Raw genomic sequence first — 51,999 nt, 5'->3', positions numbered from 1 at the left:
GTGGGGAGGGGGCTGGAAGGCGGGTGGGGAGAATCTGTGCGGAAAAGCTCGCCCTCGCGGATGCGAAGGCCTCTTGGACAATGCGGGCAAGGTCCCCATGCTTCGGTATCAGAGCGGAGCGGCAAGACCGAAGCACGACCGGGGGCGGCAGGTGGGAGCTTGAGGAAGAGGCTCCTCGGCTTCGCCTCGGAGTGACAGCATGAGGGTGGGTGCTGCCGCGCGAGTTCGCGGGAATTTCGACCGCGAGCGGTGGAGACATAGACAGGGGCCTCTATCCCCGAACCGCCGGGCTACTCCGCAGTCCCGCCGCCTGCCGCGGCGGCCTCCAATGCCTCGACGCGTGCGAGGACGTGGGGCGGCGCCACACCGGGAAGGCTGCACAGATAGCGCAGTATCGAGCGCGCCGCCTTGCGGCCGTGCCCTGCAGCCTCGATGACCGTAGTGCCGCCCGACACCGCATCACCACCCGAATAGATGCCCGGAATACTAGTCGCCAGGGTCTCCTTGTCCACCACGATCACGCCGCGGCGTCCCGTCTCAAGCCCAGGCGTGGTCTGCGGGATCGTCGGGTTGGGCGATTGGCCGACTGCCACGATCGCACAGTCGCATGGCCAGATCTCCTCGGAGCCCCCGATGGGCACCGGACGTCGTCGTCCTGAAGCGTCCGGTTCACCCAGCTCCATCCGTTGGATTTCCACACCTGTCACCCAGCCATCGTCGTTACCGATGAAGCGCGTCGGTGCAACCAGGAACTCGAAGCGGACGCCTTCTTCCTCTGCGTGCTCCAGCTCCTCGTGGCGCGCCGGGGCCTCCTCGCGCGAGCGGCGATACAGGATGCGAGCGTCGCGCGAGCCGAGCCTCAGGGCGCATCGGACCGCATCCATCGCGGTGTTGCCCGCACCGAACACGAAGGTCACGTCACCGACGTAGATCGGCGTGTGGTAGAAGGGGAATAGCCGGGCGCGCATCAGGTTCACGCGAGTAAGGAACTCGTTCGCGGAGAACACGCCCTTAAGGTTCTCGCCGGGGATGTTCAGGAAGGTGGGTAGGCCCGCTCCGCTGCCGACGAACACCGCCTTGTAGCCCGACTCGAACAGCTCGTCCAGTGTAACCGTCCGCCCGACGATGACGTTCAGCTCGATGTCCACGCCCAGGTCTTTCACCCGCTGCACCTCGCGGTCTACCACGCCGCGAGGAAGGCGGAACTCCGGAATGCCATAGGCCAGCACGCCGCCGGGACGGTGCAGCGCCTCGAAGATGGTGACCTTCACGCCAGCCTTTGCGAGGTCCGCTGCGCAGCAGAGGCCTGCGGGGCCTGAGCCGATGACGGCGACCTTCGACCACCATTCGGGAGTCACGACGGGGTGGCCGTTTGCCCGAGCCATCGCTTCGGGGTGCGCAGCGGCCCAGTCCGCGCAGAAACGTTCCAGGCGGCCGATGCACACGCTGTCGAACTTCTTGCCCAATGCGCAGAGCTGCTCGCACTGGGTCTCCTGGGGACACACCCGGCCGCACACCGCGCCCAACATGTGCGATTCGCACACCACCTGATAGGCCTCGGCGAATTTGCCCTGCGCTATCAGCGAAACGAACGCCGGAATATTTACTCCGACCGGGCATCCCGCGACGCAGCCCGGGTTCTTGCACTCGATACAGCGGTTGGCCTCGGCGATAGCCTCCTCTTCGTTATAGCCGAGGCTCACCTCGTCGAAGGTTTTGATGCGCTCCTTCGGCTCGAGGATGGTTACCGGCACGTGCTTCGGGATGATCTTGCGCTTAGACGGCTCGCCCTCCGCAGCGCCCGAAATCATCTGAATCTCCTTGGCGGCGCGCTCCGGTAGCTCCGCGTGGCGTTCTTCGAGCGAGCAGGTCGCGTGCTCGCGAAGGATTCTCTCCTCCGCCTCGCGATACATCATCTGCCTGGCCTGGAGCTCGGCGAAATTGACCTTGCTCGCCTCGAACTCCGGCCCGTGTACGCATGCAAAGAGCGTCTCGCCCCCGACCGAGACTCGGCAGGCACCGCACATGCCACTGGCGCAGAGCATCACTGGGTTCAGGCTGACCGTACAGGGAATGCCGCGCTCCGTCGTCATGTCGCCCACCGCCCACATCATCCGCAGCGGGCCGATGGCGAACACCCGATCGCACTTGCCTCCGCCGTCCAGGTATTGGCGAAGTACGTCGGTCACCATTCCGTGCACGCCTTCGGAGCCGTTATCGGTGCAGACCAGGACCTCATCACTCAGCGCCTCGAGTTCCTTCCGCAGGATCAGCAGGCTGCGGTCACGCGCGCCCAAGATGGTCACCACACGGTTGCCCTTCTCTTTGAGCGCCCGGACGATGGGGCGCAGTATCGCGATGCCCACGCCGCCTCCGATGCATACACAGGTACCCTCTGCCTGCAGTTCGGTGGGCTTGCCGAGCGGGCCGAGAACATCCAGGATGTCCTCGCCTTCCTTCAGGCTCCCCAGACTCTGGGTCTCCATTCCGGCTTCTTGCACGACGAGCGTGATGACGCCCCGTTCGGGGTCCTTCTCGGAGATGGTAATCGGAACGCGCTCGCCAACCTCGGACGAGCGCAGTGCGACGAACTGGCCGGCTTCGGCTCGCTTGGCAATCCTCGGGGCTTCCACTTCGAATTCCCAGATGCGCTCCGCCAAGCGTGTCTTGCGCAGAATGCGGTTGCTCATAGATGTCCTTCCATCGTTTGCGCACGAATGCGCGAGTTGCGGCTCTTCGTCGAGACCGCGACGATTCCCGCACTGATTGTATCAGATGCGTGAGGCTCACAGGGGCGGCGATCCGTGCGAAAAGTGGTTACTTTGAAGGCCCGAAAGGCATGGACGACGTATGAGGAGCCGGCGATGAATATGCGGACACCATGGACTGGTGGGTTGCGCTCTCCTGTGAGCCTCGTGATCTTTGCCGTGATGCTGCCGTACTCCGTCGGCATGGCGAGTGGGGGGCCACCGACGGGCGTCGCCGATCCTAGCCGCTGGATGCCCTATGCGGAGCGCCACTGGAGGCAGGGCGCGGCCCAGCGCGAGTTGCCACATAGAAAGGAGGTCGTTCTGCCGATGAACTACCTTCGCTACTACTACCCCGTACCTCGAAAGGACCCCGCGCCAGTCGTAGAGACAGACGTGTGCATCTACGGAGCTACCCCGGCGGGTATCGCCGCTGCCATTCAGACGAGCAGGATGGGCAAGAGGACGGTCATCGCGGAGTTCGGCAGGCACGTGGGTGGCGTGACGGCCAGCGGTCTCGGCGCGACGGATACCGGCAACAAGCAGGCCATCGGTGGGATCGCTCGCGAGTTCTATCGCCGGCTGGGGGCGTACTACCGCATGGAAGGCGAGGCATGGACCTTCGAGCCGAGAATTGCCGAGCTGACGTTCCTTCGTATGCTCTCCGTCGCAGGTGTGGAGGTGCGGTTCGAACAACGGCTGCGCTCGGTGCGGATGGAAGGCAGTCGCATCGTGACAGTCGAGATGGAAGATGGTAGCACCTACCGAGCGGGTGTGTTCATAGATGCTACCTACGAAGGCGACCTGATGGCGAAAGCGAGAGTGAGTTATACGGTCGGGAGAGAGTCCAACGAGCAGTATGGCGAGACGCTAAACGGTGTGCAGTTCGGGCGACCCTTCCATCGCTTCGTCCGCCCGGTGGACCCTTACGTGCGTGAGGGAGACCCTTCGAGCGGCTTGTTATGGGGCGTTTCGGGTGAACACCCGGGCTACCACGGCGAAGGCGACCATCGGGTACAAGCCTATTGCTTCCGCATGTGCCTAACACGTGGCCCAGAGAACCGCATCCCTTTCACCCGACCCGACGACTACGACCCGCGCCGATACGAACTGCTAGCACGTTACCTTTCGGAGGGACCTCAGGACGTGCTTTACTTCTCGCCTGGTATGCCGAACGACAAGACCGACGTGAACAACAACGGTGCTTTCTCTACGGACAACATCGGTCGAAACTACGAGTGGCCAGAAGGGGACTACGACACGCGCGAACGCATCTTCCAGGATCATGTCACCTATCAGAGGGGACTGATGTGGTTTCTTGTTAGTGATCCTCGCGTGCCCGAGTCGCTTCGCCGGCGAGTGAGTGAGTGGGGATTGCCGAGAGACGAGTTCCAGGAAACGGGCGGGTGGCCGCATCAGCTGTATGTCCGCGAGGCACGTAGGATGGTGTCGGACTACGTAATGACCGAGCATGACTGCTTAGGTACTCGCATCGCGCCGGAGTCGATTGGCCTCGCATCCTATACGATGGATTCGCACAACTGTCAGCGATACGTAGACAACGGGGCTGCGCAGAACGAGGGGGACGTGCAGGTGAGGGTGCCGGGACCCTACCCCGTGTCCTACCGCGCCATCGTTTCACCAATAGGAGAGTGCACGAACTTGCTAGTGCCGGTTTGCCTGTCGGCGTCCCACATCGCGTTCGGATCTATCCGCATGGAGCCCGTGTACATGGTGTTGGGGCAGAGTGCGGGAGCCGCGGCGTGCCTTGCGCTGGAGGCCGGCGCGGCCGTTCAAGAGATCCGCTATGACGATCTGCGCCTACTCCTTGTCGAGGCCGGCCAGGTTCTCGACTGGCCACGCGACTGAGGAGGTATCTCCGCCATCCCGCCGGACCACATCGCCGAGACGGCGAAACCACGGCACTGGTTTGGTGGTTCCAGCGTTCCGTGGTTCCGGCGTCCTCGCCGGACCTGCCGCATCGCCGGGACGGCGAAACCACGGTGGCCGCATCGCCGGGACGGCGATGCCACGTTCGCCGATTCCGCCTGCTGCCCCGGTGGCGTTGTGGGTGGGGGTATCTGCGTACCGTGGACAGCCCTCCCGTCACGCTGAGCCTGTCGAAGCGTGCGTTCGTGCGCCTCGAGCGTTGTGGCAATAGACGCTAGCTTGCGACGCTCTGGGCCACGCGTGGCCTCGTGGTTCCGGCGTCCTCGCCGGACCTGCCCCATCGCCGGGACGGCGAAACCACGGTGGGAGCATCGCCGGGACGGCGATGCCACGTTCGCGAGCCGATTCCGCCTGCTGCCCCAGTGGCGGCGTTGTGGATAGCCCATCGTGGGCGCGTGCCGGGGGCTCCCAAACCGTCACGCTGAGCCTGTCGAAGCGTGCGTTCGTGCGCCGCGAGCGTTGTGGCAATAGACGCTACCTTGCCACGCTCTGGGCCACGCGTGGCCTCGTGGTTCCGGCGTCCTCGCCGGACCTGCCGCATCGCCGGGACGGCGAAACCGCGTGATGGATCGGTAGTTCCGGCGGGACGCCGGAACTACGCAACCAGTAGATGCAGCATAATAGGTCGAGCCACGCTCAACGAGAGCCGCTCTCGTTGAGCGGAGGTCTGGCTCCAAGACGATGCAATGGTGCTTGCGAGGGGTGCAATGGCGACCGAAGTAACAGAGTTTGAGAAGTTCCTTACGATCTCCGGACGACCGGTACAGCGCGTGTATGGGCCGGAAGATGTCGCTGGAATAGACCACGACCGCGACATCGGGGAGCCGGGGTGTTTCCCGTTCACACGCGGCATCCACGCCGACATGTATCGGGGCAGACTGTGGACCATGCGGCAGTTCGCGGGGTTCGGAACTCCCCACCAGACGAACGAGCGGTTCAAGTTTCTCATCCGACAGGGGCAGACAGGTCTTTCCACCGCCTTCGACCTGCCGACGCTGATGGGGCGGGATAGTGACGATCCGCTCTCGAGGGGCGAGGTCGGGCGATGTGGCGTCGCGGTGGATACGCTGGCGGATTTCGAAATCCTTTTCGACGGCATCGATCTCGGTGAGGCCAGCGTCTCGATGACCATCAATGCCCCCGCCGCGATCGTACTGGCCTTTTACATCGCGACGGCGGACAAGCAGGGCGTGCCGAGGGACAAGCTGCGTGGTACCTGTCAGAACGACATTCTGAAGGAGTTTCACGCGCAGAACGAGTTCATCTACCCACCCGCTCCTTCGCTCAAGCTGGTGATCGACACCATCGAGTTCTGCTCCAACGAGATGCCGCAGTATAACCCTGTTAGTATTAGCGGCTACCACATACGCGAGGCAGGCTCTACGGCTGCACAGGAGCTGGCGTTCACCATATACGATGGTATCACCTATGCCGAAGAGAGTATCAAGCGCGGGCTCGACAAGGATAAGTTCCTGCCACGTCTCAGCTTCTTCTTCAACGCACACAATGACTTCTTCGAGGAGATTGCGAAGTACAGGGCCGCTCGGAGGCTTTGGGCGCACCTGGTGCGTGACCGCTTCGGGTCCAACAACCCGCGCAGCATGTGGCTTCGATTCCATGCACAGACAGCGGGTTGCAGCTTGTACAACAAGCAGCCGTACGTCAATCTGATGCGTACCGCTTATCAGGCGATGGCAGCGGTGCTGGGTGGGTGTCAGTCGCTGCACACGAACAGCATGGACGAAACGCTGGGCCTCCCGACGGAAAACGCGGTCACCCTAGCATTGCGCACTCAGCAGGTGCTTGCATACGAGACCGGTGTGACTAACACGGTGGACCCGCTAGGTGGCAGTTACTTCATTGAGCGACTTACCAAGGACATCGAAGAAGAAGCGTGGGAGTACATACGTCGGATCGACGAGATGGGTGGCATTCTGCGTGCCATCGAGTCGGGGTATGTGCGACGGGAGATCGCCGACGCGGCCTATCGGGACAGCAAGCGCGTGAATGCTCAAGAGCGTATCGTTGTAGGTGTGAACGCCTTCGAGGAGGATCCCGGTCCACCCATCGAGATATTGAAGATCGAACAGGCAGCAGAAGACGAACAGGTGGAGCGGCTGCGGAAGGTGAAGGCCGAACGCAACCCCGCCGCCGTAGAAACCGCCCTGCAACGCATACGAGAAGCCGCCCGCGCAGGCGAAAACTTAATGCCCGCCCTGATCGAAGGGTGCAAGGCTTACCCGACGGTGGGCGAGATGGCACGAGCGATGGAGGATGTGTTCGGCAGGTACGATGGGGGGCCCCTATGGTAGTGGCGACGAAGCCGATACGGATGGTGTTAGCCAAAGTCGGACTGGACGGACACGACCGGGGAGTCAAGGTGCTCAACCGTGCACTTCGCGAGGCCGGTATCGAGGTAGTGTACACAGGGCTGTGGCAAACCCCCGCTGCAGCCGCGAAAGCCGCCATGGAGGAAGATGCCGACATCCTAGGGCTGAGCCTGCATAGCGCAGCTCATAACACACTGGTACCGATGGTGTTCGAGGAGATGCGGGCACGAGATAGGGGGCATGTTCCGGTGGTGGTGGGTGGCATCATACCGCCGCATGACGTGCAGACCCTACTGGACTGCGGGGTAGCAGCTATCTTCGGCCCCGAAGTGTCGCTGGATTCGATCATCGAGCAAGTCAAGGCACTAGGTGTGCGGAACGGCAGGCCAGCTCGTCTGCCAGTGACCGGCAGCCCGGAGGAGTGGGTGGCGCAGACGAAGAGGGGAGACCTATCGGCACTAGGTAGGCTGCTTTCGTGGATCGAGTCGGACGCTTCGACCTACGAAGTGGAGCGGCTGTTAGGCTCCGGGCCGACCCGCGCTGTTTGCATTGGAGTGACCGGTGCGCCGGGCGTCGGCAAGAGCACGCTTATCGGGCAGGTGCTCCGTGAGATCCGTCGGCGCGGGCTGCGGATTGGCGTGGTAGCAGTGGACCCGGCAAGCCCCCTGACGGGTGGTGCCGTGTTAGGCGACCGCGCGCGTATGGCGGGGATTGCCGAAGACCCCAACGTCTTCGTGCGCTCATCGGCCAGCCGCGGTGCGATGGGTGGTCTCGCACCGACGACCGGTGCCATGCTTCGAGCTATGGACTTGGCAGGGATGGATGCGCTGTTCGTCGAGACGGTGGGTGCCGGGCAGAACGACGTGGAGGTGCGGAAGGTATCGGCAACCGTGGTATTGGTGATGATGCCTGGGGCGGGTGACGACCTGCAGCTTCAGAAGGCCGGCATCACCGAGATTGCCAACGTGTTCGTGGTGAACAAGTCCGACCTGCCGGGCGCGGATGTGCTGGTGGCTCAGATTCGGCAGGAGATCTCGCGCGAGGCGAAGGTGGTGAAAACAGTCGCGTCCACGGGCGAAGGCATCCCGGAGCTGGTGGATATGCTACTGGACGGACGAGGGTAGGGCACTTTCGCGCGGACAGCTACTACTCCGCCAGTGAGAGTCGGCGCAGCGTACGTGATGGGGTGCTACTCATACCGTCATGCTGAGCGCGTCGAAGCATGACCACTTCGAGCCGCATGCTCACACCCGGGAGTTCAACGGTAGCGGCCGGCGAGGGCATATTTCGACAGACTCAGGGTAACGGATATGGGGCGTGGCCGACTGAGGCCTGCCTAAGGTTCCGAGCACTTTTCTTCGTATGCCTTCGGGTCCAGGGCGAGGAAATTGGTGAAGCCTCGGGAGTGGAGGTGGCGGGCAAGGCGCAACGCGCGGTTGCCGTGGGCGCACACCAGCACGTAGCGTTTTGCAGGATCGAGCTGGGGGAGTTCGCGCGAGAAGCGGCTCATGGGGATGTTCGTAGTGTTCGTGTCCACGAGCGGAACCGGCTCGCGCTCTTCGTCCGGTTCTCGCAGGTCGATCACGGTCATCGAGCCTAGCTCCGGGCAGTCTCCGCGCACCAGCCAAGTCGGAGACGGATCTCCACATCGCTCGCCCCTCATCACTTCGAGTGGTGAGGGGTAGGAGGTCGGAAGTGGCGAGGGATGGGTGGTCGCCGGCGACGGCCGATGATTGGGAGTGGTGCCGGATCCACACAATGGACAGGAGGGGTTACGAGGGCGCTCCAATCGAGCCGCCTGGTATGTCCGCAAATCCACTAACAGCAACGTGCTCGTCAAGCATTCGCCGATGGAGACGATCAGTTTGATGGCCTCGCTGGCCTGCAGCACACCGAAGAACCCGGGCAGCACTCCCAGAACCCCCACCTCCGCACACGACCCCACACAGCCGGTGGGAGGGGTCTCCGGCCACTGACAACGCAGGCATGCGCCTCCAGGCGCGATCACTTGCACTTGCCCCTCCATCTGATAGATGCTAGCCTGAACGAGCGGCTTACTCAGGGTTACGCAAGCGTCGTTCAAGAGGAACTTGGTGTCGAAGTTGTCCGTGCAATCCAGCACTACGTCATGTTCGTCAACCAGCCCGAGAATATTATCAGCTGTCAGCCTGTAGGGGTGGGGCACAACGGATACGAACGGGTTGAGGGCTTTTAGCCTTTCGGCTGCTAGTTCCGCCTTCCATCGTCCGATGTCGCTCGCAGAGTAGAGCACCTGTCGGTGGAGGTTGCTCACGTCCAAGACATCCGAGTCGCACACGGACACCTGTCCCACTCCAGCGGCAACCAGATAGGGCAGGGCAGCGCAGCCTAGCCCGCCGGCACCCACTACCAGCACGCGTGCACTCCTAAGTCGCTCCTGCCCTCCTGACGCGAGCTCTGGGAGGAGCGTCTGCCTGGAGTAGTAAGCTTCTTCGGTCAAACTTTCTGCACCTAGCGGCTCACCGCGGAGCCACTCTGCGCCGCCTTCTTCATAGTGTTCTTTCTTCCAGACGGGCACTCTGCGCTTCACTTCGTCTATGATATAGCGGCAGGCAGCGAATGCCTCCGAGCGATGGCCCGCCACCGCGCACACCCACACGGCGGTATCACCCACATTCAACCGCCCTATGCGGTGCACGCACCTCGCGTCCTGCAGCCCGTAGCGCTTACGAGCCTCCGCAAGCACCGACTCGCCCGTGGTGAAGGCGAGGTCCTCGTGCGCTTCATACTCGACGGCGAGCACGCGGCGCCCTTGGTTCGTGTCGCGCACACGTCCTTCGAACACGACGTAGGCGCCTGCTGCCGGGTCCAGTGGCGATTCTTCTCGGATGACATCGGCAGTGATGCGAAACATGTTATCCCCCTGCAACCGGTGGCAAGAACACCACCTCGTCACCGTCGTTCAGGACGGTTTCCCTAGTAACCAGACGCCCATTCACCGCAACTCCTACCAAGTGCCGTGGAAGACTGAATCCGTACTTTGCCTCGAGCGCATCATACAACTCACCGGAGGTGTGCACACTGGTGTCCAGCTCGTCCACGTCTCGACCTCGCTCCTCGCGCAGCACCGCGAAATAGCGCACACGCACATGTTTGGTCACTCGAGCACCCCCCATGGCAGCGTACACACTGCCACATCTTCGCCTTCGTGCAGCAGTTCGCACTCCAGCGGGAACCGGAACATGCCGTTAGCGCGTGAGAAACCACCCAACATGTGCGATCCGCGCTCCGCGATCGGTTCAGCGGTCAGCGACCGATCGCCACGGATCACGCACGGCACGAACTCCACGCGCCCCACCTTCTTCCTCGCGGGTGCTGCAAGTTGCGCGCGCCATGTGAACGGATCACGCACCGTGATACCTTCGAGACGGCGCAGTGCCGGGAGTGCTAGAGTGAGGAACGTCACTGCCACCGACAGGGGGTTCCCCGGCAGTCCGAAAACGTACTTCGGGTCCTCACCCGAGGTGACGCCGAAGAATACGGGCTTGCCGGGCTTGATGGCTACGCGCCAGAACACCTCGTCCACACCGAGAGAGCGTAGCGCAGGCCGCACAACATCGTGCGCACCCACCGACACACCGCCGGATGTGATGACAACATTGCACTCTGTCAGCAACTTCTCGAGAGCCGCACGCGTGGCACTCGGATCGTCTCCGCACCGCGCGGCCATGACCTCCTCGATGCCCACCGACCGGAGCAGCGCGAGTAGTAGCGGCGTGTTCGAGTCGTAGATCGCACTATCACGCAACGTCTCTCCGGGTGGTACCAGTTCGTTCCCGGTGACCAGTACTCCGACGCGAGGTAGGCGATACACCACAAGTGAGCCCCAACCAGCCGACGCGACAGCCCCTACGACTGCCGGGGTCGCTCGACAGCCCGAAGGCACGACGATATCTCCCTCGCGAAACTCCTCGCCTCTCCGCCGAACGTGCTGCCCATCTCGTACGGGCCCCGACAGCCGCACGCCATCGCCGCTCCGTTCCACGTCTTCCTGCATCACCACCGCGGCGGTGCCCTCCGGCAGGGGCGCGCCGGTGAATACCTGCACCGTCTCACCTGGGCGCAGTGTACGAGGGCCTTCCCCTGCGCGAACCGTGCCGGCGAGCTCCAGCGTCACCTCCCCTCGCTGCAGAGCGGGCAGGTCCGACCCACTCACCGCATAGCCATCCACCGCGGAGTTGTCGAACCTCGGCATGTCACACCGCGCCGTCACCGGCTCCGCAATCACCCGGCCGAGGAGTTGCCCGAGCGACACCCGCTCGGCACCGAGTGGGCGGACATGTTCCGCAAGCAGGCTCAGTGCTTCGTCATAGGATATCACTCCCCTAGCCCCCGATCTCGATCATGCTACGGTTTTCCAGGGCGGACAGCACCTCCATCGGTGGGTGCTCCTTTGGCTTCAGCCACAGCGCTGTTCGGATGCGCTCCTCCAGCTCGTCGTCGCTCGCACCCGACCGCAGCACGTCTCGCAGGTTGCTCTCTGCGGGCGAGAAGAGGCACGACTTCACCTGGCCGTCTGCGGTAAGTCGTATCCGGTTGCATCCCGAGCAGAAGCTCTCCGTCATCGAAGCGATGAAGCCGATGGTGCCCTGGAACCCTGGGATGCGCCACTCGCGAGCGACAGCGTTCGGCTCTACGTGCATGGGCTCCGGCGAGTATCGGCTCCCAATGATCTCGCGCATGCGGGCCAGCGGGAACACGCCGCCCTCCGACCACCCATTGTTATGAAAAGGCATGAACTCGATGAAACGCACGTGCAGCGGCCGGTCGCGCGCCAGCTCCACGAAGTCGAGCAGTTCGTCTTCGTTCACGCCGGCCATCACCACGGTGTTCAGCTTCACCTTCTCATAGCCCGCTGCCAGCGCTGCATCCAGGCCGGCGAGAACGTTATCCAGCGCGTCGCGTCGCGTGATCTGCAGAAAGCGCTCGCGTCGAAGCGAGTCCAGACTGACGTTGATCCCCGTCAGGCCCGCCTCCCGATAGGTGTGAGCATGCTCCCGCAACCGGAATCCGTTGGTGGTCATCGCGAGGGTGCGCACGCCGGGCAACGCTGCTAGTGCCGAAATGAGGTGCTCTATGCCTCGGCGCAGCGTCGGCTCGCCGCCGGTGAGGCGCACCTTATCCACGCCGAGCCGAACGAAAACGCGCGTGACCCGAACGATCTCCTCGAATGTCAGGATATCCTCGCGCGGGCGCCACTCGATGCCCTCCGCCGGCATGCAGTACACGCAGCGAAAGTTGCATCGGTCCGTTACGGAGATTCGCAGATACGAGTGCACGCGCCCGAAGCGGTCGAACAGCGGCGACCGCAGCGCCACGTTAGTCTCCCCAGATGGTTGTCCCTCGCCGCCAGACATGGATCCAGTCTTCCCCAATCGCATCGCCGTCAGACATGACCTCGATCATAGCACCCAGCTCCGCCTCAGCCTAGCAGAGGGGCCTGACGAAAATGCCGCGAAGTGCACCGACTTGTCGCGTCCGTGTCACGCCCCGGCGCCGTCCTTTGGTTCCCAGCGTTCGTTCTCTGGGTGCAGTGCTGCGGACGCGGGCCAGGACGTCTAGGCTCTTTCAACAACGCCAGAGGCAGAGATCGTAGCTTCCCGCCTGGCGTCTTCGATGCGGTACCCGCGAAGTCCTCGCTGCCGAGTAAGCCAGATTGGCATAGGGGCCTTGCAGAATCGCCGGTATTGTGATATCATATCCTAGTCCATAATAAGATCAGCGGATGGTAACAGGCTATGAAGCCGATCCAGGTTCGTGAGTTGTTAGTGTGCCTCGCCGCGGCTACGCTTGCCGTAGGGGCGTGCCCGTACGTGTTGGCAGAGGAGTACGAGGTTACGATCCTGTGCTCAGTTGGCGATTACACCGGGCTGTGGTGGAACGCTGAGCGCCAGCCGCCCCGCGAGGAGGCAGAGGCATCCTTCTCGGCGCAAGCGGAGCCGCCCGTGATCGTAGAGTGTATGCCTGTAGCCATCCATTGGACCTTCGTGGGCTGCGGCGCCGAACCTGCCGAGAGCCAGGACTGGAACCCCACGGTGCGATTCACGAGTGCAGGGGTCTGCGTCGTAAGCGTCGAGATCACCGACACTCAGCACGACCCGCCAATTCAAGGCTGCGGCAACGTGTGGCGCGGGCAGAAGACGTTCTATGTCCTCGGCGGCCCGCTTAGTGTGGAAGTAATCAAAGGGGGCGAGTGCAGGCATGTCTGGGATGACGAACTGGGCGACCGCCCTCCTTGGTATCTTACGTACTTCGATTACAGTCCATCAGCCGTAGCCAAGCCAGCGGGAGCCCAGACCGTCAACAAGGCGACGATCACGGCGGATCGCGCGGGCGAGCAGCCTCCCGGCACCCAATTCGTCTGGACGGTGCTCGCGCCGGGCGTCATCCTGACGGCGGGGGTGGTGAGCGGCCAGCCATCGGGAGTATCGCAGATCCTCGTAGCGGCCAATGGGGCGAGCGCGCAAGGTGCCATCAAGGTCTACCTGACGTACCGGCTGCAAGTGCCGGGCTTCGAGTGGCCGTTCGAGTGGGGCGACGACACCGATGTTGTGCCTAGGGCGAACAACCACGACGAAGCCAGTCCGGACTACCGCAGCTTCACGGGTCACCGTCCCACAGAGATTGCGCTTGCCAGGGACCAGTGGGTGTTGCAGAACGTCGTTGGTCCGCCGGAGTGGATCTACGAGGAGGGATGGGCCTTCTACATCGTAGATAACCACGACTTGCCAATGGACGGCATAAGCGCGCAGGAGCGCTTTCCGAACGGCGTGCCGACGCAGTTTCCGGACGGAACGCCGGCGGAGTTTCACTGGAATGGGAACTGGCCACGCCCAAGAGGCATGAGCTGGATCACCGGGAACGACGTGATCCCTGGACTACCTCCCCGAGGTGATCCCGAGTACAAGCCCTGCTTCAGGGACATCCTCGGGGTGCGTAGCCCCGCAGCGTACGACCATCCCGGTGAGGCGGCCTTTGGGCCTTTCGTGCGGCCTCTCTCCGTTCCGCCGAAAGAGCTGATCCACACCTTTCACAGCGGAACCGTCAACATCTTCCCCAGCTTGGGCGGGTGCCAGGTGGGCACCTACCGAATCACCATCTGGACCAACGGGACCCTAAACGCATTCGTGTCCGTACCATAACGGAGGTTACCGATGACAACGATTGTAGCCGTCGCTGCCCTTCTCGCGCTCTGTTCGGCCCAGGAGGCCGGACCTCCCAAGAAGGAGCGCGTAGCTCGTCACCTCGCTACCTGGGTGCATCGGTGCGATTTTGTGGGGTTTGTGCGTCCCGTCGAAGCCTCCGAGACCATCTGGCTGGACGTGGTGGAGCCTCACGCCAACTTGACCAGCATCCTTGCTCCGGATGGCCAACCCATTCCCCCGAACAAGGACGGCGAGATCCCACTCGGCAAGGACGCATTCCGGGAGATCCGCTGCGAAGTGGAGCGAGTGATCAAGGGTCCGCAGTTGTCCGAGATCAAGGTGCTCAGCTATGCCACAGACTTAGTGCCCACCCAGTACCCGCGCCCATTCCCAGCAACCGTGGAGGCCGGACAGGCCATCCTGGTGTACCTGATAGCCCCGGATGATAGCGGGCGTCTCGAGACCCGAGAGGAGTACACCGAATTCAGCCCTGAAGGGCACTTTGGCGAGTGCCATGTAGTGCGGCCCCGCCCCGGGGTGTGGGGGATGCTGAACACGGAGATCGGTAGCTACCACATCGTGCATAGGCCCGATGGGGGCTGGCCGGTCACGGAGCAGGGGCCCCCTCTGCGCGCATTGCTGGAATGTCTCCTCAAGGGCCTCAGTGATGCGAAAGACCCTGACAGGGCGAGCGCGTTCGCGGCCCTGCTTGGCTTCGGGAGCCCCGGTGAGTTCGGGGGGCTTAGCGCCAACGTCCCGAAAACGGAGCTCGCCGCACTTCGCGCAACGGCGCTGTGGCCCGACTACGACACCTACTGTCGGGGCCGGGTCGCGCCTGCGCTCCGCGCGTGGGTGGACAATACGACCGACGAATACCATGCCCTGCATGGCTTGTCGGTACTGCTACAGTACAGCCCGAGTCGTGAGTTGGCAGAGGAATATCTCTCCCGTCTGGTGGCTCGGGCGCGCAAGGGCGCCCCAGGCTGTACGACGGGCGTGAGCACCGCGATTTGGTTGCTCGCCCCCGAAGAGCGAGAGAACCTGTGGTTGCGTCTCCTAGACGCTGGCCTGCCCGATCCCGGCTGGACGTGCTACGCTGTCGCGGGACTGGCCGGGTGGGCCACTGCGAAGTCCATTCCCGACATCAAACGCGCTCTACGAGAAGAGTACGACACTGGCACCGACATGACCTACCTACGGAACTGCCGCCACGAAATCTATCACACGGCGATGAGGATGCTGGCAAAGCTATGTAACGACCCGGAACACGCACCGCCGGCCCAGTTCGCAGGGAACGAGGCGCAGGAGATGTGGGAACCGGGCGGAAGGCTGGCCGAGCTGTTGGACTATTGGAGAGATAGACAGTAGGCTCTCGAATCGCGTCGGCGTTGCACAAGATGCCCTGACCGGCCGACTGCGCAGATGTCGAGCGCAGGACTATCGCGGTGGTCCCTCCCCCCTCACCCTAGTGCTTGACTACCGCAGTGGTCGCCTTGTGTCAGCCCAGCTGAGGCTGGCAGCCACCCTTCGAGGTCGTCCACCAATCTCGTTCGTGCACGTCGTGTGGGGTTTCCTGACCTGGCCTCGCCTGACAGCGAGGCGAGCTTGCGCCATGGTCGGACGGCTCGGCGGGCGCGCTTTATTGCTGTCGCCTGGCCGATTCCGTGGTGATATGACGTGCGTCATACCCATCACCCCGACCCATCGCCGATGCTGGTTCCACGAAGGAGACGCCATGCCGCAACAATCTGTAGCAGAAGAGCCACAGACGGCTACCAGCCCAGACCAGTGGAACCCGGAAGATCCTGCCTGCTGGGAGACCGGAGGGAAACGCCTCGCTTGGCGCACGCTGTGGATCACGACCGCCGGGCTGATCTTTTCGTTCTCCACGTGGTTCATGGTCAGCGCCATCGTGGTGAAGCTGACCGGAATAGGCTATCGCTTCGACACGCAGCAGCTCTTCTGGCTGAACGCGATGCCCGGGCTCGCGGGCGGGACTCTGCGGATCGTGCACACGTTCCTCATCCCCATCTTCGGGACCCGCAACACGATCACGGTGTCTACGCTCCTGCTCTTGCTCCCTGCGATCGGCTGGGGTCTCGCCGTGATGAACCCCGACACCAGCTACGGGACTTTCTTGCTGTTGGGCATCCTAGCAGGGTTGGGTGGCGGCAACTTCAGCTCGTTCATGCCCAGCACCTCGTTGTTCTTCCCTAAGAGGCTCCAAGGCACAGCGCTCGGCATCCAGGCCGGCATAGGGAACTTCGGGGTGAGCTTGGCTCAGTTCATTATCCCGGCTGTTATCGGAGTAGCGCTGGTGGGTGCCCCTCAGACCTTTTCGGCGAAAGGGCAAACCTCCCAGATTTGGCTCCAGAACGCAGCGTTCGTGTGGGTCCCATTCATCGCCGTGTGCACGGTCGCGGCATGGTTCGGCCTGCGACGGGTGCCGGTTAAGGCTAGCTTCCGTGAGCAGCTAGACATCTTTCGCGACAAGCACACGTGGTTCATGACGTCGCTGTACATCATGACCTTCGGTTCGTTCAGTGGGTATGCGGCGTCGTTTCCGTTGCTGATCAAGAACCTGTACGGTGGCTTTCCGGGGGGGCCGGATCCGCTGAAATATGCGTTCCTCGGTCCCTTGGTCGGGGCTCTGGTGCGCGTGCTGTTCGGGCCAATCAGCGACCGGCTGGGTGGAGCGCGAGTCACGATGTTCAGCGGGATCGGGCTGCTCGTCTGCGCTCTGGCCATCAGCCCTTACACCGCTCCGACGTCGCTGGAGAACTGGCCAAAGTTCCTTTGGCTCATGCTGGGGTTGTTCTTCTTCAGCGGGGCGGGCAACGCGTCCACGTTCAAACAGATGCCGATGATCTTTCCGCCTAGGCAAGCGGGCGGTGTCATCGGATGGACTTCAGCGGTGGCCGCATACGGGCCGTTCGTGTTCTCCGTGCTATTCGGCTGGATCATCGCGCGCACGGGCTCCGCGCAGGCGTTCTTCCTCGGTGCTGCGGTCTTCTATGCCGCAAATCTGCTCCTGAACTACTGGTTCTACACTCGGCGCGGCGCCGAGAAGCCCTGCTAGAAGACCGCAGGTCTGATATGACAGCCGTCATAGGTCTGGGCCTCTGTTCGGGCGGAGAATGGGCACATGCCTGAGTCGAATCTATCCCGTGACCGCCTAGCCCCCGCTGGAGCGCCACCCGTGCCGGAGTCCCCCGAAGCGATCGCTCGGCGGAACCGTGTGCTGTGGCTATCCTTCTCGGGTTTCACCCTCCTCTTCGGCGCTTGGACGATGTTCGGTGTGTTGGGTGTACCCATCCGGCAAGAGCTGGGCTTGTCCGACGAGCAACTGGCGTGGCTCTCAGCGGTGGCGATCCTGAATGGTGCCGTGTGGCGGCTCGCACTCGGCATCCTCTCCGACCGCCTCGGGGGTAGAAATGTGTTCCTCGGTACGTTCCTGTTCGCCGGGATTGCCTCCTTCGTGGTTGGCAGGGCTGCCTCTTACACCGAGCTGATGCTCGGTGCGTTTCTCGTCGGCGTTGCAGGCAACAGCTTCGCCGTCGGGTCGGCGTGGTGCGCCGCATGGTTCCCGAAGGAGAAGCAAGGGTTCGCGATGGGCCTCTTCGGCGCGGGCAACGTCGGCGCGTCTATCACCAAGTTCATCGGTCCAGGGCTGATGGCGCTCGTTCCGATGCCGCTGCTCGGCGGGCTCATTCCCGGGGGGTGGCGCTTTATCCCATTCCTGTACAGCGTGCTTATCGCCATCATGGTCGCCCTCATGTGGTGGTTGAGCCCGCGCCCGGATAGGCGCCCTTCGGCGAATCGCCCTCTCGGCGACATGCTGCGGCCCTTGCGTGAGGTGCGTGTCTGGCGCTTCAGCCTGTACTACACGGTGGTGTTCGGCGCCTACGTCGCGATGTCCGTTTGGCTGCCCAAGTACTATGTGGACGTGTACGGGCTGCCTCTCTCGACTGCGGCGCTGCTCACGACGCCGTTCATATTGGCGTCCAGCCTACTACGCCCGTTCGGTGGCTATCTCTCCGACCGCTTCGGGCCGCGCAGCGTTACCTACGTAGTGTTCACGTCTTGTCTTCTGGCATCGGCGGTGCTGTTTCTTCCCCTCGGGCTCTATCCGTTCGCCGCTATGGTCTTGGTCATCGGCATCGCCCAGGGAATCGGCAAGGCGTCCACGATCAAGTACATCCCCGAGTACTACCCGAAGGACGTAGGTGCGGTGGTCGGGTTAGTGGGAGCGCTCGCGGCCCTCGGTGGGTTCATCATGCCGCCGCTGTTCGCGTACTTAGCGCGGTGGGGCGGCTCTCCGCAGTCCATGTTCTGGGTAATCTTCGCGGTTACGGCAGTGAGCCTAATCTGGCTGCACGCGGTCGTGAGGTCGCTGAAGCGTGCGGAGGCGAACCTGGGCATCCATGTGATGGACGCTCAGCCGAGCCCCGCTCCCGCCGCAGCCGAATGAGCCGACGTGCGATCCACAATGAAGAGAAGTGCAGCGGGCGGGTCCAGCTCGCCTGGGGGGCAAGACAGATGGGAGCGAGTCAACAGACCGGACGACATGAAGTCGAGCAAGTGCCGGACCGCCCGAGCAATCTAGCGGTCATCGAGGCCTGCTCGCTGTTCAACGCCCTCATGCCAGAAGAACGACGCACGCTGGCTGATGCCTCGTACGTGGCGTATGCGGAGCGAGGGGAGTTCATCTGGGTAGCAGGTGCATCGTCCCACTTCGCCGCAGTGGTCGGCACGGGCTTCATCAAGATGACGCGGACCACGCCGCAGGGCAGCGAGGTGGCCGTGGAACTGCTCGGACCCGGGCAAGCCGCAGGGCTTCTCAGTGCCATCGAGGGCAGGGTGTATCCTCTCAGTGCGGTCGCGGTGACCGACGTCTGGTACCTCAAGGTCCCGGTGCCTGCCTTGTTGGAGGTGTATCGCGAAAGCGCCGGCTTGCGCGATCAGGTGCTGCGTTCACTGGCCCCGCGGCTACGCAAGGCACACGACATGATGGCCCGAATGTCCACCTGCAAGGTCGAGCACCGCATCGCCGCAGTGCTGATCATCTTGATGCTTTCCTACGGCGAGAAGATCCCCGAGGGCACGCGGCTGACCGTCCCTCTCACCCGGGCCGACCTGGCGGAGATGGCAGGCACCACGGTGGAGACCGCTATTCGAGTGATGAGCCGTTGGCAGAAGGAGGGTGTAGTCTCCACCGACCACCAAGTCATCACGATTCTCAAGCCTCAGGCTCTAGACGAGCTGCTTTTGGGCTGAGGAGAAGCTCTAGCTCTTCCGGAGTGTTCGCGCTGCGCACGCAATAGCGCGACAATCCTCGCGACTCCAGAACCTCCTCGGGCACTCTGATGTAGTGGAGGCATTCGATCCACTCCATCACACGTCGGCTTCCCTGCCGCAGCCACTCTGGCAAGCCAGCGAGCGCTTGGGCCCGGTAGAGCGCGCAGAGCGGCTGAAGCCGACCCTGGCTCAGCGGGATGGCGGCGTCCCTCTCCTCGATGAGGTCCGATAGGACCTCGATGATTCGAGCATCCAAGAGCGGCAGATCGCACGAACAGACGAACACGAACTCCGCACGAGGGCGGAATCTGCTCAGGGCAACCAGCGGACCTTCATGCGGGGTCGCATCCTGCTGCAGAGTGCAGCCAGGGATGGCCTCTGGACCGAGCACTGTCAGGGGTACGCCGACGGCCAGGATTCGCGACGCGATGGTTTCGGCCAGCGGGAGCCCGGCGATTTCGAGCGTCGCCTTGTCGCGCCCCATGCGTCGGCTCGCTCCACCGGTGAGCAAGGCGGCTTCCAGGTACACGCGTCCAAAGTTCGGCGGGGCGGCACTTCCTTCCTACGTTGCGCGGATGTATGCCGAGGGGAGTATCCTGAGTGTATGGAGAAGTTGCCCAAGCGATACACGGAGTTCCTGAAGAACTACCCCGAGGTGGGCGCAGCGTACACCGCACTAGGCGAGGCGGTCGCAAACTCGGGGCCGTTGGATGCCAAGACGCGCGAGCTAGTAAAAATCGGCGTCTCGGTGGGTGCGCGGATGGAGAGTGCGGTCCGAAGCCACACGCGGAGAGCCCTGGACGCCGGCGCCACACCCGAGGAGGTCCGGCATGCCGCGCTTCAGGCCACTACTACCGTCGGTTTCCCTAACATGATGGCTGGCCTGAGCTGGGTAGACGAGGTACTCGCTGCCCGAGCCGGCGAGGCATAGCCGCTTTCTTCGAACACCTTGCCCCCCCTATGACGGCGGTCATAGCGGGCCGATCGCCCGCCGCATGAGAATCGCAGCGTAGGCGCAATCTTTGCGCGCAAGCTGTGAGGTGCGGAGATGGCAACGCGGTATCGGGTACCCGGCCGAGCCAAGCAAGAAGCTCCGGTTGGGGAGGAGCGACTAGTTCGCACGACAGATAGCCCAAACTGTACGGGCGCGTGCGGCTGGCTCGCCACGGTGGTGAACGATGATATCGTCGACCTGAAGCCTGCGGCCGACTACCCCTGCGCCGACTACAATCCTCGAGGCTGCCTGCGTGGTCAGGCGATGACCCACCTAATCTACGGCCCCGATCGCATTCGCACTCCGCTTATCCGAACCGGTGAGCGTGGCGAGGGTAAGTGGAAGACCGCAACCTGGGACGAGGCGCTCGACTACATCGCCGAACGGATGATCCGCATCCGGGACAACTACGGCCCTGAGAGCATGCTGCTCTTCAACCAGGTCGTCGGCACCAGCTACGTGCAGAAGGGCGCGCAGATTCGCATGGCCGCGCTTCTCGGCATGTCCTTCGCCACCGCGTACGATTTCAATGGCGACATCTCGATGGGGTTCACTCACACGGTGGGGATCGATTGTGTGGAGTGCGAGACCAAGAGCTGGGCACACGCGAAGTACGCAATCCTCTGGTCCAGCAACGTTTTCCAGACCCGCATTCCAGACGCGAAGTTCTTGACCCAATATGCTAAGCAGCTCAACGACTGCAAGATAGTCTGCATTGACCCTCGGTGCAGTCAAACCGCGAAGGGCGCCGATCTGTGGCTACCCATCAACCCCGGCACCGACGGCGCCCTCGCGCTTTCCATGTGTCAAGTGCTGATGCAAGAGAACCTCGTGGACCGCGACTTTCTGCGCACATTCACCGATTGCCCCACACTTATCCGCGAGGATAACGGACGTCGCCTACGAGCCTCCGACGTCGGGATGGGGTCGGACATGGAGTTCATGGCTTGGGATGAAGCTACCGACTCGCTGTTCAAGCTGCCTTCGGAAACACTGCGGCTTCCCGAAGGTGTGCGCCTCTCCCTGGCCGGCACTCGTGAGGTCGAGGTGCAAGGCCAGAAGGTGCGTGTCACTCCGGTGTACCAGCTGCTCGAAGACGTGATCATGCGAGACGAATACACCCCGGAGAACGTGGCACGTATCACGGACATACCTGCCGACACGATCCGCCAGGTCGCGCGCGAGTATGCCACCCGAAGACCCAGCTCCATCATCATCGGGATGGGCATCAACCACCGCCTTCATGGGGACCTGACCATCCGCTCGGTGTTGCTGCTCTCCGCCTTGGTAGGTGCACACGGCAAGCCCGGCGAGTCGGTGTCCATCTACTCCGGCCAGCATCACTTCCGCATAGACGTCAGCGGCTACTGGTTCCCTGGGGGCAAGCGGCCCAACATGGTGCCGATGCACTACTTCGTGTTAGGGAAGCCTACGGGAACGATCAACCCGAAGATCAAGTTTCCCCAGCACGGGTTCAAGGCGCTGTTCGTATCGCACGGAAATCCTCTGGTTACGGAGTTCTCGGAACCGATGAAGCGTGCGATTGACAACCTGGACCTGTTTGTCACTATCGACTTCTCTATGTCACCTACGTGCGAGTACTCGGATGTCGTGCTGCCGGCACCGACGTTCTGGGAGAAGATGGATCTGGTGGGTACGAGCTGCCACCCGTACCTTCAGATTCAGCAAGAGGTGATACCACCTAGGCACCAGAGCCGCACCGAGCTGTGGATCGCGCGAGAGCTGATACGGCGCGTGGACGCCAGCCTGCTGCCGATGATGGAGCCCGACGAGAGTGAGGCGATTCGCATCCTGCTGGCCACGGGTGGCAAGGAGTGCGAGGGTATCACGCTCGAGCAACTCCGTGAGGGGCCGGTTAGGCTAAGAGTGCCGGATCCGGAGTGTGGTCTCGACGAGCAGATTAACGAGTACAAGCCTTTCCCACCGCGAGCCTATCCATTCCCGGAGGGGGCGCAACGCGAGTTCCTGAAGACCGGCCGCATGGAGTTCTATAAGGAGGAAGACGTCTTCCAGAAGCTGGGTGAGACGGTACCCATCTACCGCCCGTCCTTCGAACATCTGCCCGAGGAAGATCAGCGCCTGCCATTCGCTATCGTCACGCCTCACTCCAAGTGGCGCGTGCACTCGACGCACAGCAACAACACCGCTCTGCTCAACCTGAATCGTGGTGCCGTAGTCGAGATCAACCCACGAGACGCCGCAAAGAAAGGTATTCGTGATGGCGATCAGGTAGAGCTGTTCAACAACAACGGGTCATATCGGCTCTGGGCGTTGCTCACAGAAGGCATCAAGCCAGGTGTGCTGTGTGTGGATCATGGCTGGTGGGACCGTTACCTCGGCGGGGGCAAGTACCACAGCGTGCACACCCATCAGAAAGTGAAACCCACACACGAGAACTACTACCTGCCGGCGGTGTACGCACCCGGGCAACACTGGAAGGATACGCGTGTAGACATCCGGAGGGTGGACTGAATGGCACGCATGGCAATGCTCATCGATCTGACACGCTGCATCGGTTGCGACACGTGCACGATGGCGTGCAAGCAAGAGAACGGCACTCCGGTGGACGTGTTCTTCGCGCGCGTTCTGAACATCGAGGCGGGGGAGTTCCCGAACGTGAAACGCGTGTACGTTCCGGTGTTGTGCAATCACTGCGACAACGCGCCGTGCCTTAAGAGCTGTCCGAACAAGGCGATCTTCCGGCGTCCCGATGGCATCGTGTTGATCGATCAAGACCGCTGCCGCGGAACCGGCGCGTGTGTGACGGCTTGTCCGTACGGAAACATCTTCCTGACTCAACAAGACCGCTGGTACCTTCCGGACGATGAGCCGTACGAGACTCGCTATGTAAGACCCAGGCTGAACGAGAACGTGGCGCGCAAGTGCACCTACTGCGCGCACCGTGTGGACGTTGGCCTGGAACCCGCCTGTGTCGTGTCCTGCCCGACCAAGGCCCGCATCTTCGGAGACCTAGAGGACCCCGAAAGCGAAGTCTCGCGCTACATCGTCGAGCAGAGGGAGGCGACGAAGAGGGAGCCGTTCCACTTGCTGCCGGAAGCAGGCACCGACCCAGCAGGCTGCTACCTAGCTACCATGTGTGATCAGATGCCATCCATGCTCGGGCTGGAGGGAGCGATCACTGTGGAAGAGAGAGAGGGACATGAGACCGTTAGCGTGTAGCGTTGCGATCTTAGCCGTTCTGCTTGCGACGCAGGCCTGGTCTCAGCTACCGAAGGCCACGGACAACGACCATTACTCCACGTCGAACTGCATGGGTTGTCATGGTCAGTCGGCAATGGGTGGACTGGGCCCCCCGATCGCCAAGACGAAACTGACATTCGAACAGTTCCACAAGACTGTGCGCGAAGGCAAGGGCATGATGCCTGCGACCACTGCCGTGCAGGCGTCCGACGCCGAGGTTCGAGCGATTTATGATGAACTGCGCAACAAGCCGTGGCGCCCGGAGCTGATCCCTATCGCGTACAAGGTTGGTCAGTTCCTCAGCACACGCAATGTGGGCATCATCTTCTTCGTGGTGTTCGGCGTCGCCTTCCTGCTTTCCATCCCCGTCACGCTCTACTGGCTTAAGCTGGCGTCTGTCGGTTATCTGTGGCCTGGCATCAGACGGTTAGGGGTCGCACGTTCTGCTTGGATCGTGTTGCGCTCACTTGTCGTGGACGGGCTATGCGTAGCGTCACTATATCGGAGGAACCGCTTCCGGTGGGTGATGCACGGTCTGATCTTCTACGGCTTCCTCGGTCTGCTGGCAGCCGACATTCTGATGGCGATCTTCAACCCGGCGCGTGGCACTCTGCCGCTCTATAACCCCCTGAAGCTTCTCCCCATCGTGTCCGGGCTCGCGGTGATGCTAGGCATGTTCTATGTGCAGTACCGCTACCGTTCCGATGAGTTCATTGACAACGGGTTGACGCAAGGTCGCGACTTCCTGTTCGTCAACCTTCTCTTCCACACGGTTCTGAGCGGCTTCCTGACAGTCATCATCAAGAGAGCCGGGATAGCCGATTGGGTGATGACGGTCTATCTATATCACCTAGCTTCGGTATCCCTGCTGGTGTTGACCGCTCCCTACACGCGGTTCATGCATGCCTGGATCGTGCCGCTGATGATCGCCTCCACACGCCTAACCGAGAACGTGGCAGCGTCCGGTGATCTGGATTTCCTTCGCGAACCCTCTCCCGGCAGGCACCACAAGTCGCTTCGGATCGCCGAGGGCGTGATGAGAACGCTGGAGCCGGGCACCAAAGCCAAGGTACGGCTCCGCTACTACCCATGATACTGAGAGGACATAACCATGTGCGCAGCCGATCATAGCAGGAACGGAGAAGCCCAACAGGTGGAGCAGCCCGAGCGGCGCAAACTGCTGGGTTGGGCCGTGGGCCTCATCAACGGAGCGTTGCTGCTCGCCGTCTTCGGGCCGGTCCTAGGCTTCGTGGCATCTCCCCTACGCCAGCGACGGAGTGGAAAGTGGATTCCCATCGCCAACGCCGCCGAGGTGCCGTCGGGCGAGATGAAGGAAGTCACGTTCAGCGTTCGTGTCGAGGATGGGTTCATGGTAGCCGACCGGAAGTACACACTCTACCTGCGTCGGGATGCCGACGGGGTGATTGCACTCGACCCGGCCTGCACACACCTCGGCTGCCGCGTTCGCTATCAGCCAGAGAAGAATAGGTTCCTCTGCCCGTGTCATGGCGGGGTGTTCGACGAGGCGGGCAAGGTCGTATCCGGTCCGCCCCCTAGGCCGCTCGAGCGTGCCCCCGTGAAGGTGGAGGACGGGCGGATATGGGTGTATAGGGAGGCGTAGCATGAAGACCCTGACACCGGAACGACCGGTCGAAACGCGTACCGAAGACCTAACACCGGAAGCCGAGCTCCGCGTAGCGCGACCGGGCCTAAAGGACTGGCTCGACTTGCGCTTGGGTTGGTGGGGGTTCGTGCGCAAGAACCTGGACGAGCCCATGCCACCCGGAGTCGGGTGGTGGCAGACGCTGGGCAACTTGCTACTAACACTGCTCGTCTTCCAGTTCGTCACGGGTGTGGCACTCGCGATGTTCTACTCGCCCAGCCCCGACCATGCGCACCAGAGCGTAAAGCATCTGACCGAGAACGTATCCTTCGGGTCGTTCGTGCGGGGTCTGCACGTGTGGGGCTCGACGGCCATCGTTATCGTCACCGTGCTTCACACGCTTCGCGTCTTCTTCTGGGGATCTTATAAGAAGCCACGCGAGCTCACGTGGGTAGTAGGAGTGATCATCTTCAACGTGATCCTGGCATTCTCGTTCACTGGCTATCTGCTGCCGTGGGACCAGAAGGCGTACTGGGCCACGGTCGTGGGGACGAGGATTGCGGCCACTGTCCCGTTCATCGGCGATTCGCTCCTACATCTCATTCGCGGTGGTCCGGAAGTCGGTGCATTGACGCTGACACGTTTCTACGCGATCCACATCATGCTGCTACCCGCGGCGTTGGTGTTCCTGGTAGCGCTCCACCTATACCTGGTGCGGCGACATCACATCGCAGGGCCCGTCATGCCGCAGAAGGGCAAGCCCGTGGCGTTCTACCCCACGCAGCTATTCAAGGACGCAGTCGTTCTGCTGTTCGGCGTCGGGGCGGTCATCGCGCTTGCGCTAGCACTCCCACCTGGCCTGGAAGCTATCGCAGATCCGACCGGGACCGATTTCTCACCCAGACCCGAATGGTACTTCCTCGGGCTGTATGAGCTTCTGAAGATCATGCCACCGGGTTGGGAAGTGGTTGCAACCGTGGTAGTCCCTGGTCTGGTTACGATCGGCATGTTCTTCCTGCCTTGGCTGGACCGCTCGGAGTCGCGTCACCCGGCACGAAGGCAGTGGGTGATCGTGGCGGGCATGCTGATCATCCTGATGATCGGCCTAATGACGCTGAAGGGACTGCTGGAGACACCTCCGCCGGGGCACTAACTGCTACTTCATGCCTGTCAGCGCGATACCGCGGGTGAAAAACCGCTGCGTGAACAGAAACACGATCAGCACGGGTATCAGTACGATGACCGCCGCTGTCATCTGCAGTGGCCAGTTGGTGCCACCAAACGAGTCCTTGAAGACGGACAGACCTACTTCTAACGTGCGCATTTCCATGGAGCTGGTTACGAGTAATGGCCAGAAGAAGTCGGTCCATGTGGCCACGAAGCTGAAGGCCGCAAGCGTTGCCAGTGCCGGCTTGGTGAGCGGCAGCGCTACCCACCAGTAGATGCCGAAGTCGCCACATCCGTCCAAGCGTGCGGCTTCGCTGAGCTCTTTCGGTATCCCGAGGAAGAACTGGCGCAGAAGGAAGATAGCGAACGCACTCGACAGTCCCGGCACAATCAGTGCCCAATACGTGTCCAGCCAGCCGAAGTTTCGGACGAGGATGAACACGGGGATCATGGTCACTTGCCCGGGGATCATCATGGTGGCAATGAACAGGAAGAAGAGCAGGTCGCGGCCCCAGAAGTGCATGCGCGAGAACCCGTAGGCCGCCAACGAACTGACGAATAGCTGGCCGATGACTACTACCACGGTCACGAACGAAGTGTTTACCAGAAACCGCCAGAACGGAATATCCGGCATTGTCATCACTTTGACGTAGTTCTCGAAGTGCCAATTCCCGTCCGGAGGCATCAAGTGCGCCGGCGATGGTAGAGCGGCCTTGGAAGGGTGGAGCGATGCCACCACCATCCATGCGAATGGCGCCAGCAGCGCCACCGCCAACAGAATCATTACAAGATAGCTGATGGTCGCCCTCATTCGATGCTGAACCCCTGAAGTCGCTTGCTGAGAAACTTGAACTGCAGCAACGTGATACCAAGCACCAGTGCGAACAGGATGTAGGACTGAGCGCTCGCCATGCCCATCTCGAACTGCCGCCAAGCCTGATTGTAGATGTGATAGCCCACCACGTCCGTCGTCTGTAGCGGACCGCCTTTCGTCATCATGTATACGGGAGTGAACACCTGCAGCGCGGCGATCGTGCTCGTAACGAGCACGAAGAACGTGGTCGGAAGTAGCAGCGGTATGGTGACGTGTCGAAAGGACGACCAACGTGTGGCGCCGTCTACCTGCGCGGCCTCATAGAACGACTGAGGGATAGCCGCGAGCCCTGCGATGAACAACACCATTCTCGGCCCCAGCCCGACCCAAATGCTCATGAACACGAGCGCAGGCATGGCAAGCGTGGGGTCGTTCAGGAAGTCGGTGGTACCGGAGAAGCCGAAGAGCTGGGCGATGAAATTGATGAGACCGTTGCGTGGAAGGTAGATCCATATCCACACCATGGAGATCGCGACACCGGAACTGATGGCAGGGACGTAGAAGATGGTTCGGAACAGCGTCACGCCGCGCAGCTTCTGATTCACCAGAATGGCAACTGCCAGAGCAACCAGCATGCCAAGCGGTACGCTCATGAGCGCGAACCGTGCCGAGTTCCACACGGCATTCCAGAACTCCGCATCCTGAAAGAGGAAAAGGTAGTTTCCTAGACCGACGAACGGCTTTCCCTCCTTCAGGATGTTCCATCGGTGCAGGCTGAGGATAGCCGCATACACGATGGGGATGAGAGCGAATACTACCAAATGAGCGAAGGCGGGCAGAATGAAAAGGTACCCACGCCAGTTCGGCCTCTCGCCCATCAGCGCCCTGCCAGCCCGAACAGCTTGTGGTCGATCTTGCGCGCTGCATCGTCGAGTGCCTTCTGCACGGGTACCTTGCCGATCATGATACGCTCGATAGCATCTCTTCCGACGTCCTCCACATATGCGTAACCTTCGACCTTTGCGCCCCACGGAGCACGTGCATACTGAATCTCGTTCAGGAAGACCGGTTCCAGGGAACTAGTGTCGCGCCTCGCTTCTGCGACGGAGCGCACGGCAGCGATCGCGAGACCACTGCCGCACAACTTGTCCTGTACTTCGGCTCCACTGAAGTACTTGATGAACTCCCACGCCATCTTCGGGTGTCTGCACTGGCGCGTGATGGCAGGACCGGATTCATACATGACGGTCACACGTTCGCGATGACGTGGCAGCCCTACCACGCCGAGGTCTGCGAACCGAAACTTTTCCGTCTCCCCGGCCTTGTAGCCGACGATGGCCCAGTGCCCGCTGATCTCCATGGCCGCTTCGCCGCTCTGGAAGAGGTTGGTACCTGTCGCGGCGCTCTCCGAGATGGTAGGTGCTACTCGGTACTTCGTCACGAGATCGGTAAAGAACTGCACCGCCTCCACGCTGCGCGGACCATTGAGGTACCCCGTCGCACGTGTACCGTCTGGGCTGAGCACGTCTCCACCGTTCTGCCATATCCAAGTGATCCACCCAGGCATCCAGTTGACGAAGTAGAACCCATAGCGGTCCCTGGCCGGATCGCTCAGTGCCTTACAGGTCCGAAGGAAGTCGCCCCACGTCCAACCCTCCTGCGGATAGGGCACGCCGTGCTCGCGAAACACGCGTTTGTTGTAGTACACCACCATCGGTGTGAAGTTCCCCGGCAGCGCATACACCTTGTCCCCCCTCTTCGCGATGTCGTATACGTTGGGGAAGAAGATGTCGGGATCGAACTTGGGGTCCGCGCGCATGAGAGGTGTTAGGTCTGTCACCACGCCATTGTTGATGAATGCGGCGGAGGAAGACGCATCCAGAAACACCACGTCCGGCGCTGTGCCCGCGACGTGCTGGGCCAATAACTTGAAGACGTATTCTTGTGAACCGGGGATGTGTTCTATCTTGAGCTTGACGCCAGGGTGCATGCGCTCGAACTTGGCGTACACCTCGCGGTTCACGCGATTGAACTCGTCGTCGTCCGACGCGCCACCCCAGTCGGCGACTCGCAGCACGATCTTCCCGCCGTCCTGCCCCGATCCACGAAGGCAGCCGCCCAGAATCGCGGCGGCAGCAACAAGACAGAAGCCTAACACCGCCCAGCGCATGGGCAAAAGATACCCGCTTGCGCCCTCTCGGGCGTCGGCGCCCCTTGATTTCGGGTAGGCTGTTCCGCATGTTGTGCCTAGCGCTCGCCATGCTTCCGCTCGCTGCAGTCGTCCCCACCGACGGGCTTGTCATCACCCAGGACACCGTGCTCGAACCCGGTACCTACCTGCTGAAGCAGGGCCTCACGATCGCAGCCGACAACGTTACGCTGGACGGCGCGGGTGCAACCCTCATCGGCTACGACGACACTGGCAAGGGTGTCAGCATCGAAGGGCGCAAGAGCGTGACGATCGAGAACCTGAAGATCGAGCGCTTCCGTTGGGGCATCTACGCCAAGAACGCGGACGACCTGACCATCGAAGGCTGTTCCATACATCGCACCGCGGAGCTGCCGCCGGGCGGCACCTTCCTCAACATCTGGACTCCCCCCGAGAACGCATACGGCGGCGCCATTATGATATGGAAGGCCAAGAACGGCAAGGTGACACGCAATCAGCTACAGCATCAGCAGAATGGAATCCTGCTGTACGAGTGCGAGAAGATGACCATATCGCGTAATAACGCCTCGTTCAACAGCGGGTGGGGCATCAGCTTGTACGAGACGAGCGACAGCGTGGTAGAGAACAACACGGCGGATTTCTGCATCCGTGTGCAAGAACGCGGTTCCAGGGCGTATCACGCGGGCGCGGATGCCACCGGCCTTCTGATGATCATGAACAGCAACCGTAACAAGGTGATACGTAACTACTTCCGCGGCGGAGGCGACGGCGTGTTCGTGGCCGGGTTCCGCGCCCCCGACCTGAAGGCGCCCTGTAACGACAACCTCTTCGAGGACAACGATTGCTCGCTTAGTCCTAACAACGCCTTCGAAGCTACCTTCTGCGAGGGCAACGTGTTCCGCAACAACAAGGCGAACAACTCCAACTTCGGCTTCTGGCTAGGGTACTCGTGGAAGAACACCATCGAGGGAAACGAGATCCGTGGCAATCGTATTGCCGGCATCGCTATCGAACACGGCAACACCACTCGCATCGAGAATAACACGATAGCGTCGAACCGCGACGGGGTGCTGCTGTGGTCGGACGGCGAGGCGCACTTCGGCGCAGGATGGCCGGAGATGATCGACTCGTACACCTATACGATTATGGGCAACACGTTCGATGCGAATCGCATCGGCGTCCACGGCATCACCGGGAATGGGTGGTGGGGGCAGGATGCCATCGTGGGCAAAACGGCTTGTCGGGACTATACCATCACGCAGAACACCTTCTCGAACAATCGGACCGGTGTGCGGTTGGTGGGAGTGGCCGATAGCACCGTGTCGAGCAACTCCTTCGACGCGCGACACGAGAAGAGCGTGGAAGTACTGGATAGCAAGAACGTGAAGCAGGAAGCGAACTCGGTCACCGAGCGGTAGTAGCAACCTGTTAGCTGCCGGCCCTCGTCACGATGGCAAGCCCGGGCTCGGCCGTCGCCACGAACATCGCTACGTCTCTGGCGTCTGGCCCGACGAGCACCCACACGTGTCCGGCAAATGTGGCGTGCCTCCGCTGCTCGCCGGGTTCCAACTCCCCGTACGGGGTGCGGCCACCGTCGCCATCCACCCACAAGAGCTGAAGCCTCTCGTCTGTGCAGTTGCGAAAGCGAATAGTAGTGGCTGTGCCGTCCGATGATCGCTGCTGTGCCCACAGCCTCGGCTCGACTGGCTGTAACTCGACCAACTTCAAGGGCGTGACCTCGATGCGGCCGGAGTAGATGTCGTCCAGCAAACGGAAGGCCTCGGGGTCATAAGTCCGCAATCCATCGCGACCGAGCTCGGGTGGTGGCGACATCTTGCCGTGATCCCCTCGCGTACCGAAGTACCACATGCTCAACTCCGCGAAGAACTCCTGCACATTGGTGGCGGCAAAGGCCGACACCCAAAGACCTGATGCAAGCGAACGGTGATACTGGTCCTCGATGCGGGCGCGTGTGGCATCGTCGAGGCCATAGGTGAGAATGGCATGAGCGAACTCGTGCACGCAGATGTCACGGCCTGCATATCTGTCGCCTGGCAGCCTTAGTAGGTTTTCCTCGCCGCAGGAAACGAGCTGTCCGCCGACGCCACGCGTGCGTTCGTCTATCGTCAGATCCCCGTCGAACGGCTTGCCTTTGTAGTGACGCAGGTATGGGAGGTCGGATGTAACCTGATCCTTGCCGATGATATGCAGTTCCACCGCCTCGGTACGCAGATTTGCAACTATGGTCGGGGCCTGTGACAGCATCCGCCTCAGTCGCGCATGGGCCATCACGAGCGCTTCATCCGACACGTCGCGGTGCGCCTTGATCGGAATGCCCCGATAGTCCAGCACCTTCGAGAAGAAACCGCGCTCGGGAGGGTCAATCGTGCGGACCCTCGATCCCTCTTGAGCAGCGAGGCCGACGCGGGTGCAGAGAGCCGAGCCCGCTAGTCCGAATGCGATGAGAATGGCACGGACGAGCATGTTGGAAGCATACCCCGGGCGCGTTCGCACACTCTCTCCGGCTTGGGCAGCGGCCCCCGCGCCGATGGACGGGACCGCCAGGAATGCAGGAAGAGTGCGGCGCATCCTGAATCTCAAGTACCATGAACGGACCGATCAAGGCCTTCGCAGTCGGCCACGGTGATCCGGCTGAAGGAATCGAGGTCATCGTCGAGGAGCCGAACGGCGACCAGATTCTCGTCCGGTGCATCTGCCTCGACGAGCAGACGGTCATCGAGGGCGACGGTAATCTCATCGAGTACTTCCACGAGCGCTACGGCGAGCGCACGTTCTCCATGACGGTCCGGGAGGCGGCTCTTCGGGCTGCCGAGAGTCACGGCCCCGAGTAGCCCGGGTGTCTACCTCAACTCGAAGTCGAAGATTGCCCATGGCTCGAATAGAGCCAGCGACGCACCGTTCTCCAGTCCCACGTACACCATGAGCCCGATCTCTTCGCCCTTCTTTAGATCCAGCCCGAGTCTCGGGTTTCGCGGGATCGCCATCTCGAACACCTGCTTACCGTCTGACACGCTACCGGCGAACAACGTATCATCCTGCCGGAAGTGCTCCTGCTTGTCATCGAAGTACGGCCAACGGTTCATCGCGCACAAGTGTACGCGAGCGCTCTCCAACCTGGGGCCGTTCGTCTTGTCCCCGACCACCCGCACATACACATTGTCGTTCCCGCAGTAGAACCCGTCGGCATTCTGGTCTGTCACTATGGAGATGCGAGTCCACGGGCCGCTCATCTCGAATGCGAAGTACAGGTAATCGGCATCATATGTGGACCACCCGTTCAGTCTGATGCCATGAGACTCCATCCACACCCACGGTTTGGTGGTGGGCCACTCACCAAGGGTGCCATCCACCTCGACCTCGCCAGCCGAAACGGTGGTGGCGAAGGGATACAGCGGATACTTGTCCTTGCCGTCCGGCACGCCATCTTCGTCGGTGTCGGCATGTCTCGGGTTCGGGCGGATGTACTCCCGCCCCGTCCGAACCCGTATGTCCGTGTTCAGTGCGGTGACCCAGGTGCTCGCCAGCACTTCGCGCATGTCGCTTAGCCCATCGTTATCGGTGTCGACCTTCGCGGGATCGGAGCCGAATCGCTTTTCGTCCATCGGCAGATGTGGTGCGTCGTCAGGAATGCCGTCACCGTCCGAGTCCTTCGCAAGCCGCACTTCTCCATACATGTTACGCATCCACTGACCCGCGTTCATGTGGCGAAACTGCCACGCAATGCCATCCCAGTGCTCTCCGTGTTTCGCTGCCGTGTCCCATTGCCATGTGCCGATGGCGGGATCGGGATTGTCATACTTAGGAGCGAAGTGACAGAACCACATGCGATCATCTTCGCGGTCCAAGCCGGAGTTGTTGTACTGAGATTCGATCTGGTGCTTGAACTCGTGACACATGAGCCACGCTATGTCGCTGCCCCCGAGGAAGAAGCTTCGCCCCGGAGTCGGCCACTCCACACCATAGGTACCTCCTCCGGAGCCCTGATAGTGCCACTCCCTTCTCCCGGGATTCCAGCGCCGTTCGCACTCCACGATCACCTGGCCCGTCCACACCTGGTTATCCCTCCCCAGTGACCTGAGCCCCTCGGCGAAGGACTTGTCATGGTTCTGTTCGGGTAGTGCCAGGTATCTCGGTTCGAAGAGGAAGCTCAGGCCAGGCCGCACCTCTTCGGTCACGTCGTCAACCCGGATCGTCGCCCGTTCTCCTTCAACGTCGGTGACCTCCGCGTCCGCCACTACCACGGATGCGCCGTCACGAAGGTAGCATAGCTTGCCCTTCATTCCGGTCTCGAAGCCGAAGTTCGACCCGCCGTTCACCCTCCAAGTGTTATCCGTCAGCTTTTCCGTTGTCGAAGCGATCCGGCCCGAGCGATACATGGTGGAGTCCACTACGAACGTGACATCGGTGAAGTAACGCATCGCTGAGTTCATCCAGTAGAACAGGACGGTCTCGTCGATCGCCTCGCGATACGTGTGTACTTCGGATGCGGGCATCGGCGTGGGCCAAGGCGTGTCGGGACGCAACGACTCCGTGTGCATCACGTTGGCAACCAACAGCAGCTTGACTGGGATGTGCACGTACGCCATCTGGCCCTTGGGTGGCATGGTGGCAATCGCATACTCACGCGACCACCCACCACCTGGGATAGTTCTTGCGTCCGGCATGCGCAGCTTATAGAAGTAGCGCTTGCCAGGCTCCAGTCCGGTCAGCATCAGCTTGTGAGTGGTGGTCTCGGCTCCCCGGCCCTCGACCTTCGTCACCTTCTCGGTCTCCCACGGCCTGTCGTTCCCGGGAGTCAGTTCGCATATATCGCTCTGACGGTAGATCGCCGCAGTTCGCGACTTCGAACGTGTCTTCCACTCGATGGTAGCGGTGGTGGCCGCGCGCTGACTTATGCGAGGGGAGCCCGGCTTACTGAACTCCTTGTCGAAGATGACGATGCGATTGTTGCCTGCGTCCGCAACGGCCACGTCACCCTTCGAGTTGATGGCGATGTCCGTCACGTTGCGCATCGCTCCATAGGCGCCGCCACTCTCTGTCCTAGCACGCTGGCTCTCGTTGTTGAGCGAAGCTCGGTTAGCAAAGATGTTGATGTTCCCGAAGTTGGTATCGCAGCCGTAGAGGTTGCCCTGCGCGTCGCCAGTAACAGACCGTGTGAGCCAGAACCCCCAGATGATGCCCTCGCGTGGCCCGCGTCGGGTGAGCTTGCCGGTAGCAGAATCGTAGTCGAATACCTCCAGCCGGCAGTTCCATCCGTTGGCCAGGTACACGCGCTTCAGCTTGCCGTCGAAGAAAGTGCCGCCCGGCTCGTTGCACTGTCCCACGTCCGTGTTTTCCCATCGCGGGTTGACGGCGACCTCCTCGGGTCTCTTCCCGTCTGCCAAAGCCCACTGGCGTTCCTGCTCCATCCTGGCCGCGCTCTTCTCCCCCGTCTCGTTGGCCAGCGTGAACAGGTGCTTTCCCGTGCGGTCGAACACCTGCAACCGGTGGTTCCACCGATCCGTCACGATCAGGTTGTCTCTGTCGTCCACCGTCACGTTGCTCGGCCCATTCAACTCGCCGTCGGCCTGTCCCTGCCGGCCGAAGGCGAACAGAAAGCCGCCGGAGGCATCGAACACCTGAATCCGGTGATTGCGGGTGTCGGCGACAATCACCCGCCCCTTCGAATCCACGGCTACGTCGAACGGCTCGTTGAACCGGCCGTCCCCGACGCCTGGCCCGCCACCGATTGTTCGCCGAAGCGACAGGTCGGGGCCGAAGACCAGGACGCGGTGGTTACCCGTATCGGCCACGTACAGGTTGTCCTTGGCGTCGAACGTAAGCCCCTGCGGGCCAGAGAGGGAGATCTCACCGGCAGCTTGCGAAGTGCCGGAAGCGAAAGCGGCGAGAATCGCGAACAGCAACATGGGGGTACCTCCGCACCTCTCAGCGACTGGCCTGTGGTTCGACGCCGATCAGCAGGCTTCCTCGGATGCCTGCACGAACGATTCAGGCGGCACAACTCGTCCTGCAAAGTAGGTAGGAGGCACACCATGAAACGAGTTCTCGTTGCGGCTGCAGTGCTCGCAGCGGCAGCCCTTTGGCTGTCCGCGATGCAGGACCAAGAGCAGGCACGCGAGTCGGCATGTCAGCACAACCACAACCAGGCCATCAAGGCCATGATCATGTACGCTAACGACAACGATGCCTTTCTCGCGATAGCCGATCAGGCCGGAATCGGCAATCCGGAATGGGGAACGCTTCCCGAGACCGGCCAAGGCACCACCTGGGTAGCCTCGATCATGCCTTACTCCAAGAGCCTGGATATCTTCTTCTGTCCCTCGGATCCGACGGCTGGTAAGCGCGAGGCGCTCGAGCGTGATCCTCGCACCGACGAGGCCCTTCCTGAGAAGGCCGGGAAGCACCTGCGCCTGTCGGCGACGCTTTACCGGACTAACCTGGGTTACAACCACGTGTGGCTGTGTCCAGAAGCGATGCTCGGGGACCGCAGGGTCGTGATGCCTACCACCCAAAGCAAAGTCGCCGCACCTGCGATGACCGTGCTGTTCATAGACACAGCGTGGTCTCGCGATGCGAGTGGCAAGCCGACGGGCGGTGGGCGTTATCTTGCCGACGCGCCGATTCGCCCGCACATCGGCGTTTTTTGGGGACCGCTACCAGCTAAGAAAGAGGGACTCGGCGGCTGGCTCTGCTACACGATGGGTGGCGGCGAGGAATCCAGCACCTACTGCCGTTCACACCCACAGGCGTACGGCTACTGCTATCCTTTCCACCCAGGCCAGACCTTTACGGTGTCCTATCTGGACGGTCATGTGCAGTCTCGGACTAGGCAGCAGCTGATGGCCGGAGTGTCAGCTGCGGACCAGAAGATCTCCAACGCCCAAGAATGCCACTGGGATACTGTCGAGTAGTCTGAGGGGTCGTAGAAGCCCACGATCTCGACTGCACGGCGTGCTGCCTACTTGGCTGGCAGCTCCACTCGCGCGTAAGCTCTAACCTCCACCGGTCCCAGCAGGCCGGATGGCTGGAGCGGCTCGTCCTTGCGCCACAGCTTCCACGAGCTGAACGTGCGCCTCCCCGTCGGACTCGGGCTGCCGTCCAAGAGCCACTGAGGCCACTCCACCAGCCTGCCGTCGGGGTGGCGCCGGCTGTCTTCGGGCAGGTTCTCATCGCCGATCATGCGGTTTACCCACAGGTTCGCCACCTTCACCTCGAGCGTGTTCTCGCCCGGCCTCGCCATGCCGGTCACGTCAACGCGATAGGGTGGTTTCCAGACTGTGCCGAGAAGCCTACCGTTGAGCCTAACCTCCGCGATTACCTCGACCCTCCCAAGCTCCAGCAGCAGCCGCTTGTCGGGTGCCAGCAGATCCTGTGGAATGGAGAAGGTCTTATAATACGTCGCCGCGCCCGAGTAGTAGCGTATCTCGGGATCATCGTGTATGCTCCAGGATATCAGCTTGTCGAACGTAACAGACTCTGGTGCACCGATGCCCGCTTCGAACCGCACCTCCCAAGGCCCTTCGAGCATCAGGGGCGCTGGCAAGTCACCTATCTCCACAATGTGCTTCCTACCGTCGGCAGTCCTCAGCACATACTTGCCAGGCTGCCAGACATCGGCTTCGATCTGCCCGCCTCGGACGCGTCTCAGCTCTATGCTGGCTGTGCCTGGACGTGCTTTCGGAATCGGCGTCTCTGCCGCCAACCTCGCGATCTCCGTCTCCGACAGCGCCCTGTCGAACATCTGAAGCTCACCTACGTCCCCTCGGAACGGGTCCACCGCTCGAGTGTGCTGCACCCCGACGCCCGGATGCACGGAATGCTTGCTGGTGAGTCCCGTGTGCACCAGTCTGCCGTTCAGATACAGACTCGGGCACGCGTCTCGATACACGATTACCACGTGCACCCAGCCGGAGATAGACTGACCATATACTAACACTGGTGCGAAGTAGTCGGCACTGTGTTCGTAAACGCACACGCCGTTCGTACCTACCGAGAAGCCTGCTCCGGCATGGCCATCGTCCGAATAAACCTCGTGGCCAGGGGGCGGGTAGAGCACCTCGTTGCGCACTACCCCGAGCCCTCCTGCACCGGAATCTGCCTCTTGTGGCAGTCCGGTGGGTGCATCGGGGCGCACCCAAGCAGCCATCGTGAAGTTGTTCGTGATGCGCGCGTTGTTATCGGTGTCCAGGCGAAGCCGAGGCTTCGGACGTGCATCCAGTACCACCTCGCCCTCCAGCGATACGCTGACGATGCGGTCTTGCTCGACTGGCTGCCCCGGCCGGAAGATCACGAATACGGATTCCGTCGCTTCCAGGTGTAGAGGCAAGTGCGTTAGCCCATTTCTCTGATCGTACACCGCCAGCTTCTCGATCTCGCCCGATCCCGGCCACCATAGCTCCGGTCGCATGCCCGACACGCGAAAGGTACAGACGGCATCCTCTGACTGCGCTGACTTGTTAGCGACGAAGTACACCTGCGTGTCGCCCAGTGCGCGATGGATGTACCGCAGGCTCGAGCGTCCGGATAGGGTGTGATAGCTGAAGTCCGCTGGCACACCCATGCGTTCGAGCACGCGCTCGGGTGCTATGCCCCACACGACCTTGCCCTTCCCGTAGCGCCGCTCCTTGACTTTCTGTCCGTCACAGTCTCCCCATATTTCGGCAGCGAGTCTCCGCACCTCGTCATCACACCCCGGATACCCCGAGAGGCTGGGGGATTCGAGCGGCGGCGCCCCCACGACGGTGGCTCCCGCTCTCACCAGATCACCTATCTTGGCGAGCAGCCGTGGGGTCATGGTGGGCACGTCCGGAAGGACCAGAAGCCGATAGCTCATGCCATCCGGCAGCACGAGGCACCCGTCACGTACCTGCATCCGCTCGATCACCACCTCCGGAGTGCATCCGTCGAAGTTGTATGGCGGACGCTCCGTGCCGTGCGGTCTCGGCACTACGAACCGCTGCGGGGAGCGCTCCGGCGCGAGATAGCAGATGTCGGCAACGAACAATCCCTGCTGAAGCAAGTACTGACACCTTGCCAGATATCGGTGCCATGCTGCCGATTGCTCCCACCACGTCTGTGTGCGTTCGTAGTGCAAACCCCAAGGCCCCATAGACATCCCCGGCTGCACGTCGAGCCATGGTTGGAGCGCGTAACGGTGAAACACGAAGCGATTGATACCCTCGCAGAACGCCCAATCACCGAGTGCTTTGATGGAAGCCGGATGATGCAACCACCTTTCGCCGTCCGTCGCCGTGAACGCCTCGGCGCCGAGGATGCGCTTGCCGTATACGTGTGCCGCTGAGGCCATCTGAGTACAGCTATACGATGTGAAGTTGTTAGGCCAAGACCAGAACTCCGCCATCGGCTCGTCCGCACGGCCCGCATAGGTCATATCATCACACGGATTACCGTCATATGCCTCTATGGAGAGTCGCATGCCGTGGTCGTTGGCCAGCTTCGCCATGTGACCCGCGTAGTTCTCGACGATCAGGTCCGAGATCGTCTGCCTGAGATCCCACAGGAAGCGCTCGGAGACCTCTAAGCTGTCTACTACTATGCCCGTCACCACGGGCAGGTATGGCAGCAGATCGTATCCGCGCAGACGCAGAAACTCCTCGCGAAAACGCGGCGTCCAGTTCTGCGATCCCACCTCCCAACTGTCGATGTGTGTGGAGACCAGTGTCTTGCCCGCCAGCGGGCCGACGTCGGCGATCAGCTTACCCATCAACGCACTGAAGTGCGTTTCCACTGCAACCTTGCTCATCTTGTCGCATTCCAAGCCCTGCGCAGCGGCAGGCGCGGGTAGGTTGATCGCTCCGGTAGTCGTGTGGCCAATGCGCAGAATCGTCCACTGACCCTCCGGCACGTCCCAGTCGAGGGTGCCATTCGGCCGCATGCGCGATGTGAGATCCAAGATCGCTTGCGACTCGACCACCTGCCCGGCAGGCAACTCCGGATAGGTGGACTGGGGAATCACCTCCTGTCTCACCAGTGCCGACTTGCCCGCGACCCCTTCGATCCGGTACTCACCAGGCGTGGGAAAAGCAAGGACCGCGATGTCCCGGTAGTAGTTGGCGAATCTCTGCGGCTCCGCCAATGCCGGGCCGAGCCTGGTGGGTCCCTGCACCGTGGTTTCGGTCCATACCACCTTCTGCATGGCGAGGTCCGGTGTTATCCACGGGCCGCCGCTCCCGGTCCAGCCGGCATCGTTGTTCATATTGACTTGCAGGCCGAGCCGGTCGGCCTCCGATACTACGTGCCGGAAGAGCTCGCGCCATGCGGGGCTGGCAAACACAACAGGCCCGGCAGGAGCGCCTTGATCCACTTCCATAATCAGCACACCGCCGATACCCACCCTGCGCATCGCTTCCAGATCCGCGGTGATTCCCTCGCGGGTGATGTTACCGTTTAGCCAGAACCAATACACCCATGGGCGCGCACTGGCGGGTGGACGCGCGAAGCCAGCCTCGAGATCTTGCACGTCCGCCGTCGGAACAGCCTGATAGGTGCAGGATAGAACGAACCAAGCGATCGCGATGAATGCACTCATCTGGGCTCCACCCCTTCTATCGCCTATGGGATTCTGGCGATCGTCTCGCCTTCCTCTTTGGCGAGACAAAGCCGTGAGGGCAGGATTGAGCAGTCATCCGCGAAGGTGGCCCAGGCCTCTGCAATCAGCGTAGCAGCTCTACTACCGATCCCTCGACCAATCCTGGCCACAGGGCACCAGACAACGAGATGCGCGATCGTAAGAGGGAGTTTGGGGCGGCGAACGGGGCTTGAACCCGCGACCCCCTGAGCCACAGTTCGACCGGAGGCCGTCCACGGAGTGCACCCGCGTGCCTCTGCGTACGGCTCGCGGCCCCTCCTAGTCCACCAAGTGCCCTAGGTTCCACTGAGCTCCACGCTCTTGGCTGTCAGTGTGGCTGTCAGCTGGCCACCGGCTCAAGCCGACGGCTACTCGGTGGTCGCAGGCCACTCGGCCTACATCTCGATCGCCTCGATGCACCGTACCGCTTCTAGCTGCCGCCGTGTTCCCGAAGCGTAGAATCAGTCCCAGCCTCCTGGTTCGAACCCTAGGTCCTCAAGGCGTTTGCGCGCGGCGTTCTTGACACTCGACAGGAACAACTCATCGTAGACGGGGTTGAGCACGAGATTCTCGACGCTGAGACGAAGCAAGCCCAGTTCCGCAAGCCGATAGAGACCGGATTGCACCTGGTCATCGTCAAGCAGTCTCTTGGCCATCTCCACGCCGCCATACGTCTCAAGCATCTGCATGAAGTAGGTCGCGTGATAGCCACGCTTCGCCGCGTCCACGTACGTGCGGAGCAAGTCGGCCCGAAAACGCTCCTCCAACGTCATTACTCCCACCCCAGAGCTGCAAGGCTCTGCTCGATCGCGCCGTCCAGGCTGAGCATCGCGCGTCCCTCGCCGACCTCCTGCCGGCAGATCAGACCGAGCACCTCGCCAGTCTCCCTGCCCATGGCGTTGCCGCTCTCGGGCAGGCCGCCGATGCGCGCGACCCTTTGGTAAGTCGTCAATCCGCGGTATCGTACCGCCTGGATGAGTTCGGCGTAGACGAGATGAAACGCGGTCGTACCCCTATACTTGCTCAAGTAGAATCGCCTCCGCCGTACGGGATTCGACGCTGACCCATTGGGCACCCTCTTCGCGACGAAGCAGCCGGCACGGGATCCTAGCCGCCGCGAACACCGTTCTGCTCGCGCTCTGTTGTTGCCGCGGCAGTATGGGCGTCACCAGTCTTCCCGCAAAGGGCGTTGGCGATCGACGGTTCTTGTCGACCTTCTCGGCTAGCGGCAGCACTCGAGTCGTGTCCAATACAAAGGACCGGAGCATGCAGGAACCGTAGCGACTAGAACCGAACCTTTCTAACCATGAGCGGCTTGCCGTTGGCTGCACACACACCTGGCCCGGGTGGCAATTGGCATGATCTAGTCGAGCACCTGTCCGCAGTCGCCGCGAACGCAAAGGGGATTGGGGACAAGTTCGGAGCGGGCCCATTCTGTGAGTTGCTTGGATGGCTACACGATATCGGAAAGAGCAGCCCTGCATTTCAGCAGTACATTCGGCAGTGCGCCATGGGTTACGCACCAGCCAAGAAGGCGCCCCACGCGCCAATTGCTGCCTGGATAGCGAGGAGCTGCAGCCCAGCCGTGTTTCCACTTCTTGGCCACCACGCGGGGCTTCATGATAGAAGTGAGGTCGTCCAGGCTCTACAGCGCGACTACTCCGAGTCGGCATCCCACGCCCTAAACATCCTCGCTGAGCTCGGAGTCGAGCCGGCCTTCACGCGCGAAATGCTCCCCGCCAACGACCCGCTTGAGATGGAGTTCCTTATCCGCATGGCGTTCTCTGCGCTGGTCGATGCGGACTTCCTGGACACCGAAGCACACTTTGATCCCAGTGCTACTGCGCACCGAGCCGCGCTAAAGCCGTTCTCCGACTATCTCGACGAACTCGACCGACACCTCACGCACCTGCGGATCTCAGCTGCAGGTTCTCCGGTCAACACCATGCGCTGCGAGATACTCGACCACTGCTGTCGCGCGGCGGAGCGGAGCCCCGGGCTCTTTAGGCTAACGGTACCGACAGGCGGAGGCAAGACTCTGTCAAGTGTCGCCTTCGCGCTCCGGCACGCCGTTCGACACAGGTTAGACCGAGTCATCGTGGCGATCCCTTACACCAGCATTATCGAACAGACCGCAGAGGTATACGCAGGCATCTTTGGTCGTGAACACGTCTTGGAGCATCACTCCGCGACAGCGGAATTCGATGCAGCCGACGAGGGACAGGAAGAGCGTGAGCTGCGCCGTCGGCTTGCAGCAGAGAACTGGGATGTGCCCCTAGTTGTAACGACCAATGTCCAGCTCTTCGAGAGCCTCTTCGCGAACCGCCCATCAAAGTGCAGGAAGCTCCATAACATCGCCCGAAGCGTGATTATCCTTGACGAAGTGCAGGTGCTGCCCGTAACGCTCACCAAAGCTGTGGTCGCAATGCTCCATCAACTGGTGTCACAGGCAGGTTGCACCGTGGTGCTGTGTACGGCGACGCAACCGGCCTTCGAGGCCCTTCAGCTGCCAACGCTAGAGACCGCAACTGACATCGTCCCGCATCCGGAGCGATACTACGCCCAACTCCGCCGCGTGGAGTTCGAGCGGCCAACCCAAGCGGTCGAACCCGCCGAGGTCGCCGACGCTCTTCGGGACCTTGAGCAGGTCCTATGCATCGTAAACGGCAGAAGGGACGCACTGACCGTAGTCGCTGAACTCGGCGAGGACCCCAACGCGTTCCACCTCTCCACGCTCATGTGTCCGCTCCACCGACGAGCGGTACTTGCCGAAGTGCGCAGTCGGCTTAGCCAGGGCCTGTCGTGCCGTCTGGTGTCAACCCAAGTTGTCGAGGCCGGCGTTGACCTCGATTTCCCCGTCGTATACCGCGCCATCGCGCCACTCGACCGAATCGGACAGGCGGCAGGACGCTGCAATCGAGAGGGGACACTCAGCTCGCCCGGCAGGTGTGTCATCTTCGATCTTGCCGGTGGAACCAGCCTGCGAGGCGAGTACACTACCGGTACCGACTTGGCGCGTACGATCCTCACGGAAGATCCGTCAGCCCTGCACAATCCAGACACGTTTCAGCGGTACTTCGCAGACCTGTACGCCAACTGCGATACGGATGCGCAGGGCATCCATGCCCTGCGCACTGATGGCGGCTCGGGTCCCCGGTTTCGAGAGGTCGCTGATAGATTCCGGCTCATACCTGAGGCGACGAAGGCTGTTGTGGTCCGGTATGCAGATCAGGTTGACGATCTACTGGTAGAGGCGCGTCGAATCGGATCGATTACCCGCGATGTGGCCCGTCGGCTTCATCCCCACTCTGTCGCAATCTACCAGCACGACTTGCAGAGGCACCTTCGGGACGGAACCGTAACGGAGCCGGTACCTGGGCTCCTGGTATGGGAAGGGGCCTACGACCAGAGAACTGGGATCGGCGGAACCAGCATTGCCGATCCTGCCGACCTTGTAGTCTGAATGGAAGGAGGAAAGGTGCTCAACCACTGCCTATCAGTTCAGGTCTCATCCGACTTCGCGTGCTTCACTCGGCCCGAATTCAAGGTGGAGCGCGTTACCTACCCGGTCATGACGCCATCTGCCGCACGAGGGGTCCTCGAGGCGGTGTTCTGGCACCCTCAGTTCACCTGGAGGGTGCTCGAGATCCATGTGCTGAAACCGATTCGCTACGTCTCCATTCTCCGGAATGAAGTCAACTCCAAAGCGGCTCTCGGCGAGGGTAAGAGCTTCTATGCGGATCTCGTCGAGAATCGCGCGCAGCGGCACTCGGTCGTTCTTCGCGACGTGGCGTACCGGATCTACGCCGAGCCCGTCGTCAACCCAGGTGTCGCAGATGACGTGGCTAAGTTCCGCGACCAGTTTCGGCGGCGTGTGCAACGCGGCCAGTGCTTTCACCGTCCTGCCCTCGGCTGTCGCGAGTTCGCAGCCGAGTTCGGCCCGGCCGATGACACCAAACCTATCGATCACACGGAGGACCTCGGGTGGATGCTCTTAGACCTCGACTACGGAAGCGGGAAGCCGCCGTTTACGCCGTTGTTCTTTGAGGCGAGGCTCGACCGAGGCGTACTGAGCGTGCCCCGGAACGGAGGTGCGGAGTGATCCTCAAACGACTGGTCGAGTTCTGGGAACGCGGTGCCCTATCGCTGCCCCCGGGCTACCAGAACGCGCTGATCAGCAAGATGATCCGTCTCAACGCTGACGGGACCCTTAGAGATGTGATCACCCTCTCAGGTGACAAGAGGGGTCAGCGCGAAGGCAAGGTCATGTCAGTACCACGCGTGGTCCGTTCCTCGTCGACAAGACCAAACCTGATCGCTGACAACCCAGAGTACGTCCTGGGCATCCCAAAGGACCAGAACGAGAAAGCCCGGCGTCGCGCCCAAGAGCGCCACCAAGCATACGTCGACTTGGTCAAAAGGTGTGCACACGCAACGGGCATCCCCGAGGTGGAAGCGCTGTGGCGGTGGCTCTGCGCGAAGGAAACGGCGATTGGCGATGCTCGTGCCAATGTGCAGCCTGGTGATGAGCTGAACTTCGAGGTCGGCGGTACCGTGCTCACCGATCTCGGTGACGTCCAGCGGTTCTGGGCAGGTCCGGCAGCAGCCGCGCAGGGCACCCAGCGCTGCCTCGTGACGGGCGAACTGATGCCTGTAGAGGACCGCATGCCCGTCAAGCTGAAGGGCATCCCAGGGGGCCAGTCTTCTGGTTCCGCACTTGTGGCAGTGAACGCTCCGGCTTTCGAGTCGTACGGACTTAAAGCCGCACTCAACTCCCCCATCAGCAAGCGCGCCGGTGAGGCTTTCGCGAACGCAATCAACTTCATGGTGGGCGAGCGCAAGCACCACCTGCGACTCGGCTCGAAAAGCGTGTACCTGTTCTGGACGCGAGAAGAAACAGCCTTTGACGTGATGTCCTTCCTTGATGCTCCAGACCCTCAACTCGTTCGAGACATGCTGAAGTCACCTGTTTCGGGCTCAAACAGCGATGCTGCGGAAGCACAGGACTTTTACGCCCTCTGCCTCTCCGGAAATAGCGGTCGTACCGCGATCCGCGACTACTTGGAGACGACGATCCCGGCTGTCAAGAACTCACTCACTGTTTGGTTCCGCACGCATCAGATCCGGGATTGGGGGACGGGCGAACTGCGGCAATTCGGCATCTACCAACTCGCTGCCTCTCTCTACCTCGATCCGAACAAAAACATCGTGCCATCCATACCTGCGGCACTCCTGCGATCGGCCCTCACAGGTGCCCCGATACCCAGCTCTCTGCTGATGCAGGCACTCAGGCGCAACATCGCCACACAAGGCCCGTTCTACATGCTGCAGGGCCGGAAGGTCATCTCGCTTGCCCGCCTATCGCTTATCAAAGCCGTCTACCTATCGCACAGACCACAAGAGGAGGTCAACACCTTGCAGTCCCTCGAACACAACAACACCGATCCTGGCTATCTCTGCGGCCGCCTGTTGGCGATCCTGGAGTCCGCCCAACGGGCTGCGAGCCCCGGAATCAAGGCGACACTCGTGGACCGCTACTATGGCTCGGCCTCGTCCACTCCGGCTTCCGTGTTCGGCAACCTGTTGCGAATGACGCAACCTCACCTGGCCAAGCTACGAAAGACGCGCGAGCCGGTCTTCCATGCTCTTGAGCGGCGGATTGTCGAAACAATGGAGCCGCTTCGAGGCTTCCCACCCACTCTTACGCTCCAGCAGCAAGCGCTGTTCTCGTTGGGCTTCTACCACCAGAAGGCGCACGACCGCGCAGAGGCCCGAGCGCGCAAGGAGTTGCAAGATCTCGCTGACGACGCCACCACCGATAAGGAGGATTAGAAAATGTTCAACCTACAAGAGATCACTGACCCCGGGAAGCGCTACGACTTCCTACTCCTGTTCGATGTCACCGACGGCAATCCGAATGGTGACCCCGACGCTGGCAACCTCCCGCGCGTGGACCCCGAGACCATGCAGGGCATCGTGACCGACGTATGCCTTAAGCGCAAGATACGCAACTTCGTGGAGCTTCACTTCGGTGCCGATGCAGAGCTCAAGGTGTACGTCCGCGACAGCGGCGTAGCGCTCAACGAGAAGCACGAGCGTGCCTACAAGTCGCTGAGCCTGACGTCCACAGGCAGCAAACAAAGCCGGGCCGACGCCAATAGGGCGCGCGACTGGATGTGCGCGAACTACTACGACATCCGCATGTTCGGGGCTGTCATGACCACCGGCGTTAACTGCGGTCAGGTCCGCGGCCCCGTGCAGCTGACCTTCGCTCGCTCGGTCGATCCCGTTGCACCGCAGGATGTATCCATCACCCGCGTTGCTGTCACCCGCAAGGAAGACGCTGACGTTGCAGTCTCTGACGCGGGCGAGACCCGTGGTGGTAAAGAGACCGAGATGGGGCGCAAGGCCTTGGTGCCATACGGCCTCTACCTTGGTAAGGGCTTCTACTCACCTGCCCTCGCTGCTCAAACCGGCGTATCTCGGGAGGACCTAGAGCTGTTCTGGCGGGCCCTCGTCGGGATGTTCGAGCACGACCGGTCGGCCGCTCGGGGCTACATGGAGATGCACGGCATATACGTGTTCCGACACGACAACCCGCTGGGGAATGCGCCCTCCGGCCCGCTGTTCTCGCGACTCCGCGTTCAGCGTAGACCAGAGGTGCAGGTTGCTCGGCGGTTCGACGACTACGTCATAGATATCGTGGAGGCCAACATGCCAGAGGGTGTCACCTTGGTGAAGCTGCTGGGATGACGGACGTTATGCGCGGGTGGCAGGAGGACGAGGTCGTGCTAGTTAGCGCCATTGAGCACTACTCCTACTGCCCGCGCCAGTATGCCCTTATCCACATTGAGAGCACCTTCGATGAAAACCTATTCACCCTCCGAGGGCGGTTCACGCATGAGCGGGTAGACGATCCACATGCCCGGTATGAGCACGATGTCCGGGTGGAGCGTGCCGTGCCGATATGGTCCGACCAGTACGGCCTGATAGGGAAGGCGGACGTTGTCGAATTCGATGGAGATGGTGTCCCCTTCCCTGTCGAATATAAGAGTGGGCGCCCGCGGGGTCACATCCACGAGTTCGCGCAGCTGTGTGCGCAATCCCTGTGTCTCGAGGAGATGCTAGGCGTTGCCGTTCCAAGGGGAGCTGTTTACTATGCAGCGACGCGACGACGGGTGGAACGTGATCTGGACCAGCAACTGCGCCGTGCCACTCTGAAGATCGTTGAGGCAATCCGTGTTGCTCAGAGGACCCTCGAAGTCCCTCCCGCAGTCTACGACCCCCGCTGCCGCAACTGCTCCCTGCAAGACGCGTGCCTGCCTGAGTTGATTGGAACAACCATCCGGTTCGACGATCTCTTCCTGCCGCGTGCTGAAAGGGAACTGCCGTGATCAAGCAGTATCTCAACACTTTGTTCATAATGACGGAAGGGGCCTACGCAAGCCTCGAAGGAGACACGGTCAAGGTGGAGTGCGAAGGGCAGAAGCTGATTCAGACCCCACTGCACCATCTCGGCACCATATGCACATTGGGCAGAGTCACCCTTTCTCAGCCGCTGATGATACGCTGTGCCGAGGATGGTCGGACTGTAGTAATGATGGATCGACACGGTCGGTTCAAAGCACGCGTGTCGGGCCCGACTACCGGTAATATCCTCCTACGTATGGCGCAACTGGGCTTTCACGATGACGCAGAGCGTGCGCTCTGCTACGCCAAGTGCGTCGTCGCTGGCAAACTGCAGAACGCTCGCCAAGTGCTGCTCCGAGCAGCGCGTGAAGATCATCGCGGGGGCAGAGACGCTCTGGTGGCTGCCGCGTAGGAACACGCAGACCTGATCCAGGACCTGCGCGCCGCCCAAACGCTCGACCAAGTACGTGGTTGCGAAGGTGCGGCTGCCCATGCGTACTTCGCGACCTTTGATTCCATGATCCTCGCACAGCGGACGGATTTCCGCTTCACCGCGCGCTCCCGAAGGCCCCCGCGCGATCGTGCGAACGCCCTGCTTTCCTTCCTGTATAGCATGTGGACCAACGACTGCGTGTCTGCGCTGGAAGGCGTCGGACTCGACCCGCAGCTAGGTATTCTCCATTCGGTCCGCCCTGGTAGGCCGGGGCTGGCACTGGACCTCGTCGAGGAGTTCCGACACATTATCCTGGACCGACTCTGCTTGACGCTGATCAACCGCAAGCAAGTCACCGCTGCCCACTTCGATGTACGGCCCGGTGAGAGCGTGATGCTGAATGAAGAGGGAAGGCGTCTGGTGCTCGTCGCCTACCAGAAGCGGAAACAGGAGGAAACCTCGCATCCACTGCTCAAGCAGAAGGTCCCCATTGGCTTGTTGCCCCACATACAGGCGCGTGTCATGGCTCGCTTATTCCGCGGCGACATCGACCACTACGCGCCGTTCGTGCCGAGATGAGCCACCAATGAGGCGGACACACGATATCCTGGTTTCATACGATGTGGATACTACATCTGCTGCTGGTCGGCGTCGGTTACGCAGGGTCGCAAAGGTATGCACGGCATTCGGTCAGCGCGTTCAGTACTCGGTCTTCGAGTGCTGTGTATCCGACATGGATCTCGAGAAGTTGCGCCGCAAACTGTTAGACGTGCTGGAGTCAGCCGAGGACAGCTTGCGCATCTATCGCCTGCGGCAGCCGCGTGAGGAGCACCTTGAGGTCTACGGCAGGGACAGATGGATTGACTTCGAGGGCCCGCTGGTCGTGTAGCGCGAACCCCCGGTGGTGAGCCCGTGAACCAGAGGTTCGCGCTTGGCTCTAGGTCCACTCGGTTCGCTTCAGTGCGCACCGGGAGCAAACATCTTGCAGAGCCGGAGCCCGTGTGCGATGCGGCTGCGCAAGCCAATTGTAGGGTACAAACCGGCTGTAGCACCCGGCCCATAGGTCGGGTGAGGATTGAAACTTATGGGCACCCACCAGACCACCCTGGAACAGTCGTGTAGCACCCGGCCCATAGGTCGGGTGAGGATTGAAACCTCTAAGGCAGACAACTGTCCGCTTGCTTGCTTAACGTAGCACCCGGCCCATAGGTCGGGTGAGGATTGAAACCCGGTAGAGCATGCGTGTCAATCCGATCCCATCTGTAGCACCCGGCCCATAGGTCGGGTGAGGATTGAAACGGCAGGTGGAAGTGTTGGATCGGCACTCACATCATCGTAGCACCCGGCCCATAGGTCGGGTGAGGATTGAAACATCATCAGGCATGATGGTGAGCATCGGGTCCTGCGAGTAGCACCCGGCCCATAGGTCGGGTGAGGATTGAAACAACGCCTCGGACATGCGCGACTGGCCGTATAGATACCTCGCAGGTAGCACCCGGCCCATAGGTCGGGTGAGGATTGAAACACCAGTCCGATTGGCGACGGGAAGGCGTTGTGTGCTAGTAGCACCCGGCCCATAGGTCGGGTGAGGATTGAAACGCAGGGGGGGTGTACCATAGGTGGTAACTGTTGCCGTAGCACCCGGCCCATAGGTCGGGTGAGGATTGAAACAGACACCCCCGAGCTTTCCCGCTGTGGAGGTACGGGTAGCACCCGGCCCATAGGTCGGGTGAGGATTGAAACCGAATCGGAACCGTACGCTCGGTCACGGCGAGCGTGTAGCACCCGGCCCATAGGTCGGGTGAGGATTGAAACGGGTCCCAGGCGTCGTACACCAGGCCCTCGGCTGCGGTAGCACCCGGCCCATAGGTCGGGTGAGGATTGAAACACGGCGACCTCGAGGGTCACTCCCTCGTCGGGCGCGTAGCACCCGGCCCATAGGTCGGGTGAGGATTGAAACACCATCTGCGGCTTGAGGCTCGGAGTCACGCGAACCCGTAGCACCCGGCCCATAGGTCGGGTGAGGATTGAAACAACATCACACTCGTCGACAAGTCCGGTGGAAATCCGGTAGCACCCGGCCCATAGGTCGGGTGAGGATTGAAACAGCAGCATCGGGTCGGCATCGATCACGTCGTGCCGGGTAGCACCCGGCCCATAGGTCGGGTGAGGATTGAAACGGCGCGCCACACGTTGTCTGCGTCGCAGAACGTGATGTAGCACCCGGCCCATAGGTCGGGTGAGGATTGAAACTGGGCGTCATCTTGATACACCTCGCCCGTCAGCGCGTAGCACCCGGCCCATAGGTCGGGTGAGGATTGAAACAGGCGCACTTCCACGCCAGGTGCCGCCCCGGCCTGGGTAGCACCCGGCCCATAGGTCGGGTGAGGATTGAAACCGACCAAAGTTTAGATAACTTTTCTGACCAAGGGTCGTAGCACCCGGCCCATAGGTCGGGTGAGGATTGAAACTGGACAACGGTGTGCACAGAATAGTGGCGGTCGGGTGTAGCACCCGGCCCATAGGTCGGGTGAGGATTGAAACCGGACCACCGTCACCCGTCATCACCGGGTAGTGGCGAGTAGCACCCGGCCCATAGGTCGGGTGAGGATTGAAACCCACAGCCAACACATATCCCAGCATCCACTCTCGTAGCACCCGGCCCATAGGTCGGGTGAGGATTGAAACTTTAGGGCCTGCGAGAAGTATGTTATGGAGCACCCAGGTAGCACCCGGCCCATAGGTCGGGTGAGGATTGAAACGAGGCGTGGCTCGGCCCGGCTAGGCGCGGCGGGGCGTGGCTCGGGTAGCACCCGGCCCATAGGTCGGGTGAGGATTGAAACATATATCCAGCAGTCACTACTCGCATCACCGCACGCGTAGCACCCGGCCCATAGGTCGGGTGAGGATTGAAACTGCAGCCGCCAGGCGGTTGAGCAAGTTTCTTACGTAGCACCCGGCCCATAGGTCGGGTGAGGATTGAAACACGTCCTTGGCCACACCCTCTGGGCTCTCTGGGAGTAGCACCCGGCCCATAGGTCGGGTGAGGATTGAAACAACGTGCTAATGGGTGGTATCCCTCAAGAAGGCGAGTAGCACCCGGCCCATAGGTCGGGTGAGGATTGAAACTAGAGAACGAAGTGAAGCGGCTAATTGAGGTAGTTGAGTAGCACCCGGCCCATAGGTCGGGTGAGGATTGAAACTCCGCATGATGCCGCCAGGTCGATGGCATACATCAGGTAGCACCCGGCCCATAGGTCGGGTGAGGATTGAAACTCGCTTCCGCCTCGCTCGCGAAAGATGCTCTACCGGTAGCACCCGGCCCATAGGTCGGGTGAGGATTGAAACGAGGGCCCCGTTGTGTATCTCAGCGCGCAGGATCCCAAGTAGCACCCGGCCCATAGGTCGGGTGAGGATTGAAACTCAACGACCTGACGAATGCGATTATTTGGAAACGTAGCACCCGGCCCATAGGTCGGGTGAGGATTGAAACCTCTTGAGCCAGTCCTTCGAGACGGGCTCTATTCCTTGTAGCACCCGGCCCATAGGTCGGGTGAGGATTGAAACTGACGCCGGCGGTCGCATCTACGTGATATATGCAGGTAGCACCCGGCCCATAGGTCGGGTGAGGATTGAAACCACGTACTAGTCTTCATCATTCTCACCTGCTTCTAAGTAGCACCCGGCCCATAGGTCGGGTGAGGATTGAAACACATGGGCACAAGTGACCCATTCCGCCAACGACAAGGTAGCACCCGGCCCATAGGTCGGGTGAGGATTGAAACGGCTTGCCGACTGCGATGAAAGCCGCACTCCGCCAAGGTAGCACCCGGCCCATAGGTCGGGTGAGGATTGAAACTGTTCGTGCAATCTAGTCCTGCTAAGTGGCGTACCAGGTAGCACCCGGCCCATAGGTCGGGTGAGGATTGAAACAGTAAGGTCGTGGCGATCCTGGTGCCACTGGTAAGCGTAGCACCCGGCCCATAGGTCGGGTGAGGATTGAAACACCACCTGAGTCTCGGGGGGAAATCCGAACCCGCCCGGTAGCACCCGGCCCATAGGTCGGGT

At 61.6% G+C, this 51,999-nt stretch carries 37 protein-coding genes, 1 pseudogene and 1 CRISPR repeat array; of the genes and pseudogenes, 24 read left to right on the top strand and 14 right to left on the bottom strand.

The genetic code is table 11. From position 1 onward, the window contains the following. Nucleotides 1-290: 290 nt before the first annotated feature. Entirely contained in the window at nucleotides 291-2,690 is a 2,400-nt protein-coding gene (gene gltA, locus HRF45_10395; protein MEP0766933.1) for an NADPH-dependent glutamate synthase, read from the bottom strand. A gap of 387 nt (nucleotides 2,691-3,077) precedes the next feature. Between gltA and HRF45_10390 the strand changes: the two genes are divergently transcribed. The 3 genes from HRF45_10390 to HRF45_10380 all read left to right on the top strand — a co-directional run bounded on the left by HRF45_10390 (nucleotide 3,078) and on the right by HRF45_10380 (nucleotide 8,151). Next, nucleotides 3,078-4,616: an FAD-dependent oxidoreductase gene (locus HRF45_10390; GenBank protein ID MEP0766932.1), complete on the top strand. Its 1,539-nt coding sequence runs from the start codon at nucleotides 3,078-3,080 to the stop codon at nucleotides 4,614-4,616. 767 nt (nucleotides 4,617-5,383) lie between these two features. Then, on the top strand, nucleotides 5,384-7,009 hold the full coding sequence (locus tag HRF45_10385; GenBank protein MEP0766931.1) for a methylmalonyl-CoA mutase family protein: 1,626 nt from the start codon (nucleotides 5,384-5,386) through the stop codon (nucleotides 7,007-7,009). After that, nucleotides 7,003-8,151: a cobalamin B12-binding domain-containing protein gene (locus tag HRF45_10380; GenBank protein MEP0766930.1), complete on the top strand. Its 1,149-nt coding sequence runs from the start codon at nucleotides 7,003-7,005 to the stop codon at nucleotides 8,149-8,151. The genes HRF45_10385 and HRF45_10380 overlap by 7 nt, the downstream gene beginning before the upstream one ends. Before the next feature lie 212 nt (nucleotides 8,152-8,363). Here HRF45_10380 and HRF45_10375 read toward each other — a convergent pair whose 3' ends face one another. The 4 genes from HRF45_10375 to moaA are packed head-to-tail and all read right to left on the bottom strand — an operon-like array spanning nucleotide 8,364 to nucleotide 12,423. Beyond that, nucleotides 8,364-9,920 (bottom strand): ThiF family adenylyltransferase, encoded by a 1,557-nt coding sequence (locus tag HRF45_10375; protein MEP0766929.1) that lies wholly within the window; start codon nucleotides 9,918-9,920, stop codon nucleotides 8,364-8,366. A 1-nt stretch (nucleotide 9,921) separates the two neighbouring features. After that, nucleotides 9,922-10,167 carry a MoaD/ThiS family protein gene (locus HRF45_10370; GenBank protein ID MEP0766928.1) on the bottom strand — a complete coding sequence of 82 codons (246 nt, stop codon included), beginning with the start codon at nucleotides 10,165-10,167 and terminating at the stop codon, nucleotides 9,922-9,924. Beyond that, complete coding sequence (locus HRF45_10365; GenBank protein ID MEP0766927.1) at nucleotides 10,164-11,387, bottom strand: molybdopterin molybdotransferase MoeA; 1,224 nt, start codon at nucleotides 11,385-11,387, stop codon at nucleotides 10,164-10,166. The genes HRF45_10370 and HRF45_10365 overlap by 4 nt, the downstream gene beginning before the upstream one ends. Nucleotides 11,388-11,391: 4 nt before the next feature. Further along, on the bottom strand, nucleotides 11,392-12,423 hold the full coding sequence (gene moaA / locus HRF45_10360; protein MEP0766926.1) for a GTP 3',8-cyclase MoaA: 1,032 nt from the start codon (nucleotides 12,421-12,423) through the stop codon (nucleotides 11,392-11,394). Nucleotides 12,424-12,804: 381 nt separating this feature from the next. Here moaA and HRF45_10355 point away from each other — a divergent pair, with 381 nt between their 5' ends. The 5 genes from HRF45_10355 to HRF45_10335 all read left to right on the top strand — a co-directional run bounded on the left by HRF45_10355 (nucleotide 12,805) and on the right by HRF45_10335 (nucleotide 19,488). Next, nucleotides 12,805-14,208 (top strand): hypothetical protein, encoded by a 1,404-nt coding sequence (locus HRF45_10355; protein ID MEP0766925.1) that lies wholly within the window; start codon nucleotides 12,805-12,807, stop codon nucleotides 14,206-14,208. Nucleotides 14,209-14,220: 12 nt separating this feature from the next. Beyond that, nucleotides 14,221-15,579 (top strand): hypothetical protein, encoded by a 1,359-nt coding sequence (locus tag HRF45_10350; GenBank protein MEP0766924.1) that lies wholly within the window; start codon nucleotides 14,221-14,223, stop codon nucleotides 15,577-15,579. A 367-nt stretch (nucleotides 15,580-15,946) separates the two neighbouring features. After that, on the top strand, nucleotides 15,947-17,290 hold the full coding sequence (locus HRF45_10345; GenBank protein MEP0766923.1) for a NarK/NasA family nitrate transporter: 1,344 nt from the start codon (nucleotides 15,947-15,949) through the stop codon (nucleotides 17,288-17,290). A gap of 66 nt (nucleotides 17,291-17,356) precedes the next feature. Further along, nucleotides 17,357-18,682, top strand: coding sequence for a NarK/NasA family nitrate transporter (locus HRF45_10340; GenBank protein ID MEP0766922.1), 1,326 nt, complete (start codon nucleotides 17,357-17,359; stop codon nucleotides 18,680-18,682). A gap of 68 nt (nucleotides 18,683-18,750) precedes the next feature. Beyond that, complete coding sequence (locus HRF45_10335; protein ID MEP0766921.1) at nucleotides 18,751-19,488, top strand: Crp/Fnr family transcriptional regulator; 738 nt, start codon at nucleotides 18,751-18,753, stop codon at nucleotides 19,486-19,488. On the opposite strand, the gene HRF45_10330 is transcribed toward HRF45_10335, so the two are convergent. After that, nucleotides 19,451-20,038, bottom strand: a complete 588-nt coding sequence (locus HRF45_10330) for a molybdenum cofactor guanylyltransferase (protein MEP0766920.1) — start codon at nucleotides 20,036-20,038, stop codon at nucleotides 19,451-19,453. The two genes, HRF45_10335 and HRF45_10330, sit on opposite strands and share 38 nt — an antisense overlap. A gap of 75 nt (nucleotides 20,039-20,113) precedes the next feature. Between HRF45_10330 and HRF45_10325 the strand changes: the two genes are divergently transcribed. From HRF45_10325 to HRF45_10300, 6 genes are all read left to right on the top strand, one after another. Then, nucleotides 20,114-20,440: a carboxymuconolactone decarboxylase family protein gene (locus HRF45_10325; GenBank protein ID MEP0766919.1), complete on the top strand. Its 327-nt coding sequence runs from the start codon at nucleotides 20,114-20,116 to the stop codon at nucleotides 20,438-20,440. A 117-nt stretch (nucleotides 20,441-20,557) separates the two neighbouring features. Then, on the top strand, nucleotides 20,558-22,996 hold the full coding sequence (locus tag HRF45_10320; protein ID MEP0766918.1) for a molybdopterin-dependent oxidoreductase: 2,439 nt from the start codon (nucleotides 20,558-20,560) through the stop codon (nucleotides 22,994-22,996). Between the two features lie 15 nt (nucleotides 22,997-23,011). After that, a complete protein-coding gene (locus HRF45_10315) occupies nucleotides 23,012-23,704 on the top strand; it encodes a 4Fe-4S dicluster domain-containing protein (GenBank protein MEP0766917.1) in 693 nt (230 codons plus the stop codon). Beyond that, nucleotides 23,685-24,818 carry a c-type cytochrome gene (locus HRF45_10310; protein MEP0766916.1) on the top strand — a complete coding sequence of 378 codons (1,134 nt, stop codon included), beginning with the start codon at nucleotides 23,685-23,687 and terminating at the stop codon, nucleotides 24,816-24,818. Before HRF45_10315 ends, HRF45_10310 begins: the two co-directional genes overlap by 20 nt. 18 nt (nucleotides 24,819-24,836) lie before the next feature. Next, entirely contained in the window at nucleotides 24,837-25,346 is a 510-nt protein-coding gene (locus HRF45_10305; GenBank protein ID MEP0766915.1) for a Rieske (2Fe-2S) protein, read from the top strand. Between the two features lies 1 nt (nucleotide 25,347). Beyond that, nucleotides 25,348-26,481: a cytochrome bc complex cytochrome b subunit gene (locus HRF45_10300; GenBank protein MEP0766914.1), complete on the top strand. Its 1,134-nt coding sequence runs from the start codon at nucleotides 25,348-25,350 to the stop codon at nucleotides 26,479-26,481. Between the two features lie 3 nt (nucleotides 26,482-26,484). Here the strand turns inward: HRF45_10300 and HRF45_10295 are convergent, their stop codons facing one another. From HRF45_10295 to HRF45_10285, 3 genes are read right to left on the bottom strand one after another with little or no spacing between them, the layout of a single operon-like run. Beyond that, nucleotides 26,485-27,306 (bottom strand): carbohydrate ABC transporter permease, encoded by an 822-nt coding sequence (locus HRF45_10295; GenBank protein MEP0766913.1) that lies wholly within the window; start codon nucleotides 27,304-27,306, stop codon nucleotides 26,485-26,487. Beyond that, complete coding sequence (locus HRF45_10290; GenBank protein ID MEP0766912.1) at nucleotides 27,303-28,187, bottom strand: sugar ABC transporter permease; 885 nt, start codon at nucleotides 28,185-28,187, stop codon at nucleotides 27,303-27,305. The genes HRF45_10295 and HRF45_10290 overlap by 4 nt, the downstream gene beginning before the upstream one ends. Continuing rightward, nucleotides 28,187-29,485 carry a sugar ABC transporter substrate-binding protein gene (locus tag HRF45_10285; GenBank protein ID MEP0766911.1) on the bottom strand — a complete coding sequence of 433 codons (1,299 nt, stop codon included), beginning with the start codon at nucleotides 29,483-29,485 and terminating at the stop codon, nucleotides 28,187-28,189. Before HRF45_10285 ends, HRF45_10290 begins: the two co-directional genes overlap by 1 nt. A 62-nt stretch (nucleotides 29,486-29,547) precedes the next feature. On the opposite strand from HRF45_10285, the gene HRF45_10280 reads away from it, so the two are divergent. Further along, nucleotides 29,548-30,897: a right-handed parallel beta-helix repeat-containing protein gene (locus tag HRF45_10280; protein MEP0766910.1), complete on the top strand. Its 1,350-nt coding sequence runs from the start codon at nucleotides 29,548-29,550 to the stop codon at nucleotides 30,895-30,897. 10 nt (nucleotides 30,898-30,907) lie between these two features. Here HRF45_10280 and HRF45_10275 read toward each other — a convergent pair whose 3' ends face one another. After that, nucleotides 30,908-32,068: a hypothetical protein gene (locus HRF45_10275; GenBank protein MEP0766909.1), complete on the bottom strand. Its 1,161-nt coding sequence runs from the start codon at nucleotides 32,066-32,068 to the stop codon at nucleotides 30,908-30,910. A 17-nt stretch (nucleotides 32,069-32,085) separates the two neighbouring features. Between HRF45_10275 and HRF45_10270 the strand changes: the two genes are divergently transcribed. Then, nucleotides 32,086-32,331, top strand: coding sequence for a hypothetical protein (locus tag HRF45_10270; GenBank protein MEP0766908.1), 246 nt, complete (start codon nucleotides 32,086-32,088; stop codon nucleotides 32,329-32,331). A gap of 9 nt (nucleotides 32,332-32,340) precedes the next feature. Here the strand turns inward: HRF45_10270 and HRF45_10265 are convergent, their stop codons facing one another. After that, nucleotides 32,341-35,406, bottom strand: a complete 3,066-nt coding sequence (locus HRF45_10265; GenBank protein MEP0766907.1) for a hypothetical protein — start codon at nucleotides 35,404-35,406, stop codon at nucleotides 32,341-32,343. A gap of 126 nt (nucleotides 35,407-35,532) precedes the next feature. Here HRF45_10265 and HRF45_10260 point away from each other — a divergent pair, with 126 nt between their 5' ends. Further along, entirely contained in the window at nucleotides 35,533-36,411 is an 879-nt protein-coding gene (locus HRF45_10260; GenBank protein ID MEP0766906.1) for a hypothetical protein, read from the top strand. 47 nt (nucleotides 36,412-36,458) lie between these two features. Here HRF45_10260 and HRF45_10255 read toward each other — a convergent pair whose 3' ends face one another. The 3 genes from HRF45_10255 to HRF45_10245 form a co-directional block, all read right to left on the bottom strand. Further along, nucleotides 36,459-40,049 (bottom strand): glycosyl hydrolase family 43, encoded by a 3,591-nt coding sequence (locus HRF45_10255; protein MEP0766905.1) that lies wholly within the window; start codon nucleotides 40,047-40,049, stop codon nucleotides 36,459-36,461. 500 nt (nucleotides 40,050-40,549) lie between these two features. Continuing rightward, a complete protein-coding gene (locus HRF45_10250) occupies nucleotides 40,550-40,861 on the bottom strand; it encodes a hypothetical protein (GenBank protein MEP0766904.1) in 312 nt (103 codons plus the stop codon). Further along, nucleotides 40,861-41,115 (bottom strand): hypothetical protein, encoded by a 255-nt coding sequence (locus HRF45_10245; GenBank protein MEP0766903.1) that lies wholly within the window; start codon nucleotides 41,113-41,115, stop codon nucleotides 40,861-40,863. The genes HRF45_10250 and HRF45_10245 overlap by 1 nt, the downstream gene beginning before the upstream one ends. A 279-nt stretch (nucleotides 41,116-41,394) precedes the next feature. Here HRF45_10245 and cas3 point away from each other — a divergent pair, with 279 nt between their 5' ends. From cas3 to cas2, 7 genes and pseudogenes are all read left to right on the top strand, one after another. Next, on the top strand, nucleotides 41,395-43,551 hold the full coding sequence (gene cas3, locus HRF45_10240; protein ID MEP0766902.1) for a CRISPR-associated helicase Cas3': 2,157 nt from the start codon (nucleotides 41,395-41,397) through the stop codon (nucleotides 43,549-43,551). After that, nucleotides 43,552-44,190: a type I-C CRISPR-associated protein Cas5 gene (cas5c, locus tag HRF45_10235; protein MEP0766901.1), complete on the top strand. Its 639-nt coding sequence runs from the start codon at nucleotides 43,552-43,554 to the stop codon at nucleotides 44,188-44,190. Continuing rightward, nucleotides 44,187-45,920: a type I-C CRISPR-associated protein Cas8c/Csd1 gene (gene cas8c, locus HRF45_10230; GenBank protein MEP0766900.1), complete on the top strand. Its 1,734-nt coding sequence runs from the start codon at nucleotides 44,187-44,189 to the stop codon at nucleotides 45,918-45,920. The genes cas5c and cas8c overlap by 4 nt, the downstream gene beginning before the upstream one ends. A gap of 3 nt (nucleotides 45,921-45,923) precedes the next feature. Then, the gene (cas7c, locus tag HRF45_10225; protein ID MEP0766899.1) at nucleotides 45,924-46,841 is read left to right on the top strand and encodes a type I-C CRISPR-associated protein Cas7/Csd2; all 918 of its coding nucleotides are present in this window, start codon (nucleotides 45,924-45,926) and stop codon (nucleotides 46,839-46,841) included. A gap of 8 nt (nucleotides 46,842-46,849) precedes the next feature. After that, nucleotides 46,850-47,482 carry a CRISPR-associated protein Cas4 gene (gene cas4, locus HRF45_10220; protein ID MEP0766898.1) on the top strand — a complete coding sequence of 211 codons (633 nt, stop codon included), beginning with the start codon at nucleotides 46,850-46,852 and terminating at the stop codon, nucleotides 47,480-47,482. Next, nucleotides 47,482-48,510 (top strand): annotated as a pseudogene (gene cas1c / locus HRF45_10215) (type I-C CRISPR-associated endonuclease Cas1). The gene cas4 and the pseudogene cas1c overlap by 1 nt, the downstream one beginning before the upstream one ends. 7 nt (nucleotides 48,511-48,517) lie before the next feature. Then, complete coding sequence (gene cas2 / locus HRF45_10210; protein ID MEP0766897.1) at nucleotides 48,518-48,820, top strand: CRISPR-associated endonuclease Cas2; 303 nt, start codon at nucleotides 48,518-48,520, stop codon at nucleotides 48,818-48,820. 156 nt (nucleotides 48,821-48,976) lie between these two features. Beyond that, a CRISPR array of direct repeats spans nucleotides 48,977-51,937; the repeat unit is 37 nt; unit sequence GTAGCACCCGGCCCATAGGTCGGGTGAGGATTGAAAC. Between the last annotated feature and the right edge of the window lie 62 nt (nucleotides 51,938-51,999).

The sequence above is a fragment of the Fimbriimonadia bacterium genome (assembly GCA_039961735.1).
Classification (GTDB): domain Bacteria; phylum Armatimonadota; class Fimbriimonadia; order Fimbriimonadales; family JABRVX01; genus JABRVX01.
This window is presented reverse-complemented; position numbering and strand designations above follow the sequence as displayed.

Bases quoted from the DNA above. Each gene is read 5' to 3' on its own strand.
- gltA (MEP0766933.1), bottom strand. From the start codon at position 2,690: ATGAGCAACCGCATTCTGCGCAAGACACGCTTGGCGGAGCGCATCTGG.
- HRF45_10390 (MEP0766932.1), top strand. From the start codon at position 3,078: ATGAACTACCTTCGCTACTACTACCCCGTACCTCGAAAGGACCCCGCG.
- HRF45_10385 (MEP0766931.1), top strand. From the start codon at position 5,384: ATGGTGCTTGCGAGGGGTGCAATGGCGACCGAAGTAACAGAGTTTGAG.
- HRF45_10380 (MEP0766930.1), top strand. From the start codon at position 7,003: ATGGTAGTGGCGACGAAGCCGATACGGATGGTGTTAGCCAAAGTCGGA.
- HRF45_10375 (MEP0766929.1), bottom strand. From the start codon at position 9,920: ATGTTTCGCATCACTGCCGATGTCATCCGAGAAGAATCGCCACTGGAC.
- moaA (MEP0766926.1), bottom strand. From the start codon at position 12,423: ATGTCTGGCGGCGAGGGACAACCATCTGGGGAGACTAACGTGGCGCTG.
- HRF45_10355 (MEP0766925.1), top strand. From the start codon at position 12,805: ATGAAGCCGATCCAGGTTCGTGAGTTGTTAGTGTGCCTCGCCGCGGCT.
- HRF45_10350 (MEP0766924.1), top strand. From the start codon at position 14,221: ATGACAACGATTGTAGCCGTCGCTGCCCTTCTCGCGCTCTGTTCGGCC.
- HRF45_10345 (MEP0766923.1), top strand. From the start codon at position 15,947: ATGCCGCAACAATCTGTAGCAGAAGAGCCACAGACGGCTACCAGCCCA.
- HRF45_10340 (MEP0766922.1), top strand. From the start codon at position 17,357: ATGCCTGAGTCGAATCTATCCCGTGACCGCCTAGCCCCCGCTGGAGCG.
- HRF45_10335 (MEP0766921.1), top strand. From the start codon at position 18,751: ATGGGAGCGAGTCAACAGACCGGACGACATGAAGTCGAGCAAGTGCCG.
- HRF45_10325 (MEP0766919.1), top strand. From the start codon at position 20,114: ATGGAGAAGTTGCCCAAGCGATACACGGAGTTCCTGAAGAACTACCCC.
- HRF45_10320 (MEP0766918.1), top strand. From the start codon at position 20,558: ATGGCAACGCGGTATCGGGTACCCGGCCGAGCCAAGCAAGAAGCTCCG.
- HRF45_10315 (MEP0766917.1), top strand. From the start codon at position 23,012: ATGCTCATCGATCTGACACGCTGCATCGGTTGCGACACGTGCACGATG.
- HRF45_10310 (MEP0766916.1), top strand. From the start codon at position 23,685: ATGAGACCGTTAGCGTGTAGCGTTGCGATCTTAGCCGTTCTGCTTGCG.
- HRF45_10305 (MEP0766915.1), top strand. From the start codon at position 24,837: ATGTGCGCAGCCGATCATAGCAGGAACGGAGAAGCCCAACAGGTGGAG.
- HRF45_10300 (MEP0766914.1), top strand. From the start codon at position 25,348: ATGAAGACCCTGACACCGGAACGACCGGTCGAAACGCGTACCGAAGAC.
- HRF45_10295 (MEP0766913.1), bottom strand. From the start codon at position 27,306: ATGAGGGCGACCATCAGCTATCTTGTAATGATTCTGTTGGCGGTGGCG.
- HRF45_10290 (MEP0766912.1), bottom strand. From the start codon at position 28,187: ATGGGCGAGAGGCCGAACTGGCGTGGGTACCTTTTCATTCTGCCCGCC.
- HRF45_10280 (MEP0766910.1), top strand. From the start codon at position 29,548: ATGTTGTGCCTAGCGCTCGCCATGCTTCCGCTCGCTGCAGTCGTCCCC.
- HRF45_10275 (MEP0766909.1), bottom strand. From the start codon at position 32,068: ATGCGCCGCACTCTTCCTGCATTCCTGGCGGTCCCGTCCATCGGCGCG.
- HRF45_10270 (MEP0766908.1), top strand. From the start codon at position 32,086: ATGAACGGACCGATCAAGGCCTTCGCAGTCGGCCACGGTGATCCGGCT.
- HRF45_10265 (MEP0766907.1), bottom strand. From the start codon at position 35,406: ATGTTGCTGTTCGCGATTCTCGCCGCTTTCGCTTCCGGCACTTCGCAA.
- HRF45_10260 (MEP0766906.1), top strand. From the start codon at position 35,533: ATGAAACGAGTTCTCGTTGCGGCTGCAGTGCTCGCAGCGGCAGCCCTT.
- HRF45_10255 (MEP0766905.1), bottom strand. From the start codon at position 40,049: ATGAGTGCATTCATCGCGATCGCTTGGTTCGTTCTATCCTGCACCTAT.
- HRF45_10250 (MEP0766904.1), bottom strand. From the start codon at position 40,861: ATGACGTTGGAGGAGCGTTTTCGGGCCGACTTGCTCCGCACGTACGTG.
- cas3 (MEP0766902.1), top strand. From the start codon at position 41,395: ATGAGCGGCTTGCCGTTGGCTGCACACACACCTGGCCCGGGTGGCAAT.
- cas5c (MEP0766901.1), top strand. From the start codon at position 43,552: ATGGAAGGAGGAAAGGTGCTCAACCACTGCCTATCAGTTCAGGTCTCA.
- cas7c (MEP0766899.1), top strand. From the start codon at position 45,924: ATGTTCAACCTACAAGAGATCACTGACCCCGGGAAGCGCTACGACTTC.
- cas4 (MEP0766898.1), top strand. From the start codon at position 46,850: ATGCGCGGGTGGCAGGAGGACGAGGTCGTGCTAGTTAGCGCCATTGAG.
- cas2 (MEP0766897.1), top strand. From the start codon at position 48,518: ATGAGGCGGACACACGATATCCTGGTTTCATACGATGTGGATACTACA.